We start from the raw sequence: 57351 nt of genomic DNA, 5'->3' as shown, positions 1-57351 counted from the left end.
CTGAAACGACACCGACCACTTGCCGTCCGGCAAGCCCATGCGTTTGGCAAATTCCGCCGCGGTGCGCAAACACTGGCCGCGATAACAGGTCGCAACCACTTCCGGCGGCGCACCCGCGCAGCAATCGCCCCCACCGTCGAAACTGTGACCCGGATTGAGCTTCTTCAGATGCCGCTCCGGCAAGCCATGAAAGCTCAGCAACAGGTGATCGAAATCCTGCTCCAGATAAGGCCTGGCGCTGGCTGCCAATGCATCGAGGTATTCCGGCTGATCGTAGAACGGCTCAAGAATCGATAACTGCACATCGAGTTTCTTCTCCCGCACCACTCGCTTGGCTTCCTCGATGACCGTGGTCACCGTGCTGTCGGCGAACTGTGGATAAAGCGGCGCGAGGGTGATTCGCTTGTGGCCCTGCGCGATCAACTGCAGCAGTTTCGATTCAATGGACGGCTCGCCATAACGCATCGCCAACTCAACGGGACCATGGGCCCATTTCGCGGTCATGGCCTGTTGCAGGCGACGGCTGAGCACCACCAACGGCGAGCCCTCCTCCCACCAGATTGACGCGTAGGCATGGGCTGACTGTTCCGGACGCTTGATCAGGATGAGCGAAACCAGCAAACGCCGCACCGGCCATGGCAGGTCGATGACGTACGGGTCCATCAGAAATTGATTGAGGTAGCTGCGCACATCCGCCACCGAAGTGGAAGCAGGTGAGCCCAGGTTGACCAGAAGCAACGCGTGATCGGTCATGCAACATCCTATTTCAGAGGCGGCTGGACAGGTCATCCAGAGCCGCGCGCAAATCAGTGAACTGGAAAGTGAAACCTGCTGCCAGCAAACGAACCGGTGTGGCTCGCTGCCCCCCCAGCAACAGCAAAGACAACTCGCCCAGGCCCACCTTCAGTGCGAAGGCCGGCATTGGCATGAATGCCGGGCGGTGAAGCACACTGCCCAACGTCTTGGCGAACGTGCGATTGCGCACCGGTTTGGGCGCGCAGGCATTATAAGGACCGTGGGCATCATTCTGATGCAGGAGAAAATCAATCAGGGCGATTTGATCCTCGATATGGATCCACGGCATCCACTGCCGACCATTGCCGATAGGCCCGCCCAGCCCCAGTTTGAACGGCAGTAACAGCCGCGACAAAAAGCCGCCCTCGGCGGACAACACTAGCCCGGTGCGAATCAGGATGACGCGCACGCCCAAGGCTTCGGCACGCTGGGCGGTTTCCTCCCAGGCAATGCACAACTGACTGGCGAAATCTTCGTTGACCGGAGGCGAGTCCTCGGTCAGTTCTCGCTCCCCCCCGTCCCCGTACCAACCGACTGCAGAACCGGAGATCAACACCGGCGGTTTCTGTTCTCGGCTTTCGAGCCAGGCCAGCAGGGTTTCGGTCAGGGTGATCCGGCTGCTCCACAACAACGCTTTGCGCCTGTGAGTCCAGGGCCGGTCAGCAATAGGGGCGCCCGCCAAATTGATAATTGCATCGACCGATTCCTGACCGATGTCCTCGAGACGGGCAATGCCACGCACTTGTGCTCCACAGATTTTCGCGACTTTTGCAGGCTTGCGACTCCAGACCGTCAGGTGATGTCCCTGACTCAACCAGCGTCGGCAGAGCTGACGTCCTATCAAACCAGTACCGCCGGTCAGCAATATGTGCATGACTTCTTCCTCGCGTGGCGTTTTACCCTGATCACTAGTCTATTTTTATAAGCAGGGATCTTTGGTATCGGGCAGGCTCTGTGATTAACAATAGGCCAAGCTGTCAGAACGAGAACGCTAAAAGTTATACCAAAAAACAATATTGTACAGGTTTCAACCACGGCGTAGTCTGTACAGAAAGGTAAACGAGGCCCCTATGACTGTACCTATCGCAATCATCGGCACCGGCATCGCCGGGCTCTCAGCCGCCCAGGCCCTTACGGACGCCGGGCATGTCGTTCAACTTTTTGATAAAAGCCGCGGCAGTGGCGGACGCATGTCGAGCAAACGCAGCGATGCGGGGGCTCTGGACATGGGCGCGCAATATTTCACTGCCCGCGATCGCCGCTTTGTCACTGAAGTCCAACGCTGGCAAGCCAATGGTTGGGTCGCCGAATGGACGCCGCAGCTGTACACCTACCACGGCGGTCAACTCAACCTGTCACCGGACGAGCAGACTCGCTGGGTCGGAACGCCGCGCATGAGCGCCATCACCCGCGGCCTGCTCGGCGACCTGGAAGCGCATTTCGCCTGCCGGATCACCGAGGTCTATCGCGGTGAAGAACACTGGCACCTGCAGGACGCCGAAGGCTTCACTCATGGGCCATTCAGTCATGTCGTCATCGCCGCGCCAGCCCCTCAGGCAACTGCGCTGCTGGCCGCCGCCCCCAAACTCGCCGGGGCCGCCGCCGGGGTAAAAATGGACCCGACCTGGGCGATCGCGCTGGCGTTCGATACACCGCTGGATACGCCCATGGAAGGCTGCTTCGTGCAGGACAGTCCGCTGGATTGGCTGGCTCGCAACCGCAGCAAACCCGGACGTGACAACACACTGGACACGTGGGTGTTGCACGCCACCAGCGCCTGGAGCCGACAACACATCGACCTGCCCAAAGAAGCAGTGATCGAGCAATTGCACGGTGCGTTTGCCGAATTGCTGCACAGTGCCATGCCCGCCCCGACCTTCAGCCTCGCCCACCGCTGGCTCTACGCCCGGCCCGCCAGCAGCCATGAATGGGGAGTGTTGGCAGATGCCGATCTGGGTCTGTATGTGTGTGGCGACTGGTGCTTGTCCGGCCGTGTCGAAGGCGCCTGGCTCAGCGGCCAGGAAGCCGCCCGCCGCCTGCATGCGCATCTGCAATGAACAGCATCAATCTGGTAGGAGCTGCCGAAGGCTGCGATCTTTTGATCTTGATCTTTAGCGGTTCCGAACAATGCAAGATCAAAAGATCGCAGCCTTCGGCAGCTCCTACAGGAAGTGCTTACCGATCCAAAAAACTTGTACAAACAATTTGACTTGTACACCTTTGAATCTATGATGAAGTCCATGCTGTACAGAATTACATTTCTGTACAGGTTTAGATTTGAGGTGCTCCGATGCCCCATTCCCCCGAAAAACCAAAAATTGCTATCAGCGCCTGCTTGATGGGGGCTGAGGTGCGTTATAACGGCGGGCACAAGGCGTCGCGGCTGTGCAGTCGCCTCCTCACTAAGTACTTTGATTTCGTTCCGGTCTGCCCGGAAGTCGCCATCGGCCAGAAAATGGCGGCAGAGCTGGCTGATATCTGCGGCTACATCTTCATGCAGAAATCGCTTTCGTGCGGCCTGGATCGGGTCAAGGTCTACTCCATCAACGGCGCGCCCATGGACGGTGGTGGCCGTGGCCTCTATGCCCAGACCTTCTGCACGCAACATCCGGATTTACCGGTGGAAGAAGACGGCCGACTCAACAACCCGGTGCTGCGGGAAAACTTCCTGACCCGCGTGTTTGCGTACAGCGCCTGGCAGCAGCTGCGGCAAGAAGGCCTGACTCGCCGTGGCCTCACCGAATTTCACGCTCGCTACAAATACCTGCTGATGGCCCACAACCCGGTGCAATACAAAGCACTGGGCCATTTGCTGGGCAACATGGGCCGGGCCGATCCCGACGAAATTGGCCCGCGCTATTTCAGCGAGCTGATGGCGGCACTGAAAAAATGTGCCACTCGCCGCACTCACACCAACGTGCTGCAACACCTCAGTGGTTACTTCAAGCAGGTCATCAGCGCTGAAGACAAACAGGCAATGCAGCTCGTCATCGGCCAATATCATCAGGGCATCGTCCCGTTGGTGGTGCCGTTGACGCTGCTCAAACATTACTTGCGCCAACACCCGGACCCCTACATCGCGCAGCAGGTTTACCTGCAACCCCATCCGGAAAGTCTCAGCCTGCGAAACGCGATCTAATGAAAACCCGACTCGACACGAGTGCCCACGAAGATCTCGGCGCTGACTTCAAGACAGCCCTCGACGAAGGCTGGTTGCCGATCCGTGAAGTGGCGCGACAGACGGGCGTCAACGCCGTCACGCTACGCGCCTGGGAACGGCGATATGGCCTGATCGTGCCGCAACGTACGCCCAAGGGGCACCGGCTGTTTAGCACCGACCATGTGCAACGCATTTTGATGATTCTCACCTGGCTTAATCGCGGCGTGGCCGTCAGCCAGGTCAAGCCACTGCTCGACACCCCGCAAGCCTTTACCGAATCGGCCGGAAACGACTGGCAAGTGTTGCGTCACACGCTGCTGCAAGCGGTCACTCAACTGACCGAACGCACCCTCGACGACACGGTCAACCAGGCAATGGCGCTATACCCGCCACGGACTTTGTGCGAACAGCTGCTAATGCCATTGCTGACGGAACTCGAACAACGCTGGCAAGGCCAGTTCGGCGCGCAGATGGAGCGGGTGTTTTTCTGTTCCTGGTTGCGCAGCAAATTTGGCGCACGCATCTACCATAACAACCGTCAGCTGCGCGCCGCGCCGCTGCTATTGATCAATCACTCGGACCTGCCACTGGAACCTCAGCTGTGGCTCACCGCCTGGCTGATCAGTAGCTCCGACTGCCCGGTGGAGGTGTTCGACTGGCCACTTCCCGCCGGCGAACTCGCGCTGGCGATCGATCACCTGCAAGCCCGCGGCGTACTGTTGTATTCCAGCAAAGCCATGAACCTTTCGCAGCTGCCGAAACTTTTGAACGGTGTCCGTTGCCCAAAAATGATTGCCGGACCAACTGTGTGCATTCACCACGCCGAGTTGTCCGCCAGAACTTCCGAGATCGCTGACGTGCTCCTGGCCGAAGATCCGTTATCGGCTCATCAGGGCCTGGTTCAGCGTGGACTTATTTAAAGGTGCTTTTTGAATGGATCGTGCGGGGACCACCATGCAACTGATCTGGCTACGCAGCGACTTGCGCCTACACGACAACACCGCCCTTTCGGCCGCGACAGCCCTCGGCCCGAGCGTCGCGGTGTATCTGCTGAGCCCGCAGCAATGGCGAGAGCACGACGATGCGCCATGCAAAGTGGATTTCTGGCTGCGCAACTTGAGCGAGTTGAGCCGTATGCTGGGCGAACTGAACATTCCGCTGCTGATCCGCAAGGCACCGCGCTGGGATGAAGCACCCGAGGTTTTGCTCGATCTGTGCCGGCAGCTGAAAATCGACGCGGTACACGTCAACGAGGAATACGGGCTTGATGAAACCCGCCGTGATGCAGCGGTGGCCGACACGCTGAACGCCGAGGGTATCGATTTTCACCGCTACCTCGATCAACTGCTGTTCAAACCCGGCACCGTGCTGACCAAAACCGGCACCTGGTTCCAGGTCTTCAGTCAGTTCCGCAAAGTCTGCTACGACCGTCTGCGTCGTTCGTTGCCGAGTCTGGTGCACAAACCCGGGGCTCAGGCACCGTTGAACATCGACAGCGACAACGTTCCCTCAACCGTCGAGGGTTTCGAGACGCCCAGCGACAGGTTGCGTGCCCTCTGGCCGGCCGGTGAAGCCGAAGCGCTTCGCCGTCTCGACACCTTCATCGACGCCCAAATCGACGACTACAGCAACGAACGGGATTTCCCGGGGAAACCCGGCACCAGCCAGCTCTCGGCGTATCTGGCGGCCGGGGTGATTTCCCCTCGCCAGTGCCTGCATGCCGCCGTGCAAAGCAATCAGGGCGAGTTCGAAAGCGGCAAGGTCGGCGCCGTTACCTGGATCAACGAGTTGCTTTGGCGCGAATTCTACAAACACGTTCTGGTGGGCTACCCGCGGGTCTCTCGCCATCGCGCCTTTCGCCCGGAAACCGAAGCGCTGGCCTGGCGCGATGCCCCGGAAGAACTCCTGGCCTGGCAGCAAGCCCGCACGGGCTTGCCGATCATCGACGCGGCCATGCGCCAATTGCTCGAAACCGGCTGGATGCACAACCGCTTGCGCATGGTGGTGGCGATGTTCCTGACCAAGAACCTGCTGATCGACTGGCGCGAAGGCGAGCGTTTTTTCATGCGTCATCTGATCGATGGTGACTTGGCGGCGAACAACGGGGGCTGGCAGTGGAGTGCCTCCACGGGCACCGACTCGGCCCCCTACTTCCGGATTTTCAACCCACTGAGCCAATCGGAAAAATTCGATGCCGAAGGTGTGTTCATCAAGCACTGGCTCCCGGAGCTGGCCGGCCTGAACGAAAAAGATGTGCATAATCCGGCAAACCTTGGCGGGTTATTCGGCGGGGTGGATTATCCCCCACCCATGGTCAATCTCAGTACTTCGCGCCTGCGAGCGCTGGCCGCGTTCAAAAATCTGCCATCGCGACAAAACGCAGGAGGAAGTTATGAGAGACTTCCTGCAGCGCTTTACCCGGCAGTTCGTGGACCTGGGCATAGGCTTTCGTTATGAACACTTACCCCTATTGGGCCGGGCGATTGCCTGACTGAAAAGGAGAATGGGATGAGCTTTACACCTCCACGACGCTATTGGTTGACCGGCGCCAGCAGCGGAATAGGCGCCGCGCTGGCCGAAGAAATACTGAAAACCGGCGCCCACCTGGCCGTCAGTTCACGCACGGTGCCACCATTGAAAGTCTTGTCCCAGCGTTATCCGGGGCAACTGCTGGTGGTGGCTGGCGATCTGACCAACAGTCAGACCGTGCGCGAAATCGGCGAGCAGATTGCCGAGGAGTGGGGCTCACTGGACACAATGATCCTCAACGCCGGCACCTGCGAATACGTTGATGCCAACCAGTTAGATGCCTCGATCGTCGAGCACGTGGTGCGTACCAACCTGCTCGCCAGCAGCTATTGCATCGAAGCGGCGCTGCCCTTGTTACGGACGGGTATCGCGCCGCACCTGGTGGGCGTCGCCAGTTCAATCACTTACCTGCCGTTGCCGCGGGCCGAAGCCCATGGCGACTCGAAAGCCGGGCTACGTTATTTGTTCGAGTCCCTGCGCATTGACCTGGCCCCGGAAGGCATTGACGTCACCGTCGTCCATCCAGGGTATGAAGACACGCCGCTGACGGTTGAAAATGACTTCCCGATGCCGCTCAGCTGGCCCGTGGATCAAGCCGCGCGGCACATTTTCAGCAAGCTCAAGAACCGTCCACCGGAGATAGCATTCCCCGCGCTGTTCATGGCCGACTTGTGGCCCCTCTCAAAAATGCCCAACCGGATGAAACTGGCGATCGGCAAGCGCATGGTGCGCAGTCATCCGCCCATCAAGGACACACCGTGAATCGCCATTATCGGCCGTTATCTTCCCCGGTGGCATGGCCAGCAGGCTCGAGTACGGTTGCCGCGACTGAACGTCTGTCAGCCCTTTCACACAGCACCGAGCCACTGCCTTACACTGCGCGCCATGAAAACCATTCCCCACCTGCAAATCGCCGAACCGGCGATCACTTGCTCGACGTGCGCAGCCTGTTGCTGTCAGCTCGAAGTGATGTTGATCACCGATACGGGCGTGCCCGAACGATTTATCGATACCGATGACTGGGGTGGGGAAGTCATGCTGCGTCTGGATGACGGCTGGTGCGCCGCGCTGGACCGCAACACGATGCTGTGCACCATCTACGAAAAACGCCCGCTGATCTGTCGGGAGTTCGAGACGGGCTCGCCGGAATGTATCGACGAGCGCCAGGGGATTACCACGGTGTATCGCTGAAATCGAAATCACCTTGCCCCCCTGTAGGAGCGAGCTTGCTCGCGAAGGACTTGAGAGCAACGCGTTTATTCAGAAAAAACGCGTTATCGTTAACGTCCTTCGCGAGCAAGCTCGCTCCTACAGGGTCGGGTGTTTACAACGGCATCGTGTAATGCAGTGCGTAGCTTTCTACGCCGTCGTTGTGAATGCTCATACTTGCGTTGGAATAGTGCGTCGCACGAATCCCGACTTCATGTCCGCCCGCAAAGCGCAGACCAAAGCCGAATCGGTCTTCGAACTGAAAAGCGCCACCGAGGTTGTTGTTTTCAACTTCGCTATGAGCGAACACCGCCACGCCAATCCCGGCCTCCAGGTACGGCTTGATGTTCTGACCGGCAAACTCGTAAACAAACACTGGCGAGAACGACAGGCTGTGGTTGCTGGAAGTCTTGTCACCTTCCCAGTAGGTGTAGGCGCCACTCCAGTAACCCGTCACACGACCGACGTCACTCTGCAGCCAACTCTGGTCCCAATCAAATTGCATACCCAGTCGATAGGTCATGGTCGAATCGCGGGTGTGGCCGACCGCGAACTCCACGCCTGCCGCCTGTGCGGTAAAACTTTGCCCCATCAGTGCGGCCGCAATCGCGGCCAAGCAGAATAGTCGCTTCATTAGAAACATCCTTTTCCGAACGATTTCGTATGGTTTTTTTGTTGCTCAGCAGCACTAAAGCTAAAGAAGTCGACGCGTAACCGGAAGTTCACCCCAATGACTCGTGTTTCCCCAAAATTTTAATTACCCCTCAAAGCTTCGCACAACGCCAGCGGTATTCCACAGTATCGGCAGGATATTTCTGAAATGTTCTGGATCGGAACTCGTCCAGAACTGCGCGGCACGAACAGGCCCCTCGGCCAGTAACTCACGCTCGGCCAACAGGCGCTGAAGTTGCCGCGCGACAGCGGCGCCAGTGTCAATCAAGCTGATGTCCTCAGGGATCATCTGCTTAAGCAATGGCTTTAGAAAGGGATAATGCGTGCAGCCGAGAATTATCGTGTCGCACCCGACGGCCAGCAGCGGTTCGACATATCCGGCCAGCAACTGGCGCAGGGCGGGACTGTGGAGATCGCCGTTCTCAATCAACTCCACCAACCCCGGACACGGTTGAGTGATAACCCGCACATCAGTGGCAAAACGGTCGAGTAATGCGGCGAACTTGGCACTTTGCAATGTGCCGGTGGTGGCGAGCACCCCGACGACGCCGCTGCGAGTGGCGGCGGCCGCCGGCTTGACGGCCGGTTCCATGCCGACGATGGGCCACTCGGGATAATCGCGTCGCAGGTCCGCAACCCCGGCGACAGTCGCCGTATTGCAGGCCAGTACCAAAGCCTTGGCGCCCTGCTGTTGAAAAAAACCGGCCATCACGCTGCAACGATGGCGGATGAACTCCGGGGTTTTCTCGCCGTACGGAACGTTCCCGCAATCGGCGACGTACAGCAGCGACTCATTGGGTAGCAAACGCTGGATCTCGGCCAGCACCGACAGGCCACCGACACCGGAGTCAAACACGCCGATCGGCGCTTCACGCATGTGCAGTACCACAGACACTGCAACCCGGATCACGCTTGACGCGCAATTCACGGAAGCGTGTACCCAAGGCATCAATCAATAACAGGCGCCCCACCAGCGGCTCACCAAAACCCGCCAAAAGCTTCAGGGCTTCCAGCGCCTGGAGACTGCCAACCAATCCCACCAAAGGCCCCACGACGCCGGCTTCGCTGCAGGTCAATTCGGCTTCAGTACCGTGCCCGTATAAGCAGTGGTAGCACGGGCTCTCCGGACGGCGCGGGTCAAACACTGACAACTGACCCTCCAGGCGAATCGCCGCGCCGCTGACCAAGGGTTTGCCGGCGGCCACACACGCAGCATTGACCGCTTCGCGGGTAGAGAAATTGTCGGAGCAATCCAGTACCAGATCCACGGCGGCCACGGCGGCGGCCATCGAATCTTCGTCCAGCGCCGTGCGATGGGCAATCAATTGAATCTCGGGATTGATCGCGCTCAATCGGCGGATCGCCGAATCAACCTTGCTCACACCCACGCTGTCGGTGTCGTGAATGATCTGGCGCTGCAGGTTGGTCAGATCGACGGTATCGAAATCCGCCAGATGCAGTTCACCGACACCCGCGGCGGCCAGGTAAAGCGCCACAGGCGAACCGAGACCGCCGAGGCCGACGATCAGCACACGGCTTTGTTTGAGTCGCAACTGGCCGTCGATATCGACGTGCTGCAACAGAATCTGCCGGCTGTAGCGCAATAATTCCTGATCATTCAGCACGGCAGGCGCCCCAGGCTGATACGTTCGTGACCGCCCAGATCGGTGCGGCTGTGGACGGCTTCAAAGCCTTGGGTCAGCAGCAAATCACGCACCGCCGCGGCTTGATCGTAACCGTGTTCGAGCATTAACCAGCCCCCGGCTTCGAGGTGAGCCGGTGCCTGGGCCGCGATCAATCGCAAATCGTCGAGCCCGTCGACGCCGGCCACCAACGCACTGGCCGGTTCGAAGCGCACGTCGCCCTCCACCAAGTGCGGATCGGCCGACGCGATGTAGGGCGGGTTGCTGATGATCAGGTGAAAACGCTGACCTTCCAGCGCGCTGAACCAATGACTGCTCAGCACGGTGGCGTTGTTCAAGTGCAGGCGCTGACGATTGCGCTCGGCCAGGGCCACGGCTTCCAGTACGCGATCCACTGCGGTGACGGTCCAGGCCGGACGCTCGCTGGCCAGGGCCAACGCAATGGCGCCACTGCCGGTGCCGAGATCGAGGACGTTGGCCGGGGTCGCGGGCAGCAACTCCAGCGCAGCCTCCACCAACAGCTCGGTGTCGGGACGCGGGATCAACGTGTGCGGCGCGACTTCCAGATCCAGCTTCCAGAAACCCTGCTGCCCCAGAATGTAGGCCACCGGTTCACCGCCACGACGACGCTGCAAATACTCGGCAAATATCAGTGCCGCTTCGCTCGGAACGATACGTTCCGGCCACGTGTGCAAAAAGCTGCGGGACTTGCCCAACGCCGCCGCCAGCAGCAATTCGGCATCCAGGCGCGCGCTGGGCGAATCGGGCAAATCGGCGGCGCGCAGCAAACTGGCAATGATCGTCATTTACTCACCTATCGCAGCCAATTGGTCGGCCTGGTACTCGGCCAGCAACGGCTCGATCACCGCATCGACACCACCCGCGAGGATTTCGTCGAGGGAGTACAGCGTCAGGTTGACCCGGTGGTCGGTGACCCGGCCCTGGGCAAAGTTGTACGTGCGAATCCGCTCGGAGCGATCACCCGAACCCACCAGCAATTTACGCTCACTGGCGATGGCATTGGCAGCGGCGCTGGTCTGCTGGTCGTTCAGCTTGGCCGACAGCCAGGACATCGCCCGGGCACGGTTCTTGTGCTGGGAACGTTCTTCCTGGCACTCGACGACGATACCGGAGGGCAAGTGGGTGATGCGGATCGCCGAGTCGGTCTTGTTGACGTGCTGACCGCCAGCACCCGAGGACTTGTAGGTATCGACCCGTATATCCGCCGGGTTGATCTCGATCGCTTCCTGTTCGTCCGGCTCTGGCAACACCGCGACGGTGCAGGCCGAAGTGTGGATGCGTCCCTGGGATTCGGTGGCCGGCACACGCTGTACGCGGTGCGCGCCGGATTCGAACTTCAGCTTGCCATAGACGTTATCGCCTTCGACCCGGGCAATGACTTCTTTATAGCCGCCGTGTTCGCCGATGTTCTCCGAGAGAATTTCCACCCGCCAGCCACGCCGCTCGGCGTAACGCGAATACATGCGGAACAGGTCGCCGGAAAAAATCGCCGCCTCGTCACCGCCGGTGCCGGCACGGATTTCGAGGAACACGTTGCGCCCGTCGTTCGGGTCCTTGGGCAGCAGCATGCGTTGCAGACTGGCTTCGATTTCGATCAGTTGCTCTTTGGCTTCGCGAACTTCTTCCACGGCCATTTCGCGCATGTCCGGGTCGCTGTCTTTGAGCAGTGCCTGAGCGCCTTCGAGGTCACCTTGCACTTTGAGCAACTGTTTATAGGTGTCGACAATCGGCTCGACTTCCGCGTACTCCTTGGAATAGGTGCGGAATTTGTTCTGATCGGAAATGACTTCGCCGTCGCCAAGCAAGGCGGTCAGTTCCTCGAAACGGTCCTGGAGGATGTCCAGCTTATTGAGCAGTGACGCTTTCATTGCGGTTTTTTATCCGAAAAGCTATCCGATGAGCCCTCACCGAGGGCAAAGAGTTCCTGGGCCATGGCCAGTGCGTCGAGGCGACCTTCGGCAGAAAGCTTTTTCAACTGCACGCTCGGTGCGTGCAAGAGTTTGTTGGTCAAGCCCCGCGCCAGTTGCACCAGCACGTCTTCGGCGCTGCTGCCGTTGGCCAGCATCCGCTGGGCTTTCTGCAATTCTTCGTCACGCATGCGCTCGCTTTGTTGGCGATAGGCCTTGAGCACATCCACCGCCGCCAGCTCGCGCAAGCGGACCATGAAATCTTCGGCACCGACCGAAACCATCTCTTCGGCCGCCTGGGCTGCACCCTGACGACTCTTGAGGTTCTCGGCGACGACTTCGTGAAGATCGTCGACGCTATAGAGGTAAACGTCGTCCAACTCGCCGACTTCAGGCTCGATATCGCGAGGGACGGCGATATCCACCATAAAGATCGGTTTGTGCTTGCGCAGCTTCAAGGCACTTTCCACTGCGCCCTTGCCCAGGATCGGCAACTGGCTGGCCGTGGAACTGATGACGATGTCGCTGCGCACCAGTTCTGCCGGAATGTCCGAGAGCAATACGGCATGAGCGCCGAATTGTTCCGCAAGAATACTTGCGCGCTCAAGGGTACGGTTGGCCACGACGATGCGTTTCACACCCAGTTCGTGCAGATGACGGGCAACCAGGGTGATGGTTTCGCCGGCGCCGATCAGCAAGGCCTGGCTGCGCTGCAAGTCGCTGAAAATCTGTTTCGCCAGGCTGACGGCGGCAAACGCCACGGACACCGGGTTCTCGCCGATGGCGGTGTCGGTGCGCACTTGTTTGGCTGCATTGAACGTCGCCTGAAACAAACGCCCGAGCAACGGACCGATGGTGCCGGCCTCGCGGGCCACGGCATACGCCGATTTCATCTGGCCGAGAATCTGCGGTTCGCCCAACACCAGCGAATCGAGCCCGGAGGCGACCCGCATCATGTGACGAACTGCCGCATCGTCTTCGTGCACATAAGCGCTCGCGCGCAGCTCTTCGAGGCTCAAATGGTGATAATCAGCCAGCCAGCGCAACACGACATCAGCCGAAAGGTGATCCTGCTCTATATAGAGCTCACTGCGATTGCAGGTGGAAAGGATCGCAGCTTCGCGGCTGTCGGTGAGTCGGCAGAGCTGCTGCAAGGCCTCCACCAGCTGCTCAGGGGTAAAGGCCACGCGCTCGCGGACGTCTACTGAAGCAGTCTTGTGGTTAATACCGAGTGCAAGGAAGGCCATTCAAGGTCGCTGATGGTGACGTGAAGCCGGCAATTGTCCTACTTCGACAGATTCAGAACAACTACCGCTGACTATTGTCCTGCCAGCTTGCGTTTATAAAGACCTTTTTGTAGGAGCGAGCTCGCTCGCGAAGGTCGTTAACGATATCGCGGGCTCACTGGATAAAACGCGTTATCCTCAGGTTCTTCGCGAGCAAGCTCGCTCCTACATGGTTATGTTTGGCCGAAGGCTTGTGTCATGATGATCCGACCGCAGGTTAGTCGTCCTCCTCCTATATGAATAGATCTTCCGCGTTGCTCCTTGCTTTTGTCTTCCTCAGCGGCTGCCAGGCCTTGGCACCCGTTTCGTCGGACGGTACGCCGCCGACCGAAGACAGCACTCCGGCCCCTGAAAAGCCCAAGGTTTATAGCTCATTCAGTGAAGAAACCATCTTCAGCCTGTTGAGCGCTGAATTGGCTGGCCAGCGCAATCGTTTCGACATTGCCCTGGACAACTATGTGACCCAGGCCATCAACACTCAGGATCCGGGCATCTCCGAGCGCGCATTCCGTATCGCCGAATACCTGGGCGCCGATCAGGCTGCCCTGGATACTGCGCTGATCTGGGCGAAAAACGCCCCGGACGACCTCGAAGCGCAACGAGCCGCAGCCGTGCAACTGGCCCGTGCCGGGCGCTATGACGACTCCATGGTCTATATGGAGAAAGTCCTGCAAGGCAAGGGTGACACGCATTTCGACTTCCTCGCCCTGTCCGCGGCCGATACCGACCAGGACACGCGCAACGGCTTGATGAAAAGTTTTGATCGTTTATTGCAACGCCATCCAAACAACGGCCAGCTGATTTTCGGCAAGGCCTTGCTGATGCAACAGGACGGTGATGCCAAGGGCGCACTGACTTTGCTGGAAAACAATCCGCCGGACGAAGGCGAAATAGCCCCCATTCTGCTGCGCGCGCGCCTTTTGCAAACGCTCGATCGTGGCGGGGAAGCCTTGCCTCTGCTGCAAAAAAGCATCAAGAAATACCCGGACGACAAGCGCCTGCGCCTGACCTATGCACGCATGCTGGTTGAACAGGACCGCATGGACGACGCCAAAGCCGAGTTCTCGAGCCTCGTTCAGCAGTATCCGGAAGACGACGAATTGCGTTACTCCCTGGCCCTGGTGTGCCTGGAAGCCAAAGCCTGGGATGAGGCCAAAGGTTACCTGGAAGACTTGATTGCGCGGGAAAGCCACGTCGATTCGGCGCACCTGAACCTTGGCCGAATCGCTGAGGAGCGCAACGACCCCCAAGGCGCACTGATCGAGTACGCCAAGGTCGGCCCGGGCAATGACTATCTGCCAGCACAATTGCGTCAGGCCGATATCCTGATGAATAACGGCAGGACCGCCGAAGCGCAGAGCCGCCTGGCGACGCAACGCGACGAACAACCCGATTACGCGATTCAGCTGTATCTGATCGAAGCCGAAACCCTGTCCGCCAACAAACAGGGCGACAAGGCCTGGAACGTATTGCAGAAAGCCTTGCAGCAATACCCGGACGATCTGAATCTGCTTTATACCCGCGCCATGCAAGCGGAAAAACGCAATGACCTGGCGCAGATGGAAAAAGACCTGCGACTGATCATCAAGCGCGATCCCGACAACGCAATGGCATTAAACGCCCTCGGTTACACGCTGTCGGACCGTACGACCCGTTACGCCGAAGCCAAGGCCCTGATCGAACAGGCTCACCAGCTCAATCCGGATGACCCGGCAGTACTCGACAGCCTCGGCTGGGTGAACTACCGCATGGGCAATCTCGACGAAGCCGAACGCCTGCTGCGCAAGGCGCTGGACCGCTTCCCCGACCAGGAAGTCGCCGCTCACCTGGGTGAAGTCCTGTGGGCCAACGGCAAGCAACGGGAAGCCAAGCAAATCTGGGGCAAGTTCCTCAAGGAGCAACCCGACAGCCCTACCCTGCGCGGCACCATCAAGCGCCTGACCGGATCAGAGACTCTTTAAGATTATGTTTTTGCGCCACATTATCGTTTTCAGTTTCATCGCCCTGCTCGCCGGTTGTGCGGGCTTCGGCGCTCGCGAATCGGTCGAGGGACACGGCAACCCCGCCCAATGGCGGGAGCACAAACAGCAGCTCGCAGGCCTTGATGGCTGGCAAATCAACGGCAAGATCGGCATTCGGGCTCCGAAAGATTCGGGCAGTGGCACGTTGTTCTGGCTGCAACGCCAGGATTACTACGACATTCGCCTCTCCGGCCCCTTGGGTCGCGGCGCAGCGCGCCTGACCGGTCGCCCCGGCAAGGTCTCGCTGGAAGTCGCCAACCAGGGTCGGTATGACGCACCGAACCCGGAAGTCCTGCTCGAAGAACAGCTGGGCTGGAAATTGCCAATTTCCAATCTGGCCTGGTGGGTTCGCGGACTTCCGGCTCCCGACAGCAAAAGCCATCTGACCCTGGATGCCGACAGCCGACTGGCCAAACTGGAGCAGGATGGCTGGCAGGTCGAGTACTTGAGTTATGCCGAACAAAACGGCTATTGGCTGCCCGAGCGGATCAAACTGCATGGCACCGACCTTGATGTCACGCTGGTGATCAAGGAATGGCAACCTCGCAAATTGGGGCAGTGAACATGACAGCTCCGCGCTTGACGCTGCCCTCCCCGGCCAAACTCAATTTGATGCTGCACATCCTTGGTCGCCGTGATGACGGTTATCACGAACTGCAGACAATTTTTCAGTTTCTCGATTACGGCGATGAAATCACCTTCGCCGTGCGCGACGACGGCGTGATTCGTTTGCACACCGAATTCGAGGGCGTCCCCCACGACAGCAACCTGATCGTCAAGGCCGCGAAAAAACTTCAGGCGCAATCCGGTTGTGCACTCGGCATCGATATCTGGATCGAAAAAATCCTGCCCATGGGCGGTGGAATTGGTGGCGGCAGTTCAAATGCCGCGACGACGTTGCTCGGCCTGAATCATCTCTGGCAACTGGGTTGGGACGAAGATCGACTGGCCGTGCTGGGCCTGACGCTGGGTGCCGACGTCCCCGTTTTCGTGCGTGGACACGCGGCTTTTGCCGAGGGCGTGGGGGAGAAACTCACCCCTGTAGACCCCGAGGAACCGTGGTATCTCGTGCTTGTGCCGCAAGTATCTGTAAGTACAGCAGAAATTTTTTCAGATCCGTTGTTGACACGTAACTCTTCTCCCATTAAAGTGCGCCCCGTTCCCAAGGGAAACAGTCGAAATGACTGCTTACCGGTGGTAGCAAGACGTTACCCAGATGTACGTAACGCATTGAATTTGTTAGGTAAATTTACCGAAGCAAAACTCACCGGAACTGGAAGTTGTGTGTTTGGGGGCTTCCCAAGCAAAGCTGAAGCTGATAAAGTCTCGGCCCTTCTGACAGAGACCCTTACAGGGTTTGTAGCAAAGGGAAGCAACGTTTCGATGTTGCATCGCAAGCTGCAGAGTCTGCTTTAAAGGAATCGAGTACTGGGTACTCGTTGCAACAGATACAGGGGCGTCGCCAAGCGGTAAGGCAGCAGGTTTTGATCCTGCCATGCGTTGGTTCGAATCCAGCCGCCCCTGCCATTTTCCTATACTCATCCAGGTTACCCTCAGCCTTCAGGTACTGCGCGTGTCCAAGATGATGGTCTTTACGGGGAACGCTAACCCCGATCTGGCTCGGCGTGTCGTACGTCAGCTGCATATCCCTCTCGGTGACATCTCTGTCGGTAAATTCTCCGACGGCGAAATCACAGCCGAGATCAATGAAAACGTCCGCGGTAAAGATGTCTTCATTATTCAGCCGACTTGCGCTCCGACCAACGATAACCTGATGGAACTGGTAGTGATGGCTGATGCCTTCCGCCGCTCCTCGGCTACTCGTATCACTGCTGTTATTCCTTACTTTGGTTATGCCCGTCAGGATCGCCGTCCGCGTTCCGCACGTGTGGCTATCAGCGCGAAAGTCGTTGCTGACATGCTTACCGTAGTCGGCATCGACCGTGTTCTCACGGTTGATCTGCATGCTGACCAAATCCAGGGTTTCTTCGATATTCCAGTAGATAACATCTACGGCTCCCCGGTATTGGTGGATGACATTGAAGATCAGCGCTTCGAAAACCTGATGATCGTGTCCCCGGACATTGGCGGCGTCGTGCGTGCACGTGCTGTTGCCAAATCCCTGGGCGTGGATCTCGGGATCATCGACAAACGCCGTGAGAAAGCCAATCACTCTGAAGTGATGCATATCATCGGTGATGTCGAAGGGCGTACCTGTATTCTGGTCGATGACATGGTCGATACCGCCGGCACTCTGTGCCACGCGGCCAAAGCCCTGAAAGAGCATGGCGCTGCCAAGGTTTTCGCCTACTGCACACACCCTGTGCTGTCCGGTCGGGCGATCGAAAACATTGAAAATTCCATGCTGGACGAACTGGTGGTGACTAACACCATCCCGTTGTCCGCTGCTGCTCAAGCCTGCTCGCGTATCCGCCAACTGGATATCGCGCCGGTAGTTGCCGAAGCGGTCCGCCGCATCAGCAATGAAGAATCGATCAGCGCGATGTTCCGTTAAGGGCCCTGCCCTTCTCGAATATCTCGTTGACGAAAAGCGCCCCGCCCCGGCATTCCTGTCGGGGCGGGGCTTTTTTGCCCATATCGCCTTTTAGCGCTGGTCGCAAACGCTGGGGCGAATGTGGTTATTTTGGAGATACAACATGAACGATTTTACTCTGAATGCTGAAGTGCGTTCCGACCTGGGGAAAGGTGCGAGCCGCCGCCTGCGTCGTCTCGCAAGCCTGGTTCCAGCTGTAGTTTACGGTGGCGAAAAAGCCCCTGAATCCATCAGCATGCTGGCTAAAGAAGTTGCCAAACTGCTCGAAAACGAAGCGGCTTACAGCCACATCATCGAGCTGAACGTTGGCGGCACCAAGCAAAACGTAATCATCAAAGCTCTGCAGCGTCACCCGGCTAAAGGCCACGTGATGCACGCTGACTTCGTACGCGTTGTAGCTGGCCAGAAACTGACCGCTACCGTGCCTGTACACTTCGTTGGCGAAGCGGCTCCGATCAAGAAAGGCGGCGAAATTTCGCACGTTATTGCTGAAGTCGAAGTATCTTGCCTGCCGAAAGATCTGCCTGAATTCATCGAAGTTGACCTGGCTGATGCCGAAGTCGGCTCGATCATTCACCTGTCCGACCTTAAAGCCCCTAAAGGCGTTGAGTTTGTTGCTCTGGCTCACGGTAACGACCTGGCTGTTGCCAACGTTCACGCTCCACGTGTTGCTCCAGAAGCTACTGAAGGCGCTGCAGAGTAATTTCACTCTGTTCGCCGGAGTGACCGGAAACATCGCGGACTAGAGCGTAGCGAGAAAGCGGGCGAGAACGCGGAGTTTACATAATGGTAAATGAGCACTTGTCGTCCACTTTCGCCGCACTCCCTGATTGCGGCGATGTTATCCACCACTCCAAGGAAGGGCCCCTATCGTGACTGCCATCAAACTGATCGTTGGCCTGGGAAATCCAGGCGCTGAATACGAACAGACCCGGCATAACGCAGGGGCCCTTTTTGTTGAGCGCATCGCGAACGCACAAGGCGTAAACCTTGTGGCCGATCGCAAATATTTTGGCCTGACCGGACGCTATTCGTATCAGGGTCAGGATGTTCGTCTGCTGATTCCCACCACGTACATGAACCGTAGCGGCCAGGCCGTGGCGGCACTCGCTGGCTTCTTCCGCATCAAGCCTGAAGAAATCCTCGTGGCGCATGACGAACTCGACTTGCCACCTGGCGTTGCCAAACTCAAACAGGGCGGCGGCCATGGCGGTCACAACGGGTTGCGCGACATCATCGCGCAACTGGGCAATCAGAATACCTTTCACCGCTTGCGGCTTGGCATTGGCCACCCGGGCGTTGCCAGTATGGTTTCAAATTTCGTCCTGGGTCGTGCGCCACGCGCCGAACAGGAAAAACTCGATGCCAGCATCGATTTTGCCCTCGGCGTGCTGCCGGATATCCTCGCCGGTGAATGGAACCGTGCGATGAAAAACCTGCACAGCCAGAAGGCCTGACTCTAATCCGAGGGGAAACACCATGGGATTCAATTGCGGCATCGTCGGCCTGCCTAACGTCGGCAAGTCCACCCTGTTCAACGCCCTGACCAAATCCGGGATCGCGGCCGAGAACTTCCCCTTCTGCACCATCGAGCCGAACACCGGTATCGTGCCGATGCCGGATCCGCGTCTGGAAGCCCTGGCAGCCATCGTCAATCCAAAGCGCATCCTGCCGACCACCATGGAGTTCGTCGACATCGCTGGCCTGGTTGCCGGCGCATCGAAAGGTGAAGGCCTGGGCAACAAATTCCTGGCCAACATCCGTGAAACCGATGCCATCGCTCACGTGGTCCGCTGCTTCGAAGACGAGAACGTGATTCACGTCTCCAACAGCGTCGACCCAAAACGCGACATCGAAATCATCGACCTGGAACTGATCTTCGCCGACCTCGACAGCTGCGAGAAACAACTGCAGAAAGTCGCCCGCAACGCCAAGGGTGGTGACAAGGACGCCGTGGTCCAGAAAGGTCTGCTGGAGCAACTGATTGCTCACTTCACCCTCGGCAAGCCAGCGCGCACGCTGATGAAGAGCATGGGCGCCGACGACAAATCGGTGATTCGTGGCTTCCATCTGCTGACCACCAAGCCAGTCATGTACATCGCCAACGTCGCTGAAGACGGTTTCGAGAACAACCCGCTGCTGGACATCGTCAAAGCCATCGCTGAAGAAGAAGGCGCCATGGTGGTTCCGGTCTGCAACAAGATCGAAGCCGAAATTGCCGAACTGGAAGACGGCGAAGAGAAAGACATGTTCCTCGAAGCCCTCGGCCTCGAAGAGCCTGGCCTGAACCGCGTGATTCGTGCCGGCTACGAAATGCTGCACTTGCAGACCTACTTCACCGCCGGTGTCGAAGAAGTCCGCGCCTGGACCGTCCGCGTCGGTGCTACCGCACCACAAGCCGCTGGCGTGATCCACACCGACTTCGAGAAAGGCTTCATCCGCGCCGAAGTGATCGCCTATGACGACTTCATCCAGTACAAGGGCGAAGCCGGCACCAAAGAAGCCGGTAAATGGCGTCTGGAAGGCAAGGACTACATCGTTAAAGACGGCGACGTGATGCACTTCCGTTTCAACGTCTAAGTTTATTCAGGACGAAGCACCCGCCCAAGAAAAAGCCGCGTTTAAACGCGGCTTTTTTGTGCGCGAAATATTTACCTCACACCCCCATTAACTGTAGGAGCGAGCTTGCTCGCGATGGTGTGTCAGTCGGCGCTTAATTGTCTGATACACCATCGCGAGCAAGCTCGCTCCTACAGGGGAGATGTGTGGGTTCAGGACTTTTTGGTCCTTGGCAGGAAGACCGCCAGCACACCAAACAACGGCAGGAACGAACACAGGAAGTACACGTACTCGATGCCGTGAATATCCGCCAGATGCCCCAGCAATGCAGCGCCAATCCCGCCAAAACCAAACATCAACCCGAAGAACACCCCGGCAATCATCCCGACATTGCCCGGCACCAGCTCTTGCGCATACACCACAATGGCCGAGAACGCCGAGGCGAGGATGAAGCCGATCACCACGCTCAGAATGCTGGTCCAGAACAGGTCGACGTGAGGCAGGATCAGGGTGAACGGCGCCACGCCGAGGATCGAAAACCAGATCACCGCTTTACGGCCAATCTTGTCGCCGATCGGTCCACCGAAGAAGGTCCCCGCCGCTACCGCGCCAAGAAAAAGGAACAAGTGCAGCTGCGAACTGGCGACCGACAGGTCAAACTTCTCGATCAGATAAAAGGTGAAGTAGCTGGTGAAACTGGCCATGTAGAAATACTTGGAGAACACCAGCAATCCGAGCACCACCAGCGCACTGATCACCCGGTTTTTCGACAACCCGTGAGTCGCCGCCTGGCCGGCCTTAAGCTTGAACAGGTTCAAGTGGTTGGCGTACCAGCGGCTGATCCGATAGAGCACAAACAGGGCAAACACGGCGAATAGCCCGAACCATGCAACATGGCCCTGACCGAAAGGAATGATGATTGCCGCCGCCAGCAACGGGCCGAAGGCCGAACCCGCATTACCGCCGACCTGAAAGGTCGATTGCGCCAGGCCGAAACGCCCGCCCGAGGCGAGTCGCGCCACACGAGACGCTTCCGGGTGAAAGGTCGACGAGCCGATACCGATCAACCCCGCCGCGAGCAGAATCAACGGAAAGGTGCCGACCACCGACATCATCAGGATGCCGATCAATGTGCAGACCGTCCCGGCTGGCAACAACCAGGGCTTGGGGTGGCGATCGGTGTAGTAGCCGACCCAGGGCTGCAGCAACGAGGCCGTCAGCTGGAACGTCAGCGTGATCAATCCGACCTGAGTAAAGGTCAGACCATAGTTGGCCTTGAGCATCGGGTAAATAGACGGCAGAACCGACTGAATCAGGTCGTTGATCAAATGCGCCAGCGCCACCGCGCCGATGATGCGCATGACCAAAGGACTGCTTTGTGATGTTGCGGACGCCGGCGGTGTGCCGGTCTGGGCATTGCTGATAGCCATGGGAATTTCCGTACAGCGGATGAGTGCGCACTCGCAGGTGCGTCAATGTGCCATTTTTCAGTGCAGCAGCGCTATCCCCTTAGCCTGCTAACGACCTCGGCGTTCATCGCTGAGAAGGTGATAGCGCAAAGCCATGGTCTGAATCTTGCCTTGCTTCTCCGCTTCAACGCGGGTCCCTTACAAAGGGGCCCGAGAATGGGAAGTTTCGCCACAGCGTCGGCCTACAGAGCTGACGAGGGTGAACTTTCGAGGCCTTTTAAAGGGCACAAGTCGTGGCCGCAATGGCCTCGGCGCACGCCAATGGTGCGTGGTGTCCAGGGGAGTCATGGGGCATGCAGGCTTTTTTATCACCGGGGATCGGGTTGCTGGGGCGTTTCGGTTTCGCACGTAAATTCCAGTTGTTGTTTCTGCTGTTTATTCTGCCCCTGGCGGGCAGCCTGTGGATGATCGGTCAGGACTATCGCGAGAAACTGACGCTGATCTCCGGCGAACGTGCCGGGGTTCATCAATTGCTCGCCCTCGATGCGCTCGACAACCTGCTCGCCGCTCAGCGCGACCGCGCGGCTCGCTGGCGCGCCACCGAAACCAATCGCCAGCCGACGCCTGCCACGCTCACGGCGATGGCCGCATTTGACGCGGTTCAGCCAGCCGTCGCGCAAGCCACCTCGGACCTCGGCAACGCACTGCAAACCGAAGGCGCCGAGGGTGAAACCCTGGCCCGTTACCAAGCCCTGCAAGCCGCGCTCAACGGCCTGGACTCGAAAAGCCTGAGCAGCGTCGGCTGGTGGCCGGACGGCTATGATCGCTTTACCAACGCCTTGAGCGCCCTGCAAGCCTTGCGCGAACAGATCGCCATGGACAATCGCCTGACGCTGGCGCCGTGGCTGGAAACCTACCTGCTGACGCAGATCTCCACGCAGCACGCACCGGACCTGATCGAACGGGTCGGTCGCCTCGCCAGCGTTGGCCAGGCGTCGGTGGTGTCCGGACAGTTCACTCTGCAAAGCCGTCTGCAATTGCGAGATTTGCGCAGCCGCATCGGCGACGCCCGAGAGCAACTGGTGAAAACCGCCAGTCTGCTGGAAGCGCGTCTACCCAGCGCCTTGCAAGCCTGGGCCGGGCAATACCATGACAGCCTCAAGCACCTGGACGCCGAACTGAAAGTGCTCGATGACGGTGTATTCGGCGGCAGCATCAAGCTCAAGCCCGAGGAGTTCGAACGCAGCCTGGACACCTTGCTCACCGACCTCGCCTCGTTGCGTCAGCAGTCGTTGGTGTCGCTGGATCGGCGCCTGGATTACTACCACGGTTCCGCCATCCGCCAGTTCATCTTGGTAGCGACGATCCTGGGCTGCCTGCTACTGGCCGCGCTATACCTGTTCATCTGCTTGCAGGCCTCGATCCGTCGCAGCGCCAGCGGCATCACCCTGCTGGCTGAAGCACTTCGCGATGGCAATCTGAGCCTGCAAGTACCGGTGCAGGGCCGAGACGAACTGGCCGCTATCAGCACCGCCCTCAACGTCGCCGTGGTGCAACTGCGCAACAGCCTGCTGGGGGTCGATCATGAAACCTTGCAACTGAGCAACGCGGTACGCACCCTCAATCATCATTCCAGTGGTGCATTGGGTGAGGTCGAAGCTCAGCAGCTGCAGATCAGCCAGATCGCCGCCGCGGCGACGCAATTGGCCGCGACCTCTCAAGGGGTCGCCCAGAGTTGCGAGCAGGCTTCTGGCAGCGCTCAGCACACCCGGCGCATCGCCGCCGACAGCAGCCGTGACAGCCAGCGTACGACAGCAAGCATTCAGCAACTCAATCAGCGCTTGAACGACACCGCTGCGGCACTGGGCCGGGTCAGTGAGCAAGGGCAGCAAATTCAATTGGTGGTGGACACCATTCGCGGCGTTGCCGAACAGACCAACCTGCTCGCGCTCAACGCCGCCATCGAAGCTGCTCGAGCCGGTGAGCAAGGTCGGGGGTTTGCCGTGGTGGCCGATGAGGTGCGCAGCCTGTCGCAGCGCACCCAGTCCTCCACCGCGCAGATTGCCGGCACTGTCGACAGCCTGCGCAGTACCGTGAACGAAGCGGTGAGCCTGATGGAAACCGCTTGCGGCCAGGCTCAGTCCGACGCGCAGGCGGTCACTGACCTCGGCGAACGATTGGGGGAAATTGCCAGCGCCGTGCAGAGCGTCACCGACACCCTGGCGCAAATCGCCACAGCGGTCGACGAGCAAGCCACCACCGCCGACGAAGTCAGCGGCAACATCCAGCAAGTCGATCAGGCGGCGGTACGCTTGCTCGAAGGCGCGCGGGCAGTGAACCTGGCGGCGGACACCTTGAGCCAAGGCAGCAAGGCCCTGAGTACCAATACCGGGAGATTTCAGCTCAGTTGACGCCCTCCCCTGGCCCGCTTTTTCGGGCCAAGTGGATAAGCGGTTGAAAGCGTAGAGAAATATTTTATATTTACGCTTGACGCATCTGCATTACCGGTGAATAATGCGCGCCACTTGGCTACATAGCTCAGTTGGTTAGAGCATAGCATTCATAATGCTGGGGTCCGGGGTTCAAGTCCCTGTGTAGCCACCAAGTACTAAAAACGGCTTACCGAAAGGTAGGCCGTTTTTTTATGCCTCGAGAAAAGTGCCACACCGCAGGGCCGTCGCCATTGCCGCTCTGCACTTTACCTCTGCTTCGATTTACTGCTAGAAGATCACTGCATCGGTTGCCGGCCTAACACGCCGGGCATCTGATGCGCTGTCTCCCAGCCAGAAAAATAATAAGAGGCGAGGCCATGTTCCGAAAACCGCATCCCGATGCACTTTCACCACAAGCCTGGGCAGCCTTTATGCCCACCCCAGCACAACTCTCCAGCGACGACAGTGGCTGGTCGTCGATCACGGCACGCCGTCACCAACATCCGCCGAGTGGATACATCCAGCCACCTCCACTCGCCGCTCATTTTATCGTGATCCACCTGGACACCCCTGGTGATCTCGGTGTGCGGCTGAACGGCCAATGGCTGCGCGGGCACAGTCGCCCGGGACAGATTTCCATCATGTCCGCCAACCAGGAAAACGCTTGGGAATGGACAGCGGCCATCGACTCTTTGCATCTGTGTCTTGACCCCCGCGCCCTGCAGCGGACAGCGCGCGAGATCGACATGACAGCCTTCGAGCTGGTCGATGGGATAGGGCTTGAAAACAAGGCCATCTACAACATTGGCCTAGGGCTCCTCGACGAGTTGCGTGGCGAAAAGCCGGGTTCGCGTGCCTATGTTCAAGCATTGACCCAGACCTTCTGCCTGGAGCTGTTGCGCGGTCATTGCAACATCCACCCCGACGAGCCGGACGAGCGTCTAGCGCTGTCGCCCCACAAGCTGAAGGCGGCACTGGACTTTGTCGAAAGCAATCTGGCGCAGAATATTTCGGTTGAAGACATCGCCTTGGCGGCCAAAACCAGCCACTTCCATTTCGCCCACACCTTCCGCAAGGCCATGGGAATTTCGCCCTATCACTACTTGCTGCAACGGCGTATCGAGCGCGCCAAGCTCCTGTTGAGAGACACGGATGCGCCGATTAGCGATGTGGCACTGGCGACTGGCTTTTCCAGTCAGAGCCATTTTACTGCCTGCTTTCACAGAACGAGCCAGGAAACGCCCAAGCGTTTTCGTGAGCGCAACGATGAGTGAGCCAACGCAAAAAACCCCGGAGCATGGGCTGCATACTCCGGGCCGGTATCTACCGATAGCCACCTTTGCCTGCTGGCCGAACCCATAGGTGGGTGACGACGCAGTACACCAGTCCCGCGATCAGTACTGATGGCAGTGAGGCCGTGGTGAATGCATAGGGGCCATGACTTTCATACGTCAGCGGATCGAGTAGCCCAACGTAGGTGGCGCAACCGGCAACCATCGCCAACAGCGCTGCCGGGTTGAATCCACCCCAGAAGCGATAGGGGCTGTCTGGCCCATTGTCGAACAGTGCTCGCACCCCGACTTGGCGTCGCCGCATCAGGTAGTAATCGGCGATCTGAATCCCGCAGAGCGGCGCAAAACCCACGCCAATGAACGCGAGGAACGTGCCGAAGTGGGCAAAGAACAGCTCTGGAATAAACAGCCCGACCGTGGCAACCGGCAGGATGGTGATCAGCAGAATCGCTGGCCAGGACAATGTCTCCAGCGCTTTGAAGTGCCGCAGTCCGATAGCCGATGCGTAGACCCCGGCCACGGCAGTTCCCAGATTGGCGGCCGCCACGAACAGCAAGGCAACGATCCCGTAGGCAGGTCCGCCAATGGTGCGTAACCACTCGGACGGATCGGAAACCTGCAGCACCAGAACCCCGGCGATACCGATCAGACTCAGTGCCGGTACCGGGGCCGACATGCCCAGCATGATCGGTAGCGCAGCGGTTCGTCCCTTCGGCGCCATCCGCACCATCGCCCCGATGTAGGGCCACCAGGACAGCAGCGAGGCGATGCCGATTTCCACGCCCGTGGTGTAATTCCACAGCCGGTCTGGCGATGCGGCCGCCGGCACCGCGGTGGAGAGATCGTGCCAGCGCTCGCTGACGATGATGTAGAGCACCCAGAAACCAACCAGCACATGGACGACGAGAATCCTGGCGATCCGATCGACTCCGCGAGACCCCTTCAATAAAAAACAAAACACCAGTGAGCACGCCAGCAGGATGGTCATCGGCACCAGCAAGGCGCTGTTACCGTCCTCGATCCAGCCAAGCGCCAGGAGCAATTGCGTGGTCGACTTGGCGAAGAAAATCAACAACAGGGAGTTCCAGCCGACGATCGAGATGAATTGCATGGCACTGACTAGAACCCAGCCGCGATTGCCGAACTGCGGTTTGGCCGAAGCAATCGAGTCGACACCGAAACGCATGCACACCGGCACCGCTGCCAGGGCCACCAACAACATGCCGATCATGCATCCGGCAGTGAGGGAAATGGCGCCTTGAGCGAAGGGCAGGTAAGCCCCGACATAGCCCCCAATCAGATAGCACCACGTTGCGGCAGCGGCGGTGGCCAGTGAAATACCGAGTTTCCAGCTACCCCAGGTACGCTCATGGCGTAGCAGCGGCAACGCGCTTTTGTCTGCCTCGATATCGCTGCCCGAATCCGCGGCGGAGCCGTCCAGCGTCGATATGTGCTCGTTCATACGTACCACCCCGCTATCAGCGCGATGATCGGCAGCACTACCCCGAGCAGGAGCAGCCAGAACCAACTCGTCGCATCGAAGTCTTCGCCTTGCTCCGCCGGGTTCTCCAGCAGCCGTAGACGTCTTTCCAGTTCGCCAGTTTGTTGTTGCATTTTTTTGGCCCTCACCAGATATCCATTTACAAATGACCCGCCATTCAGAAGAGGACGGCGGGAGTGGCTGGCCCCCATAAAAAGAGGCCCAACCGGTGTTCAGCGCTGCCCAGGGAACGCATCTTCATCGCGGAACGGGAACCACCAGAAGTCTTGCGCCGACGCGGCAGGGTCCATCATCACGAACTTGCTGTGACGGAAGTTATCCAGCCCCTCGGCCCCCAATTGACGCCCCATACCCGACTGCTTGCGACCGCCAAATGGCCCTGCATCGTTATCCAGCAGAGGAGCGTTCACCCAGACCATGCCGGCCTCCAGTTCATGGGTAGCGCGCATGCTCTCTTCCAGGTTGGTGGTATAGATCGTCGACCCCAACCCATAGCGGGAATCATTCGACAGTGCCAGGGCCTCATCCAGGCTTGCCACTTTGCAGATCGGTGCCACTGGCCCGAAGCTCTCGTCGTGCATGATATCCATGGTCGCAGCGATGTCGGTCAGCACCGTGGCGTCAGCGAACCAGCCCTTATCAAGGCCGCGCGGGCGACCACCTCCTGTACCGACGCGAGCGCCCTGCTCGATGGCCCGGTGAAGAATCCGTTCGTAGCGTTCGCGCTGCCCTTGCGAGGCCAGCGGTCCCATATCGACCTTGTCCAGACCATTGCCGACCCGGATACACCGGGCATGGTGAATCAAGCGCTCGACGAACGCGTCATAGACCGCCTCGTGGACATAAAAACGCTCCGAGGACGCACACACCTGGCCGCAGTTGAGATAGGCACCGAAGGCCGCGCCACGGGCAGCGATGTCGATCGGCGCCGACGGCATGACAATGAACGGGTCGTTGCCCGAGGTTTCGATCAAGGTGCGCTTGTACATTCCCGCGCACTCACGGGCGATACTGCGCCCCGTCTCAATCCCGCCCGTAAATGCCACCATGTGCGTATCCGCATGCCGGACCAGTTGTTGGCCGACCTCGGCGCCGCCGGTCAGTACCTGAACCAGGCCCTGTCCCAGCCCAGCGAACGCCTGGACAAACTGCAAGGTGGTCAGCGAAGTCAGCTCAGAGGGTTTGATGATCACCGCATTGCCGGCCACCAGCGCCGCAGCGGCTTGCCAGCAGAGCAGGCAGAGCGGGTAGTTGAACGGCAGGATCAGCACCACCACACCCAGCGGTTCCTTCAGCGAGAAGTTGAATTGCCCGTCTACCACCGGACCTGCTACCCGTCCGATCTCGTGTCGACCCAACTCCGCGTAGTAATCCACTGCCGTGGCGGACCAGGAGGCTTCATCGAAGGACTCTTTGTAAGTCTTGCCAATCTCACGGGTGAGCATTTCCGCGAACAGTGGGCGCTGCCGGCGGATTTCGGCGGCGATTTCATGCATCGCTTCGGCACGATGCAGCGCATTGGTCCGGTTCCAGCGTTTCTGCGCCTGGTTGGCGATACCGATTGCTTGATTCACCTCTTCCCGGGTGGCATCGCACAGTTCACCAATACGCTGTTCGGTCGCGGGATCGAGTACATCGTAATTCGAGGGACTCGTTCCCGCCTGCAACTCACCATTTATCCAATGACAGCCGCTGAGGCTGGCGAACAGTTCTAGAGCACTCATAGGAGACGCATTTCCTTTAACAGATGGATTTGAGCACTCTCCAGGCGCCCAAGCGGTGTTGCCTGGCGGTGCGCTGTGAATGCCTTGAAGCGCCCCCAAGTTATGCCCAGAGCCATCTGTCGTTCTTTCAGGTTCCTGCTGCTTTTTATTCAATCCTGCGAATTGTTGTTCTCGCGTTATCGCGCAATCTGTTTCATCGAGGCTAGACAAGCCAGTACTGCCCCTAATGCCAGTCAGTTAAGAAATAGCAGGCAAAACACGCTTTATGTAGCAGCTGGCGAAGCCTGCGTCCGGCTGCGCAGCAGTCGTAAAACCTGAGGGCGGGGTTTTCCTGAAACACCGCATCGCTTGATTTACGACTGCTGCGCAGCCGGACGCAGGCTGCGCCAGCTGCTACAGACCGTATTACGGCTTAACTGATCGGCATTAGGTTCTGCCCCGCGATTTCGCAGGCTGAATGATTTGGCTTGATCAGGTTCCGGACTGGATCAGGAAAGCGTCGACTTCAGGCGCGAAGCGTCGGCAGCGCCGACAACGCGCGCTCCCATATCTGCCAGGTGCGCAGCCAGACCATCGCCTGCCAGTCGCTGTCGGCGGGATAGAACTGTTCAACCAGATTCAGTTTGATCCCGCGCCCTACTGCATCACTCGGATTGCCGTGTAGGTGCAGCCAGTGATCATCGCGCAGATGACGATGGACGTCCGGCCCCGGATAAGTCCCGCATTCGATCACAAACGGCATCAGCCGCACGTGCGGTAGCGCATTGATCAACGCCTGCGAGGTGTAGCCCGTGGCGGTGGCCGCAACGCCGGTTTCGCTCAGCGTGTCGGCGCCCGTATGCAAGGTGTAGAGCCACGGACCATAGATGGCCTGCGCATCCGCAAGCGCTGGATACGCCGACTGGGTAATGGTCAGCAACATTGGGTGACCGTACTCCCCGGCGCCGGTGTGCAAGTCGAAACACATGGCCACTTCGGCATGGGCAACATGCGTTTGAATGATCTGATGCAACGTGCGGTTCGACCAGCTCGGTGCCAGCCCGCCGTAAAACAAACCATCGGGATGACCATGCTGGCCACCCTCGACAATCGACATCACCGCCGGCCAGCCGTGTTCGCCAATCTGCTCGTCGAGCAAGGCATCGGCGCGATCACGCTCCGGGCCCTGCAACTCGGTGCAGGCATAGATTTCATGCAGCGCGGCATAGGCCTGATTGTCTGGCAGTGGCCCCTCGAAATTCAGGTGATTGCGGTTCAGGTCGATGTTGTCTTCATTGACCCGTCGCAACCACGCCGTCCCCCAGGGATTGATCAGGTGGATCATCACCACGGCGACATCCACCGGCAGCGAACGCTTGCCCAATTCCTGCAGCCACTTGATCTGGCAGCCCGAACCATAGAAGCCTTCGACCCCGTGGGTGCCGCTGAGCGCAATCAGCAGGCGCTTGGCAGCCGGATCGCCAAGTACTGCGACATCGGTGCTCAAGGGCTCACCGAACGGCCCTTTAAGTGGATGCGGGTACTCCGTCAGCGTTGCACCGGCCGCCGTGGCGGCGGCCAGAAATTGTTCACGCGAAGTGCGGTAGCTGGGCTGGGTGGGAAACTCGGTTTGCATGTCTGCCTCTTGTTGATCTTCTGGCCAATCTGTTGTCCTCGACCCTACAGAAAATCCGTCGACGGATGAAGGACAAACGCATCTTTACTGTAGGCCTTGGTTTGCGTCACTTCCTGTCGGCCGATAAAGTCCACGGATCTTTTCCCACGGACGGAGTACCCCGCGTGTTCTCAGCCTTCCATTTGAGCCGCTATCGCCTGTCAGCGCTTTCGCTGATCGCCACCGCATTAACCCTTGCAGCCTGCAATGTTCCGCCCTCTTCAACGTTGCCGGTCGCGCCGGAAGTCGCCTCGGGTTACCGCACCGACCTGCTCACGCAGCACGCTGCGAAACACATGGCTGCTGCGGCTAATCCTTTGGCGGCTGAGGCCGGACGAGAAATGCTGCGTCTGGGTGGCTCAGCGATTGATGCCGCGATTGCGATGCAAGCGGTGTTGACCCTGGTCGAGCCGCAATCCTCCGGCATTGGGGGTGGTGCGTTGATCGTGCTGTGGGATGGCAAGAATGTGCGTACTTACGATGGCCGTGAAACCGCACCGGCCGGCGCCACCGAGAAGCTTTTCCTGCAGGCCGACGGCAAACCGATGCCATTCACCCAGGCACAGATTGGTGGCCGCTCGGTGGGGACACCGGGCGTGTTGCGAGCGCTTGAGCTGGCCCATCAGAAACACGGTCGGCTGCCATGGGCGAAGCTGTTCGAACCGGCCATCAAACTGGCGGAAGAAGGCTTCGCCATCTCGCCACGCCTTCAACGGTTGATCGCCTCGGATTCGTCCATGCGTCGCTCACCGGACATGATGGCTTACTTCCTCGATGCGGATGGCAGCCCGAAAGCCGTCGGCACGCTACTGAAAAACCCGGCACTGGCCGCAGTCCTGAAACGCATCGCCATCGAAGGGCCTGATGCGTTTTACACAGGCCCCGTCGCCCAAGAGATGGTCACCAAAGTTCGGGGCCACGCCAACCCCGGCAGCCTGTCGCTGAACGACCTCAAAAGTTACAGCGCCAAGGAGCGCGCGCCGCTGTGCACCGACTACAAACGCTGGCAGGTGTGCGGCATGCCGCCACCGTCGTCGGGCGGAATCGCCGTGGCACAGATCCTTGGCACGCTGGAAGCGTTGCAGACTCGCGATAAACGCTTTGCCCTGGCACCGCTCAAACCGGTCAAGACTGACACGCCAGCAGGCGTCGAACCGTCGCCTGAGGCCGTGCACCTGATCTCCGAAGCCGAGCGCCTGGCCTACGCCGATCGCGCACAGTACGTGGCCGACACGGACTTCGTGCCCGTCCCCGTCAAAGGCCTGGTGGACCCGACGTATCTGGCGAGCCGCGCCGCGCTGATCAGCGATCGCAGCATGGGCCTCGCCAAACCCGGCACCCCGCCGGGGATTCAGGTGGCTTATGCGCCGGATCGCTCACCGTTGCGGATCTCCACCTCACAAGTGGTGGCGGTCGATGACCAGGGCGGCGCCGTGTCCATGACCACCACCGTCGAATCCGCGTTCGGCTCGCACTTGATGGTCCAGGGCTTTGTGCTCAACAACCAGCTGACCGATTTTTCGTTCATTCCCGAAGAAAACGGGCAAAAGGTCGCCAACCGCGTAGAACCCGGCAAACGCCCGCGCTCGTCCATGGCCCCCACCCTGATCTTCGACCGCCAGAACGGCGAATTCCTCGCCACCCTCGGCTCACCGGGCGGTTCGCAGATCATCGAATACGTCGCCAAGTCGACCATTGGCCTGCTCGACTGGAACCTCGACCCGCAAACCGCCATCCGCCTGCCCAACTTCGGCAGCCGCAACGGCCCGACCGAGCTGGAGCAAGGGCAGTTCAGCCCGGCACTGATTCAGGCGCTGAAGGACAAAGGCCACAGCGTGGACGAGATCGACATGACCAGCGGCACCCAGGCGATTGTTCGGGTCAAGGATGCGCAAGGGAAAGCGTCATTGGCGGGCGGGGCGGATCCGCGGCGTGAGGGGGAAGCGTTGGGGGATTGAGTCTTACGCTGAGTGGAAAGGGCTTACCGGGAGGTAGGCCTTTTTTTATGAAAATAAATCCTGATCGGCCCGGTCGCGCAGCCTTTTCCTACCCGCGAATGACTGCTTCTTGGATAGAGTTCGGAGATCAGTTTCCCAATTCCGAGCCAGCCCCAGCTCATCAAATCGGCAATCGGCAGCACTTGATACAGAAGTCGAACTCACGTCCCCGCACATCGGATACGCCTTCACAGACTTGCATCAGTCCCACCACGGGACTAGGATCACTCAATGAGAATCATCGCTATCAGTCAACTGAAAAGGTTTTGGGAGAAATACCCCGATTCGGAACAGTCCTTTCTGGCCTGGATGGACGAGGCTAGAAATGCTGAGTGGAAAATGCCAGCGGACATAAAGGCGCACTTTGCTAGCGCCAGTATTCTCAAAAGCCGCAGAGTCGTGTTCAACATCAAAGGCAATGACTTTCGGTTGGTAGTCGCTGTGGCGTATCGCTTCGGCGCCGTATACATAAAATTTGTCGGCACTCACAAGCAGTACGACGCTATCGACGCTGATACCGTCGAGATGGAGTAACCCATGAACATTCGTCCGATTCACACCGACGACGACTACCGTGCAGCCCTCAAGAATGTGTCAGCACTGTTCGACAACGAACCAGAGCCTGGCACCCCTGAAGGTGATCACTTCGACATCATGATCACGCTGATCGAAGCCTATGAATCGAAGCAGTTCCCAGTGGATCTGCCCAATCCGATTGACGCGATAAAGTTTCGTATGGAGCAGTCCGGCTTATCTGCTGCTGACTTGGCACCCGCTATTGGACGTACAAACCGGGTCTACGAAGTGCTCAATGGCAAGCGCGCACTGACACTCCCGATGATTTGGAAGCTTCATGATTTATTCGGGATACCCGCAGAAAGTCTGATCAAGCCCGTGAAGCAGGCTTGACCAGGTGTAAGCCAACGCCTGAAATCAAACCGGCACACCCAAAATAATGTGCGACGCCTTGATCACCGCCGTCGCACTCACGCCCGGCGCCAGGCCCAATTCTGCTACAGCCTGGCGCGTCACGATCGAATAGACCTCGGTACCGCCGTCGAGCTCGATGACGACTTCGGCGTTCACTGAGCCGTCGATGACGCTGGTGACTTTGCCTGCCAGGCAGTTGCGCGCCGAGAGGCGAATGTCGCTGGATTCGGTCATCAGCATGACCCACGGCGCCTTGACCAGCGCGACTGCCTCCTTGCCGACCGCCAGGCCGAGGTTCTTCACGCTTTCCATGGTTACCACGGCCACCAGCTCATTGCCTCCCGCCAGTTTCAGCGAGACTTCGGCGTTGACCGCACCTGGCTGCAATTGACTGATGGTGCCTTTGAATACGTTACGCGCGCTGACTTTCATGACGTTATCGCCTCGAATAATTATTGTTGGATAAAACCTACCGAGAGATCTTTAGCGCCTGCCGTGCCTTGTGCTTCTCCAGCGCCAGGTCGATCAAACGGCTGACCAGCTCGCTGTAACTCATGCCGGCGGCCTGCCACAGCTTGGGGTACATGCTGATGCGGGTGAAGCCTGGCAGCGAGTTGATTTCGTTGATCAGCACTTCGCCGCTGTCGGTCAGGAACACATCGACTCGGGCCAGCCCGGAACAGCCCAGCACTTGAAATGCTTCGACGGCCATGGCGCGAATGCGTTCGCTTGCGTCGACGCTGATATTAGCCGGCACCACGACTTCTGCCGCCTGATCGTCGATGTATTTGCTGTCGTAGGAATAGAATCCGCTGTGCACCACGATCTCGCCACAACCACTGGCGATGGCGTCTTCATTGCCGAGCACCGCGCATTCGATTTCGCGACCGCTGACGGCGGACTCCACCAGCACTTTCTCATCGAACCCCAGGGCCAGCTCGACGGCCGCCGCGTATCCGGCTTCGTCAGTCACCTTGCTCACGCCCACGGAAGAACCCTGGTTCGCCGGTTTGACGAACAGTGGCAGGCCGAGTTTGCCTTGCACCTCGGCGAATGCGGTGCGCGCCGCCGTGGCGCGGGTCAACGTCACGAACGGCGTGACCGCCAACCCGGCGTCACGCAGCAAGCGCTTACTGATGTCCTTGTCCATGCAGACGGCCGAGCCCAGCACGTCAGAGCCGACAAACGGCAGAGCGGCCATGCGCAGCAAACCTTGCAGGCAACCGTCCTCACCCAGGGTGCCGTGGACAATCGGAAAAATCACATCGACGTGCCCCAGCAGTTCCTGACTGGAGGTTTCTACCAATTGCTGACTGGCCTTGCCCGGCACGACGGCCAGTTCACGGTTGGATTGATTAAGGGCGATCAGTGCCGGGTTTTCCTGATTGAGCAGGAAGTTCGACGGGTCGTTGAGGTGCCAGTGGCCTTGTTTGTCGATACCGATCAACACCGGTTCGAAGCGCGAACGATCCAGTGCATCGACGATATTCTTCGCCGACTGCAAAGACACTTCGTGCTCAGTCGAACGGCCGCCAAAAATAATCCCTACCCGCAGCTTGCTCATAGAAAACACCTCAACGATTGGCCACCAGATGCGCACCGAACAGCAAGTAGCAACTGCCAGCAAAGCGATCCAGCCATTTGCGCGATCGCTCGTAAGCCCCTGCGACCCGACGGCTGGCGAACAGCAGCGCTACGCTGCAATACCAGCTGAAAGACAAGGTCGCCATAGTTAGCGGCGCCTTCGTGGTTAAAAAGAATATGCAGCACCTTGCAACATTAGCCCGTAATTTTCTACCAATCGGATGGTTAGATCGCCAGCAGACAGGTGGCGGGGCGCTGGGGTAACGTAATCTGCATCGAATTCAAGACAACGACGTCCATGACCAAGCAAACGCGTCCCATCGACTGGTTCCACCGTGCGCCCGACGGTGGAGGGCTTCAGCGTTTCGAAGCGTTTTTCGCAGGTCACGGCTACAACCTTCACCGTCACGACACCTATGCCATCGGGCTAACCCTGGCCGGCGTGCAGAGTTTTCAGTATCGAGGCGGCTGGCGCCACAGTCTGCCGGGCGGGACGATGGTGCTGCACCCGGACGAAGTACACGACGGCGAGGCCGGCACGGAGGCCGGTTTCAAATACCGAATGATGTACATCCAGCCGGCGCTGATCCAGCAGATGCTCGGCGGTCAGCCGCTGCCGTTTATCAAAAACGGGCTGTCGACCGACCCTCGACTGTTCGCCGCCACCGCCATGCTGTTGCGAAGCCTCGATGGCCCCCTTGATCCACTGGAAGAACAGGACGCGCTGTTCGATTTGGCGCAAGCCTTGAGCAATGCTTGCGGAGTATCTGTCACCCGCCCGAGCTTCGACTATGTGGCAGCGGAGCGCGTGCGGGAGTTCATAGACAGCGCTCTGGATCGCACCGTGACGCTGGAAGAACTGGCGCAGCACAGCGGTCGGGATCGCTGGAGTCTGTCGCGGGATTTTCGCCTGTTATTCGGCACCAGTCCGTATCGCTACTTGACGATGCGCCGCCTGGACCTGGTCCGCTCACTGCTGATTCAGGGTCAGTCACTGGTCAGCGCCGCCCTGATCGCTGGCTTTACCGATCAGAGCCACATGACCCGGCAATTCAGCAAAACCTACGGACTGTCGCCGGCCCGCTGGATGAAAATGCACCGTCGCTAAGTCCCGCACAATCGTACAAGAAGCGCATCGATGCGCTGGCTATCGTGGATTCACGATCAACCACGAGAGCCGCGTCATGAACGCTTACGAAAGCCTGAACTTTGCTGAAAAAATTTCCAGGATCACCTCGCACTGGACGCCTCGGGTCATTGCCGAAATGAACGACTACCAGTTCAAGGTGGTGAAGCTGCTGGGGGATTTCATCTGGCACGACCATCTCGATACCGACGAAGCGTTCATCGTTCTGGAAGGCCAGTTGCGCATCGACTTTCGCGATGGCCACGCTTTGGTGAACGCGGGCGAAATGTATGTGGTGCCGAAGGGCGTCGAGCACAAACCGTTCGCCGAGCAGGAGGTGAAACTGCTGCTGATCGAACCCAAGGGTGTCTTGAACACTGGCAGCGAAGGCGGCGACCGCACCGCCCAGAATGACCTGTGGGTGTGAACAGCAGCCGGCTTACGCCTGCAAGGTTTTACCGTCCACCGGATCGCCAATCTTCAAGAAATGCCCGCCAGCCACGTGATGCAAGGTACGTAATGCGTCTTGCCCTTCGAAGTGCCAGCGGCCTTCGCTGAACACGCGTTCGTCTGCCTGCGCGGCAATCACTTCGGCCAGGAACAGATCGTATTGCTGGTGATTGCCCGGCTCCGGCAGCAATCGGCACTCTAGCCACGCGACGCAGCCTTCGAGCATCGGCGCCTCGATCAATTCGCCACTGAAGGTTTGCAAGCCATACACCTGGAACTTGTCCCGACCTTGGCCCTGAACCAATTCCAGGCCGGAGGTCGAACCGACTGTCTGCACGATATCGGCCTGGGCGGCGCAGGGTACGTTCAGCACGAACGTACCGGAGCCTTCCAGCAGTTGTCGGGTCCAGGTGGACTTATCCAGCACCACGGCAATTTTCGGTGGTTCGAAGTCCAGCGGCATGGCCCAGGCGGCGGCCATGATATTGCGCTGGCCATCATGGGCCGCGCTGACCAGCACAGTCGGCCCATGATTGAGCAGGCGATAAGCCTTGGACAACGGAACCGGACGGCGATGGGAAACGCTCATGGATGGCTACTCCTCGGAAAAGAGCCAATTGTAGCCATATCCCGCGAGACGCGGAAAAGATCGCAGGCTGCGGCAGCTCCTACAGGTGTGCCCATGTAGGAGCTGCCGAAGGCTGCGATCTTTTAAACATACTGACGCGTAATCAACTCGCCAGCTGATTGGCAAACTGCCCCACCGCGTTCACCACTTTCTGCGCACCGTCCTGAATTTCGACGATCACCGTGCCGGCCTCTGCCGCCAACGCCAGGCCTTGTTCAGCCTGAAGCTTGCCGTCGGTAATCAGGGCCACGGCGTTGCGGGCCATCTCCTGATTCTGGCGCACTACGCCGACAATTTCATCGGTGGCCTGGCTGGTGCGTGATGCCAGTTGCCGGACCTCGTCCGCCACTACCGCAAAACCGCGCCCCTGTTCGCCCGCCCGAGCCGCTTCGATGGCCGCATTGAGCGCCAGCAAGTTGGTTTGTTCGGCAATGCCGCTGATGGTTTTAACGATGGTGCCGATCACCAGTGATTGCTCGTTAAGGGCTTCGATACCTTCGCCGGCGGTTTGCATATGCTTGGCAAGATCTCGCAGCACATTCACCGCTTGTGTGACCACGGCGTTACCGCGCTGAGCACTATTGTCGGTTTGTTGTGAAGTGCTGTAGGCAATGTTGGCCGCTTCGGCGACTGCCTGTTCCTGCTTGACCTGGTCGCTAATCACCGTGGCGAATTTCACCACTTTGTAGAGTTTGTTGTTGGCATCGGTCACCGGGTTGTAGGACGCCTCCAGCCAGACCGTACGACCGTGGCTGTCGACGCGTTTGAATCGGCCGGCCACAAACTCACCGGCGTTCAAGCGCTGCCAGAAGTGTTGATACTCGGCGCTGTTGTACTCCTGCGGCTCGCAGAACGTTCGGTGATGTTTACCCTTGATCTGCGCCAGGCTGTAACCCATGCCGCTGAGGAACCGGTCGTTAGCCGTCAACACCTGACCATCAAGATCGAACTCGATCACCGCGGTCGAGCGCACCAACGCGCCGATCAGGTTCTCGTGCTCACGGGACGCCTCAATGGTGCGGGTCAGGTCGCTGGAGTAAATCGCGAAGTGCCTGATCCGCCCGTCCGCAGACCGCACTGGCTGCACAATCGAGCGCAACCAGGCTTCCTGGCCATTACCACGCAACAAACGCACCGCGCCGGCGAAGTGCTCGCCACGGGTCAGCGAGGCCTTGAAGCGGTGATGAAACTCGTCCGATTTCACATGGGCCGGGACGAGGTCCTCGATGTGTCGGCCGACCAGGTCGTTGCTTTTGTAGAGCATCTCGCCGAGGAAGTTCTGGTTGGCCGATTGAATCCGGCCATCGGGATCGAGGGTCAGGACCAGCATCTCGCTTTCCAGACTTTCCTTCACTTGCTGAAGGCTGGAGAGTTCTTCACGAAGAGCCGACAACTCTTGCTTCAAGCGTTTGTTGAACATGGGAAAGTACCGATGGACAGAGATAGAAAGCGGAATGCAGCCTAGCCATCGGCTTTGGAAGTATTTTCTGAAGAGCGTTTGCGGTTTGTCCTACAAAAATAAATGAGGGGCAGACGCTTAATGCCAGTCAGTTAAGCCGTAACGCGATCTTGGTAGCAGCTGGCGAAGCCTGCGTTCGGCTGCGTAGCAGTCGTGAAATCAGGCGGCGCGGTGTTTCAGGAAGACCTCACTCAGGTTTTACGACTGCTACGCAGCCGAACGCAGGCTTCGCCAGCTGCTACCAAGAGCGTGTTTCGCCTGAGATTTTCTTACTGACTGGCATTAGGGCTGGCGCTTCGGAGCATTCAATCAGATCGCGCCAGCCGCTGAGCAGCTTCCAACGCTCGGCATCCGTGCGCCAAAATACGCGGCACTGCTTACGCCTACCGCCCCCATCGCGGCGCAGAAAATCACGCAGATCCATGGACTCCACGGCATCAGGCCGATCAACAACAGCGGTGTGACACTCGCCCATGCGGCGTAGGCAATGTTGTAAGTAAAGGAGATGCCCGAGACGCGAATCCGCGCCGGGAACAGGCTTACCATCACCGACGGCACCGCGCCAACCACCCCGCAACTAAGGCCGGCAATCGAGTACGCCAGGCCGATCCAGTTGCCGCCGATAATCAAGCAGGTATAAAGCACGCCAATACCCAACGGCAGCAGCAGGCTATAAAGCATCACCGTGCGCCACGCCCCGATGCGGTCGACCAGCAACCCGGCGAGCACGCAGCCAATGTTCAGAAAAACGATGCCCAAGGCACTGAGTGCGAAGGTGTGACCAGCGCTCATGCCGAAGGTTTTCTGCATCATGGTCGGGGTGATCACCACGAACACCACCACCGCCGACGTCAGCACGCACGTGAGGATCATCGCTGGCAGCATCGCCAGGCGATGTTCACGCAAGACCGTGCGCAATGGCAGTTCGATAGCGGCGTCGCGTTGCGCCTGCATGGCCATGAACACCGGGGTTTCGCTGAGCCAGCGACGTAGCCAGACGCCGATCACGCCAAACACGCCGCCCAACAGGAATGGATAACGCCAGGCGTAATCAAGGATTTCGGCCGGTGTGAACGCCTGTGTCAGAAACGTCGCCGTCAATGCACCGATCAAGTACCCAAAGGTCAGCCCCGCTTGCAAAAAGCCCAAGGCATAACCGCGATGCCCGACCGGTGCGTGCTCGGCGACAAACACCCAGGCGCTGGGCACTTCACCACCGACCGCCGCGCCCTGGAGGATTCGCAGGGCTAACAGCAGCAGCGGCGCGAAATAACCTATTTGCGCGTAGGTCGGCATGATGCCGATCAGCAGGCACGGCAGCGCCATCATCAAGATGCTCAGGCTGAAGACCTTCTTGCGCCCCAGTCTGTCGGCGAAATGCGCCATCAGAATTCCGCCCAGTGGCCGCGCCAGGTAGCCGGTGGCAAAGATCCCGAAGCTTTGCAGCAGCCGCAGCCACTCGGGCATTTGCGGTGGGAAGAACACCTGGCTGAGGGTCAGGGCGAAAAATACGAAAATGATGAAGTCGTAGATTTCCAGCGCCCCGCCGAGGGCGGCGAGCCCCAGGGTTTTGTAGTCCGAGCGGTTGAATGGCGCCGGGGGCGAATCGGTGTTGGCAGTCATGAAAAAGAACTCTGGAATCGGCAAAAAAACCAAGGCGCCCATGGTCTACGCAAACGTGTCCACGGACAACCCGTTAGACCTTAGTCCCATACGCCCAAAACAGCGCCGCAAAAAGCATCCTATTGTTTTACTGTTGGCAGCTGTCCAAATGGGCCTTTGCCGCCAATGCATTGTAGGAGCGAGCTTGCTCGCGATGGTCGTTAACGATGACGCGTGTTTTCTGGCTAAACACGGCGCTCTGAAGTCCATCGCGAGCAAGCTCGCTCCTACAGCCCCTGAAAACCACAACAAACATAAGAATTCGAGGTACTCCCGTGGCCGCTGATATCGAAGATAGCCGCTATGCCCGCTTTGCCCTGCGCTGCTCAAGCTTTGCCGAACGCTGGTTCCCCGACTCCTGGGTGTTTGCCGCACTGGCGGTGATTATCGTCGCGGTGGCCACCATGGCCATGGGCGCCAAACCCACCGACGCCGCCATGGCGTTCGGCGACGGGTTCTGGAGCCTGATCCCGTTCACCATGCAGATGGCGTTCGTGGTGATCGGTGGCTATGTGGTCGCCAGTTCGCCTCCGGCGGTGAAATTGATTGATCGCTTGGCGCGCATCCCGAAAAACGGCCGCTCCGCCGTGGCTTGGGTGGCGCTGATTTCCATGGTCGCGTCGTTGCTGAACTGGGGCTTGTCGCTGGTATTCGGCGGTTTGCTGGTGCGCGCCCTCGCCCGCCGCACCGATCTGAAAATGGATTACCGCGCGGCCGGTGCGGCCGCGTATCTCGGCCTTGGCGCCGTGTGGGCCTTGGGCCTGTCGTCGTCCGCCGCGCAACTGCAGGCCAACCCGGCCAGTCTGCCGCCGTCGATTCTGTCGATCACCGGCGTCATTCCCTTCACCCAAACCATTTTTCTCTGGCAGTCCGGCGTGATGTTGCTGGCGCTGATCATCATCTCGCTGATCATTGCCTACGCTACCGCCCCCGGCCCGAATACCGCGCGTGATGCCAAAGCGTGTGGCATCGACCCCAGTTTCAATCTGCCGCCGCTGCAACCGCGCACCCGCCCCGGCGAATGGCTGGAACACAGCCCGCTGCTGACGATTCTGCTGGTGTTGCTGGCCGCCGGCTGGCTGTTTCATGAGTTCTCGACCAAACCGGCGATCAGTGCCATCTCGGGCCTGAACACCTACAACTTCCTGTTCCTGATGCTCGGCGCGTTGCTGCACTGGCGCCCACGCAGCTTCCTCGACGCCGTGGCCCGTGCGGTGCCGACCACCACTGGCGTGCTGATCCAGTTTCCGTTGTACGGCTCGATCGCTGCGCTGATGACCACCGTCAAAGGCGCTGACGCTCAAACCCTGGCGCACCACATCTCGACCTTCTTCGTCAGCATCGCGTCCCACGACACCTATGCGCTGCTGATGGGTGTGTACTCGTCCATCCTTGGTTTCTTCATCCCGTCCGGCGGCGGTAAATGGATCATTGAAGCGCCGTACGTCATGCAAGTGGCCACCGACCTCAAGTACCACCTGGGTTGGGCCGTACAAATCTACAACGCCGCCGAAGCCCTGCCGAACCTGATCAACCCGTTTTACATGCTGCCGCTGCTCGGTGTGCTCGGGTTGAAGGCGCGGGACTTGATCGGATTTTCGTTCGTGCAACTGCTGGTGCACACGCCGCTGGTGCTGTTCCTGCTGTGGGCGCTGGGGACGACGCTGACGTATACGGCGCCGGTGATGCCGTAACTGAAGTGGATTGCACCCGCTGTGGAGCAGGTGCAATCAGGTTTGATCGGTGGGTAACACCTTCAGAAATTCAGGCAACGCCGCCTGAACCGTATCCCACACCACTTCAAGATTGATATCGAAGTAGCCGTGGGCAATACGATTGCGCACACCTCGCATGCTGCGCCATGGCACTTGGGCGTTTTGCGTGGGTATCGCGCCAGTCCAGCAGTGCCTGATGATGGTAAATGTCGCACACCGTGACAGGATGCGTGCCGGCCATCGCAGTGTCAGCCAATTGAAACTCTCGTGTAACCTCCCCGCCACACCGCGCTGCTAGTGTCCCGCAGAAATATATTGCAACAACTTTGCAAGACAGGAGTCGGAATGAACGACGAAAAAGACGGAAGCGACATCCCCTCCCCCGAAGACGATCAACCCACCGATACCAGCCGTCGCCGTTTCCTCGGTGGCGTTGCGGTATTGGGTGTAGGCGCTACCTTAAGCGCTTGCGGCCCCCATGGTGATGAACCGGGAAAACCGGCTGAACGAGCACTGACGCCAACCGAACTGGATAAAGCCCTGCGCGAACAGGTGAAAAACGTCGTGGTGATCTACGGCGAAAACCGCAGCTTCAACAACCTGTTTGCCGATTTCCCCGGCATCGAAAACCCGCTGTCCGCGATCAAACCCGAGCAATACCTGCAACGCGATCGCGACGGCAGCGTGCTGTCGGGCCTGCCGCCGGTATGGGGTGGCGTGAACCAGGTCGGCCCGCAAACCCTTGATGGCGTGATTTATCCCGCCGGTACGCAGTTTCAGGAACATCTGCCCAATGCCCCGTTCGCCCTCAAGGGGCCACAAGGCGAAGACTTGCCCCTGAACCTGGTCACTCGCGACCTGTGGCATGTGTTCTATCAAAACCAGATGCAGATCAACGGCGGCAAGAACGATCACTTTGTGGCATGGGCCGACTCCGGCGCCCTGACGTTCGGCCATTACGCCCAGACCCGGTACTCGCTGCGCTTGTGGGATGTCGCCAAAGAATTCGTCCTGTGCGATAACTTTTTCCAGGGCGCGTTCGGCGGTTCGTACCTGAACCATCAATATCTGATCAGTGCCCAGGTGCCGTTTTATCCGGATGCCGCCAACTCGGCGGCCAAGTCGCAGATCGCCACACTGCAGAGTGATGATCCGACCGATACGCGCCTCAAGCCGTTGGCCCAGTCACCCACCAGCGCCATGACCGGCCCGCCGCAATTCGGCCCGAGCCTGCTGACTCCCGACGGCTATGCCGTGAACACCATGGCTCCCCCTTACTGGCCGACCTGGATCCGCGATCCCGAGCGCCCGGACTACGCCAAAGCCGACTTGCCCAGCGTGCTTGTCCCGCAAACACACGAACATATCGGCGACAAGCTCTCGAAGAAAAACGTCGACTGGGCCTGGTACGGCGGCGCGTGGCAAGCCACGATCGATGAATACAAGGATTCGGGAGCCATTCCGAAAATTCCGAACTTCCAGTACCACCATCAACCGTTCAACTACTTCAAACGCCAAGGCCCGGAAAACCCGGCTGAACGCAGCAAGCGCCTGCGCGATGGCGGTTTGGGCGATGAGTCGAGCACCAACAAGTTCCTGGCCGATGCCGAAGCCGGCAAGCTGCCAGCGGTGACGTTCTACAAACCCCAGGGCAACTTGAATATGCACGCGGGCTACGCCGACGTGGCATCTGGCGACCGGCACATCGTCCGCGCACTGAAGGTTTTGCAGCAGAGCCCGCAATGGAAAAACATGGTGGTGGTGATCACGGTCGATGAAAACGGCGGCTGGTGGGATCACGTTGCTCCGCCCAAAGGCGATCGCTGGGGCCCGGGGACGCGTATCCCGGCGCTGGTCATTTCACCGTTCTCGCGCAAGGGCACGGTGGACCATACGGTCTACGACACGGCTTCGATCCTGCGGCTGATCACTCGGGTGTTCCAATTGGAGACACTCGACGGAATCAAACTGCGCGATGAGTCGATGATTGCCCGTGGCCAACAGCCAATGGGGGATTTGACCAATGCCTTGCATTTCACGAGCTGACTGAAGATGGCATCGCCCCTTGTCGAAGGGGCGAATGACTGCAGCTGAATTGGTCTTACAAACAGGTTCGGTGTTGCCTGACACAACGCCAGGTAACGTCCTATCTTCAATGCATAAATTACCGCGTTAGACTTCGACGGAGCAGACAACTTCTATTCAGTAAACTGCATTAACCAAGGACGGAAAAGTAAATGCCTTTAATATCGAAATCGCTGGAAGAAATGATTAATGAAATTTACCAGGATGGCAGAGTTTCATTCGTTGAATATAAAGCCCTGCGCGATGATGCCGACAGACGCATGGACGCTGTCATTCGGGAGTTTGGCCACCATAACAATGTGACGGCTTTTCAAAAGGCAATGGATGTCGCCATGCAGTTACTGCAGTCGGCAATTATCGATGCCAAGAAAGCCAAACTTACCGATACCGGCGAAGCCATCGTTAAAGACGCTGTTGTTGCCCAAGTGGAATACTTGCGCGCTGGAAGTGATTTAGCCCTGCATCTGTTGTAACGCCACAACCAGGAGTCGGTCCGCCGCAAGAGTGCGGCGGGCTACAGCCTGCGTTCCCGACTCATCACAATTATTCTGTTTCATACCACTTCTCTGACTACCCTTGCCGATCCAGTATGACGCTGTTCCCTATCCTAGGGCCCATCGCTGAAAAGGATCTGAGCATGTTCAAACTTGCAGGACTCACCCTTGCCGCCCTCACCCTGAGCGCCACCGCCCACGCCGATGTCGACCTGAAGCTGGGCAACACCGAACGGGTCACGCGCCTGTTTGCCTTCCCCAACAACTGCAACGTGATCTGTTTTCGCAACCGGACGCTGGAACAGACCGTCGAGCATTACCTGACCCAAAGCGTGCAACGCGATGGCTACAGCGAAGCGAAGGTTCTGGTGAAAACCGATAACGATCAGCTCTACGCCGAAATCAGCGGCGTGCCCAAGGGTTATGAAAAACCGTTGGCAGCGCTACTCGATGCCGGAGATCTGGCCTACACCGGTGCCAGCAAACTGAATGCCGATGGCAAGTGGGCCTACAGCTGGTATCTGTTCCTGCCATTGGGCATGGCGCTGGAAAACCGCAAAAGCGTTGAACTGCTGCACTTCCCGCCGGATTACTCGTTGACCCAGGCACAAGATTATCTCAGGTCTGCCACCACCGATCGTTGGGCCACGCTGCTCACCGACAACGGCATCCCCGCAGACCAGACGCCGGGCTACCAGACCATCATCGACATCGCACCGATTGCCGCGCCATCCAGTGCCGGCAAGGATCTGGAAGGGGTCTACGACTACTTCAAGGACTATCAGACCTCCATGGTCAAGGACGTCAGCCAGAACGCCAGCGGTGCCGCGTTACCGATGGTCGCCTTCGGCGCGCCGGTGCGTAACTGGATCAAACAGCAATACGGTCCGACCGTGAACGTGTTGGGTCTGGCCACGATCAGTCCAAGTACAGGGGTAAACGTGCCGGTACTGGGTTCCAACCACCCAAGCTACATCTGGTACGCCGCTGACCCCGCGACCTACACCGGTGAAGATGCCCAGGCCAAGGCCGACGCCGCCGGCTTGAAAGTCATGGGGCAGGATTTGAGCGCCGCGTGCTGGCAGGCCGGCATGGGCAGCAAACCGGGCACTGACCCTCAAGTTCAGCTGAAAAGCTGCACCCAGACCTGGCAAGTGACCCAGAAAGAAAAGACCTGTGAATTGTTTTACACCTCGATCCGCAACCTCACGCCTGAACAGGCAGTGACCAAGTGCGCAACGCCACCGATCAAATCCCAACTCAAACAGCTCAAGGCCCCGGCCCCCGCGACCGCAATGCCTGCGCCACACCTGTAAACGATGCATGACTTTCCCGCGTGGCCGATGGCTGACGCGGGAAAGCGTCTGTGCTGAAAGGCTTTACAACTTCTCGACCGGACGCAAGCGGTATTGCGGCGGCAGTTGCTCGAAACCGCTGATGGTCGTGTTCAGGCTTTTCCAGCGGCCGTCCTTGATGCCATAGATGCAACCGTGGATCGACAGCTTCTGCCCACGATGCCAGGCGTTTTGCACAATGCTGGTGTGGCCGACGTTGGCCACCTGCTGGATCACGTTGAGTTCGCAGAGGCGGTCGACCCGCTCTTCTTCGGTCGGCAACTCGGCCAGCTCTTCGCGCTTTTCGTAATAGAGATCACGAATCGACCGCAGCCAGCCGTCGATCAGGCCCAGCTGGCGATCCTGCATCGAAGCGCGCACACCACCGCAGCCGTAATGCCCGGTGACGAGGATATGTTTGACCTTGAGCACGTCCACCGCGTACTGGATCACCGACAGGCAGTTGAGGTCGGTGTGCAGTACCACGTTGGCCACGTTGCGGTGTACGAACAAGTCGCCTGGGAGCATGCCGACAATCTCGTTCGCGGGCACACGGGCGTCAGAGCAACCGATCCACAGGTATTCCGGCGTCTGCTGGCGGGCCAGCTTGGCGAAGAAATCAGGATCTTCTTTGGTGATCGCGTCAGCCCAGCGCTCGTTGTTATCAATCAGATCTTGTAATTCGTTCATACAATGAAAGCCTCGAGAATGATGCGTTGCTTTGACAGACAACCGGCCGTCGGGGTCACGCACGAGATGTAGATCCCCTTGATGCCCTGATGCACCCAACGGTTCGCTGGCGCTCCGTGCCGGTGGAATTCTCAGCAGCCCAGTGGGTCTACTCTAAAGTAAGGCCCACAGTATGAGGAATTGCCATGACTGATTCACGACGTCCTTTCGATGCGGTGCAGCCCGAGCCCATCGATGACAATGAAGACCGCATGGGATCGATGCATGAGCTGGATTTCGACGAGGAAGAACCCAGCACTAAAATTGGCGACGAACTGCCGGCAACAGCGAGCGAACGACTGATGGCCCGCAATCGAGTGCGTAAAGACGGCATGACCGGCGACTCGACCGATGACCATGATTCCACCGACGACGACATGAGCCCGGAAAACCTGATCCGCGAAGACGGCGCCCGGGATGCCCATGAAGCGGGTGAAGGTGGCCAGGCCGATTGGGATTTAAGCATTGTCGATGAAGACGACATCGGGGGTGGCAATGGGCTGGATGAGGCGGAAATGGCAGAGCGCGATCCGATAGATGGCAATCGCTGAACCAGGGGGCAGACCGAATTCACCTGTGGGAGCTGCCGAAGGCTGCGATCTTTTGATCTTTTGTTGTCGCGAAATAGAAAGATCAAAAGATCGCAGCCTTCGGCAGCTCCTACAGGGATCTGTGTTCAGTCGACGAGGGTGCAGGCCATGACCACGGCATCTTCACGCCCGCCAACCGCCGGGTAGTAATCCCGACGCCGGCCAATCTCGTTAAACCCATACCGCTCATACAACCGGAACGCACCACGGTTACTGTCGCGCACTTCCAGAAAACACTCTCGTGCCTTAGCGTCATATGCACGGGACATCAAATGCTCAAGCAGCGTCAAACCCAGCCCACGGCCTTGATTTTCCGGTTTGACCGTGATGTTCAGCAGATGTGCTTCATCAAGGATGATCTGCACCACACCGTGACCAACCTGCTGCTGACCTTCGAACATCAGCCAGATCTGGTACTTGCCCAGCCCATCGAGAAAAATCCCGCGGGTCCAGGGATGGCTGTAGGCCGCGTATTCAATTTTCAGGACAGCGTCCAGGTCCGCTTCGGTCATCGGGCGGAACGATACAGCGTCACTCATTCGATTCTTTCCAGCGCGCCATCAGCCGACGCATGGCTTGCCAGACATCAGCTTTACGCTGTGGCTCTTCCATTAATAATTCCAGGCCCGGCAGGGCCCAGACCGAGCCCAGGCCTTCGACCTGGAGTTCACGGTTGAAGGATTCGGCGTTCGCCTCTCCGGCAAAACGCACCGCGGGCAGGCCGATCAGCCATACGCAGACGCAGGGAGCATCTTCCAGCCGGGCCGAAAGAAAACCTTGCACGAAGTCGCGAGCAGCTTCCGGGCCCTGGTCCATGGTGCCACGGACCAATAGCGGCCAACGCACCGGCTCGCCGACGATCTGCGGGCTGTCCGGCAGGCCGGCGGCGCGCAGCATGTCCTTGAGCAGCAGATACGCGGGATCGCGGGTCTGGAACGTTTCGCCTGTGGGTAACTCCACCAGCAGCAGGCAGCGGCCGGCGCGCAGCAATTGCAGGGCGAAACGCGGTGGCGGCACGACCGGCGCCTTGACCGCGACCGGCGCCTCCTCTTCTTCGACCTTGGCGTTCGTGCGCGTGCTGGCCAACGATGGCCGCGGAACCTCGATCTTCACCCGTTCGGCCGGTTTGATCACCGGCTCCACTGGCGCTTCCGCCACCGGAACCGGTGCAACCGGGACGATGACCAACGGCTCGGGCATCTCCAGCAGCTCGGCGCGCGAGGGCGCGGCAAAGGGCAATTCGGTGCGCGGCAGCCAGTTGACCACCTGCATGGCGGCCAAATAAGCGCGGCGACGGGACTCGATAAGCAAAGGTCGGCCACTTGTGGATAACTAAAGTGCGGTGATTCTACCGCCCTTCGCTCAAGATCGCCCGCGCTGTTGATCGATAGACTTCACCGATAGTCTTTCCACCTATGAAAAATGGCGACAGCCCGTCCCGAGAGTGAAGCGCCACGCCTGCGATGAAGTACAATCGCGGCTTTTAATCGCCAACCAGCCGGCCATTCCGATGATCGAACCCAAGCGCGTCTTGCGCGCCCTCGCTGAACACTGGGCACTTCTGGAGCCACTGTGCGAGCACTTCGACCAGGGCACCTTGAGCCTCAACGAACTGCGTTCACAGTTGGCCGCCCAGCAACTCGACAGTACGCCGCAGGACATCACCAGCCTGCTGGACGTGTGGATCCGCCTCGACATTCTGGTTCCCGTGGCGAAAAGCCCGAACCGTTTCGAGCTCAACGCCCAGATCCATGACTTCCTCGCTTACCTGCGCCGTGAGCACCGTCTGGGCCTGTGCCTGGAAATCGAAGCCTACTTGCGCCACCTCGAGCGCCTGGCCGGTTACATTCAGGACGCGTTCGACATCCGCGACGGTGACGACCTGGCGCGCCAGTTGCGCCTGCTCGACATGCGTGTGCGAGACGTTCTGAAGAAGCTCGCCAACGATGAACAGGCCCTGGTGGCCGTCGCCGAACGCGCCAAGACCAGCGACCGGCAGATTCCATTGCGTCAGCGTTATGCTGAAGTGCTGGCGACCTGGGATGAATACGTCGAGCCGATGATTCAGTTGGTGAACGCCGATGGCGCCTTCGAACAAGGCGTGCGCAAGGTCGAAAACGTCCTGTTGAAGATGCTCACCGACCAGCAGCGCCTCGGTCACTTGGTCGATGACGACATGCTGCTACGCACCCACGCGCGCATCCTCGAAATGCAGACCAGCGCCCAGCTGACCCTACGCCACGCCCGCGAACTGTTGCTGCCGCTGCGCGAAGAAGCCCGTCGCCACAACGCCGTGACCCGTGGCGCAGCGCTGGCGCTGGCGGCCATCCGTCGCAAAGGCATCGATGCGGTGCCGCAAGCCGCCATGCCGATGTTCACCCGCCCGCAAAGCACATTCCTCGGCAGTGCCAGTCAGGTCGAGGCCTACGTGTATGCACTGGCCCGATTCGAACCGAAACCGGCGCGCTTCCCCAAGGCCCACAAGACTCAGAAAGGCGAAGCACCGCGCGCGCCACGCACGGTTCGGGAAATGCTCGAACGCTGCGAGGACGCCCTGCCGATGCCGGACCTGATGACCTGGCTGCTGGACCAGGAACCGGACGGCGCCACCGACGAATTACTTTATTGGTTCTCGCGCCTGTCGCGGGAAAAACGCTTCAAACGCGAGCGTCTGGAGCGTCGCGACTACCACACTCACGAGCACCAGGTCAGCCTGCGCTCCTTCGCCCTGCTCTCGGCCGGCGACATCGCCGCCGAGGATTCTGCGAGCATTCCACATGCATCTTGATCTATCCGAACTGTCCCAGCTGGCGCCGATCTTTCGCGAGCTGTTCAAGGGCTACCACGTCAGCCGCCGTGACCCGGAACTGTACGCACAACTGTCGAACTTCCAGGACCAGTACCGCACGCTGTTCAAGGCATTGGGCTTTGAACTGGTCTGCGACACCCGCGGCTTCTACTACTTCGTCCCGGACCTCGCCGCGGCGGCGGTGAATAAAACGGCGCAACGTCTGGCGCTGTTCACCTTCATCCTCGTCGAGCATCTGGCAGATCAGGGTCGTGACCCCGTCGCCGTACTCGACGGCGGCAGCCTTGGCCGCGATGAATTGCCTTCCTTACTGGAAAAGTACCGCGACCTGTTCATCCAGGCGGAGGTGCAGACTGTCGAAGAGCTCGAAGAAAAAATCATGCGCCGCATGACCCAACTCGGTTTTGCCGGCGAAGAAAACGGCGTCTACCGTTTCCTGCCGCCGATGCACCGATTCCTCGATGTCTGCCTGTCGGTTCAGCAGGACCGCGATCTGGCGGCCAGCCTGCACAGCGTGCTACCTCTGCCGGTTCCGGTGTTGATCGACGACGACAGCGACGAAAAGCTGCTGCAGACCGATGATCCGCTGGACCTTAGCGACTTCGAAGAAGAAAGCGAAGAAGACGCGATGGCCCGTGCCATTGCCGAAGAACAGGAGACCGACGCATGAGCAAGGAACGCTACGGCATTCGCCGCTTCGCCCTTTTGAACACCGCCGGTTACAGTCTCGGCCTGTTCCCGCTGGAAGAACCGCTGTCGGTCTACGGCGCGAACAACCTCGGTAAATCCGCGTCGATCAACGCCTTGCAGTTTCCGATTCTGGCGCGCATGTCGGACATGAGTTTCGGCAAGTACAGCCTGGAACAGTCCCGGCGCTTTTACTTCGCCTCGGACACCAGTTACATCCTCGTCGAAGTCTCGCTGCCCCACGGACCTCACGTCATCGGCGTGGTGGGTCGCGGCCCGGGCGGTGGTTTCGGTCACCAGTTCTTTGCCTACGCCGGCAAACTCGATCTGGCTCACTATCAGAAAAACGACACCTGCCTGCGCCAGAAAGAGCTGTTCACCAACCTTGAGCGCGAGGGCCTGAAAGCCTACGAACTCAAGCCGGATGAATTGCGTCGCTTGCTGGTTGGCGGTCACACCTCGATTCCGCTGGACTTGACGCTGATCCCGCTGCGTTCCACCAGCGAACAGAGCCTTAAGACTTTCCGCGCGTTGTTCATCAACCTGCTGCACATGCGCGAAATCACAGCGGCCAAGCTCAAGCAGCTGTTTCTCGATGCGTTCGAACACAGCCTGCGTTCCGGCAGTGTCGACTACATCGCCGCGTGCGAAGAAGCGTTCCGCGACGTACGACGCATGGAGCAGGACTACAACTCGCTGGTCACCGCCGGCCCACTGGTCGAAGCCCTCGCGGCAGGCGTGACCCAGCGCAATATCCTGCGCGGCAAATTGCACCGGATCTCGCCGCTGCTCGATTCCCTGCTCGGCACCTGGTCGGACTACGCCAGTGCGCGCAAGGAAGAGCTGACGATTCAGGCCGAGCACTACCGCAACGAGCAAGACGCATTGCAAAACGATCAACGCGGCGGCACTCAGGAGCTGATGCGTCTGGAGCGGGAAATCACCGGCATCCAGCGCTGGCTCGGCGAGCTGTCGGTGCTCAAGCATCGCTTCGCGTTAGTCGATGACGTTAAAGTCCTGGAGCAGCAACTGCTCGCCGCCAAGGACGCGCACGATGAGCTGGCCGGTGCGCTGGCGCAGTCGCGCCAATTCACCGCCGAGGATTTGGAAGAACGTCTGCGGGATCTGGAAAAACGCCTGAAGTCGGTCAAGCAACAACTCGATCACGCCGACAACAACAGCTACGCCCGTCTGCGCGAAGAATTCTCGCAACAGGATGTAGAGCGCCTGATGCGCCTGTTCAATAGCGCGCTGTTCAGCCTGCCGCTGGGCGAGCACGGGATTGCGCTGGACGAGGACGGTCAGTGGGTCAAATCCATGGAGCTGATCCTCGATGGCTTCAAGGGTGAGCGTTTCGAGGTGCCGGGCCTGTCCATCGACCTCTCGCACATCGAGCCGCCAGCGCTACAAGCCTTGGCTGACCGCGCGGCATTGCGCGATCAGAAAGAGCGCCTGGACAAAGAGCTCAAGCAACTGAAAACCCAGCAAGCGGTTGCAGCAGACCGCGCGGCCAGCAAAACCCAGACTGAAGCGTTGTACCAGCAAGTGCTGGACGCGCAGAAAGCCCTGGAAGATTTCCGTCGCGCGCAAACCCTGAGCGCCGAGGAAGGCGACAAGCTGGAACAGCTGGCGCAAATGGAAGCCGCACAGGATGAACTGAAGCGCTCCAGCGACGCCTTCACCGAACGTGTCCAGCAACTGTCGGCCAAGCTGCAACTGGTCGGACGGCAGATCGGCGATATGGAAGCCAAGCAACGCACACTCGACGACGCTCTGCGCCGCCGTCAGTTGTTGCCGGCAGACCTGCCGTTCGGTACACCGTTCATGGACCCGATCGACGACTCCATGGACAATCTGCTGCCGCTGCTCAATGACTATCAGGACAGTTGGCAGGGGTTGCAGCGCAGCGATGGTCAGATCGAAGCGCTGTACGCTCAGGTTCGCCTCAAAGGCGTGGCCAAGTTCGACAGCGAAGACGATATGGAGCGTCGTCTGCAATTGTTGATCAACGCGTACGCGCACCGCACCGATGAAGCACTGACCCTTGGCAAGGCGCGCCGTGCGGCGGTCACCGACATCGCTCGGACCCTGCGTAACATTCGTAGCGACTACGACAGCCTCGAGCACCAACTGGCGCTGTTCAATCGCGAGATCAACAAGCGTCAGGTCTCCAACCTGCAGAGTTTCCGTATCGTGCTCGCGCCGAACAAAGAGGCGCTCAAGCACATCGACCAGATCATCCACAGTGCCGGCCAGTACGAAGAAGGTGAAACACTTTCCGTCTTCGACCTGAGCCAAAGCGCGGATCAGGACAACAAGAACGAAGAGGCCAAGGAGTATTTGGCACGGCTGGTGGCGGCGAACCACAACCAGCTCGGCCTCAAGGACTTGTTCGAGCTCGCGTTCGAAATCACCAAGGTCAACGGTCAACCGGTGATTCACACCGACATCGATGGCGCCGCTTCCAACGGCACCACGATGACCATCAAAGCGCTCACCAACATGTACTTGTTGCTGCACTTGATGGACCGCGACCAGGCCGGCCGGGTGCGTCTGCCGTACTACCTCGACGAGGCGGCGGACATCGACGAGAAGAACCAGGCAGCCTTGCTGGAAACCAGCCTGCAACTGGGCTTCGTGCCGATCCTGGCGAGTGTGAAGCCGCAGGTTTGCGCCAGTGTCGCCATCGACCTGGAAGGCGGCAGCGGGCCGAACGGGATCTACATCGACGAAGCGGACTGGAAGTACATCCGTCGTCACGATGAAGTGAAACCGACGATCATCGTGCAAGCGGATGAGCCGGAGCTGGATGCGGTCTGATTTGAACCGTTAGATACGAAAAAGGCCGCGATCCAATGGATCGCGGCCTTTTTTTGTGGCTGCATTTTTGAATGCTTTCAGTGAGCTTGAGGGCCTCTTCGCGAGCAAGCTCGCTCCTACATTGGATCGGTGTCGTACACAAATGCGATGATCGACATAGATTCAATGTGGGAGCGAGCTTGCTCGCGAAGGCGTCATCACAGACGCCCTATGAACTGCCTGCTACTTACCGATCGAAATTTTCGGCGCCCAGGTCAGCCACTCTTCTTCAAACTTATCGAACAGTGGGAATGTTTGCTCAGGCCGCGCGGGGCTCCCCATGCGATCACCGTCCGGCGTGGCGAAAGCGATGCCACCCTGAATCAGGGTCTCCAGCGATTCAGTACGGACCGTCGCGCCTTTGAACAAGCCGTAGTCGAAACCGAAACCGCTGGTATTCCAGAATCGCGTGCCGCTGCGCACCAATGGCGCGTACTTCGGCTCAATCAGGATGTGCACCAACACACGATCAGCGGTCTGGCCCAGTTCGTAGCCCGTCACCTTGCCCACGGTGATCTCGCGATACGTCACCGGTACGCCGGTTTTCAGCGAACCACGGCGAGCGGCGCTCAGGACCAGACTCAAACCGGGTTCTTGCAGGGCGGTTTCCGGTGGATTGGCCAGGGCGACAAAGTTCTTCTGCGGGCCGAGGTTTTTCGCTGCAGGCTGAACTTCGATGTATTGGCCGGTGACCAACGTCTCCAGATTCGACGTTTTGATCAGACCCAATTCTGGTTTGACTACCCAAAACTGACTGCCTACCCGGGCGATACGCTCAGGCACTTCGGTGATTCGCGCAGTGAGCATCACCGATTGCAGGTCATCCGTGAGGTCGACGTCTTCAATCTTGCCGACATCCAAACCTTTGAACCTCACCGGTGTGCCGCTGCGCAAACCATCGGCGCGATCGACCTTGATCGTGACCACCGTGCCTTTCTGGTTGGCGTCGTCATGGCTGGCGAACAGACGGAAACGTGGAATACGTTTCTGCAGCGGCGCTTTTGCTTCCGGTGTTTCGAAGGCAATGCCGCCGGCCATCAGGCTTTGCAGCGACTCACTTTTGACCTGGATTCCACCAGTGAGTCCCCCCGTCAGCGTGATGCCACTGGCATTCCAGAATCGTGTCGAGGCGTTAACCAGACCTTCGTATTCCTTCTCGATGTGTACGCCGATTACCAACTGCTTTTTAGTGCGTGAGAACTGATAACTCTGCACCGAACCTACCTTGACCTGCTTGTAGAGAATCGGGCTGCCGACTTCCAGTGAACCGAGGTTCTCGGTGAACAACACCAGGTGCAAGCCCGGTGAACGCAAATCAAGCGGCGGCGCCTTGGGCCGTGCCACGAACTCACGTTGTGGCGCTGCGCCTTTGTCGCCGGGGCGCACGGCGATGTAGTTACCTTTGACCAGGGCTTCCAAACCGGTGATGCCCGCAAGGGAGATCGACGGTTTGACCACCCAAAACTGAGTGCCTTCGACCAGATAATCTTCGGCCAGCGGGTCCAGGGTCAATTCGGCGGTAGCAGCGGAGAGATCGGGATCGATCTTCAGTGCTTTCAGATTGCCGACCTGGATGCCCTTGTACATCACCGGCGTGCGACCGGCCTGCAAACCTTCGAAATCGCTGAGTTTGACCTTGACCCGAATACCGGCCGCGGCGGCATCGAAGTCCTCGTAGAGACGGAACGGCAGACTCGGATCGGTGGGCGGGCTGTCCTTGCGGTTTTCCGGCGTGGCGAACGCGATACCACCCGCGACGATGCTGGCCAGCGACTCACTGCGCACTTTCACACCGGACAGGTTAGCGTCGATGCTGATGCCGCTGGCATTCCAGAAACGCGTGTGTTTGCGCACCAGCTTGGCGTACGTTGGCTCGATGAACACTTTGAGTTCAACCGTGCTTTGGTCTTCGGACAGCAAGTAGCTTTTGATCTGGCCGACTTTGATCTGCTTGTAGAACACTGGGCTCCCGCGGTTCAGCGAGCCGAGGCGATCCGCCTTGATGGTCAGGTGCAATCCGGGCTTGGCGTCCGACAACGGTGGCTCTTCCGCCAAGGCCTTGAACTTGCGAGTCGGTTCGCCTTCGCCAGGACTGATGGCTACGTAGTTGCCCGACACCAGGGTTTCCAGGCCAGTGATACCGGCCAGCGTCACGCTGGGTTTGACCAGCCAGAAGCGCGTGCTGGTCCTGAGGTATTGCTCCACGTCCTTGTTCATCTCGATGGTGGCGATCACACCTTTGGAGGCGCCTTCGTCGTCGAGCTTGAGGGTTTTCACCTTACCGACCGACATGCCTTTGTAGACGACTTCAGTCTTGTTGGCCTGAATGCCTTCGCCACTATCGAAACGCACCTGAACTTCGATGCCGGTTTCGGTGTAGGCACGCCAGCCGAGCCAGCCGCCGATGATCAAGGCGATCAGGGGCAACACCCAAATGGCAGACCAGTTCGAGGCCGGTCGGGTTTTAGCTGTAGGTAAATCAGTCATAGTCGTCGTCCGACTCCGTGTTATCCCAAATCAGTCGGGGATCGAAAGTAACTGCGGCAAACATCGTCAGAATCACCACACTGGCGAAAGCGATGGCGCCAAGATTGGCTTCGATGCTGGCAAGCCGTCCGAAATTCACGACGGACACCAGAATTGCGATCACAAAGATATCCAGCATCGACCAGCGCCCAATGAACTCGATAAAGCGATACATCCAGATACGTTGACGAGCAGAGAGCGGCTGGCGACGCTGCACCGAAAACAGCAGCAGCGCGATGCCTACCAATTTGAAGGTCGGGACCAGGATACTGGCAATGAAAACCACGGCTGCGATTGGAATCATGCCGTGCTGAACCAGCTGGATCACGCCGGACATGATGGTGCTGGGATCACCTTGGCCGAGGGAACTGACCGTCATGATCGGCAGCACATTCGCAGGGATGTACAGGATCGCTGCGGTGACGAGCAACGCCCAGGTACGCATCAGACTGTTGGGGCGACGAGCGTGAACCAGGGCACCGCAGCGGGTGCAGACTTGCTCGTCGGTGTCAGCTTCCTGCTTATTCAATTCATGGCATTCAGCGCAAATCAGAATGCCTGCATCAATCGCCCGCATGGGCATCCTCTCCTGATAAAGCCTGCCAGATCTGATGAGGCGACATCACAACCTCCAACCAGACCTGAACCAACAACAAACTGATAAAGCAGGCCAAGCCAAGACCTACGGTAATAGTCGCCATATCTGCCAGTTTTACGATCGCGACCAACACGCCCATGAGGTAGACCTCAAGCATCCCCCAATCGCGTAGATGGTGATAAATGCGGTAGAGCAGGAGGCCATAGCTGCGTCCAACATCAAAACGAATACTCAACAGCACGACCAGTTGGCAGAGCAACTTCAACAACGGGATCCCCATGCTGCAGAGAAACACGACGACTGCCACGCCTTGCATACCGGTGTCGAACAGGCCGACAACGCCTCTCCAGACCGTGTCATGCGACGAATGACCGAGTAGATGGAGCTGCATGATGGGTAAAAAGTTCGCCGGGACATATAACAATAGAGCGGCGAGGACCAAGGCAAGACTACGTTGCACAACGTTGTGCCGATGCGCGTAAAGCTCGTAACCGCAGCGTGGACACAGGGCTTTCTCACCATGGGCAAGCTCAGGCTTGCGCATCAGCAAATCGCACTCATGACACGCCACCAAGTCGTCCAGTGGTAATTCTGACAGCCCGGGGGCGTCAACCGGATCTGGCATAAAGGCTCTGGCTCCAAAAAAGGTGGACCTATTCTAGTGGTCTAAATCGAAAATAACTGTGCAAATTTATGCTGCTCCGGGACGGTGCTTTATTCC

The 57351-nt window shown here is 59.0% G+C and carries 52 protein-coding genes, 2 tRNA genes and 3 pseudogenes (1 of these 57 only partly in view); 30 read left to right on the top strand and 27 right to left on the bottom strand.

All coding sequences use genetic code 11. The features are described 5' to 3' along the window. Window positions 1–753, bottom strand: the 5' portion of a protein-coding gene (gene hemH / locus JFU37_RS28935) for a ferrochelatase (RefSeq protein WP_201120547.1). The gene continues 270 nt to the left of window position 1, outside the view; the window shows 753 of its 1023 coding nt (coding positions 1–753); it begins with the start codon at window positions 751–753; its stop codon lies off the left edge, out of view. A 13-nt stretch (window positions 754–766) separates the two neighbouring features. After that, complete coding sequence (locus JFU37_RS28930; protein ID WP_201120546.1) at window positions 767–1669, bottom strand: TIGR01777 family oxidoreductase; 903 nt, start codon at window positions 1667–1669, stop codon at window positions 767–769. 196 nt (window positions 1670–1865) lie between these two features. Here JFU37_RS28930 and JFU37_RS28925 point away from each other — a divergent pair, with 196 nt between their 5' ends. From JFU37_RS28925 to JFU37_RS28900, 6 genes are all read left to right on the top strand, one after another. Beyond that, window positions 1866–2852: an NAD(P)/FAD-dependent oxidoreductase gene (locus tag JFU37_RS28925; protein WP_201120545.1), complete on the top strand. Its 987-nt coding sequence runs from the start codon at window positions 1866–1868 to the stop codon at window positions 2850–2852. A gap of 233 nt (window positions 2853–3085) precedes the next feature. After that, the gene (locus JFU37_RS28920; RefSeq protein ID WP_201120544.1) at window positions 3086–3934 is read left to right on the top strand and encodes a YbgA family protein; all 849 of its coding nucleotides are present in this window, start codon (window positions 3086–3088) and stop codon (window positions 3932–3934) included. Next, a complete protein-coding gene (locus JFU37_RS28915) occupies window positions 3934–4875 on the top strand; it encodes a MerR family transcriptional regulator (RefSeq protein ID WP_201120543.1) in 942 nt (313 codons plus the stop codon). The genes JFU37_RS28920 and JFU37_RS28915 overlap by 1 nt, the downstream gene beginning before the upstream one ends. Before the next feature lie 34 nt (window positions 4876–4909). Then, on the top strand, window positions 4910–6412 hold the full coding sequence (gene phrB / locus JFU37_RS28910) for a deoxyribodipyrimidine photo-lyase (protein ID WP_201120613.1): 1503 nt from the start codon (window positions 4910–4912) through the stop codon (window positions 6410–6412). Between the two features lie 51 nt (window positions 6413–6463). Continuing rightward, entirely contained in the window at window positions 6464–7246 is a 783-nt protein-coding gene (locus JFU37_RS28905; protein WP_201120542.1) for an SDR family NAD(P)-dependent oxidoreductase, read from the top strand. Between the two features lie 123 nt (window positions 7247–7369). After that, a complete protein-coding gene (locus JFU37_RS28900; RefSeq protein ID WP_201120541.1) occupies window positions 7370–7675 on the top strand; it encodes a YkgJ family cysteine cluster protein in 306 nt (101 codons plus the stop codon). Between the two features lie 133 nt (window positions 7676–7808). On the opposite strand, the gene JFU37_RS28895 is transcribed toward JFU37_RS28900, so the two are convergent. The 6 genes from JFU37_RS28895 to hemA form a co-directional block, all read right to left on the bottom strand. Further along, complete coding sequence (locus tag JFU37_RS28895) at window positions 7809–8327, bottom strand: acyloxyacyl hydrolase (protein ID WP_201120540.1); 519 nt, start codon at window positions 8325–8327, stop codon at window positions 7809–7811. Window positions 8328–8450: 123 nt separating this feature from the next. After that, window positions 8451–9242 (bottom strand): glutamate racemase, encoded by a 792-nt coding sequence (murI, locus tag JFU37_RS28890; RefSeq protein WP_201120539.1) that lies wholly within the window; start codon window positions 9240–9242, stop codon window positions 8451–8453. Continuing rightward, complete coding sequence (locus tag JFU37_RS28885) at window positions 9235–9990, bottom strand: molybdopterin-synthase adenylyltransferase MoeB (RefSeq protein WP_201120538.1); 756 nt, start codon at window positions 9988–9990, stop codon at window positions 9235–9237. The genes murI and JFU37_RS28885 overlap by 8 nt, the downstream gene beginning before the upstream one ends. Next, entirely contained in the window at window positions 9984–10814 is an 831-nt protein-coding gene (prmC, locus tag JFU37_RS28880) for a peptide chain release factor N(5)-glutamine methyltransferase (protein ID WP_201120537.1), read from the bottom strand. Before prmC ends, JFU37_RS28885 begins: the two co-directional genes overlap by 7 nt. Continuing rightward, window positions 10815–11897 carry a peptide chain release factor 1 gene (gene prfA / locus JFU37_RS28875; protein ID WP_201120536.1) on the bottom strand — a complete coding sequence of 361 codons (1083 nt, stop codon included), beginning with the start codon at window positions 11895–11897 and terminating at the stop codon, window positions 10815–10817. After that, window positions 11894–13183 carry a glutamyl-tRNA reductase gene (hemA, locus tag JFU37_RS28870; RefSeq protein WP_201120535.1) on the bottom strand — a complete coding sequence of 430 codons (1290 nt, stop codon included), beginning with the start codon at window positions 13181–13183 and terminating at the stop codon, window positions 11894–11896. The genes prfA and hemA overlap by 4 nt, the downstream gene beginning before the upstream one ends. 275 nt (window positions 13184–13458) lie before the next feature. Between hemA and JFU37_RS28865 the strand changes: the two genes are divergently transcribed. From JFU37_RS28865 to ychF, 8 genes are all read left to right on the top strand, one after another. Further along, the gene (locus JFU37_RS28865; RefSeq protein ID WP_201120534.1) at window positions 13459–15183 is read left to right on the top strand and encodes a tetratricopeptide repeat protein; all 1725 of its coding nucleotides are present in this window, start codon (window positions 13459–13461) and stop codon (window positions 15181–15183) included. A gap of 4 nt (window positions 15184–15187) precedes the next feature. Further along, entirely contained in the window at window positions 15188–15805 is a 618-nt protein-coding gene (gene lolB / locus JFU37_RS28860; protein ID WP_201120533.1) for a lipoprotein insertase outer membrane protein LolB, read from the top strand. 2 nt (window positions 15806–15807) lie between these two features. Continuing rightward, the gene (ispE, locus tag JFU37_RS28855) at window positions 15808–16659 is read left to right on the top strand and encodes a 4-(cytidine 5'-diphospho)-2-C-methyl-D-erythritol kinase (RefSeq protein WP_201120612.1); all 852 of its coding nucleotides are present in this window, start codon (window positions 15808–15810) and stop codon (window positions 16657–16659) included. A 36-nt stretch (window positions 16660–16695) separates the two neighbouring features. Beyond that, window positions 16696–16770 (top strand) — tRNA-Gln (locus tag JFU37_RS28850). 46 nt (window positions 16771–16816) lie between these two features. Next, window positions 16817–17758, top strand: coding sequence for a ribose-phosphate pyrophosphokinase (locus JFU37_RS28845; protein ID WP_003208392.1), 942 nt, complete (start codon window positions 16817–16819; stop codon window positions 17756–17758). Window positions 17759–17900: 142 nt separating this feature from the next. Then, window positions 17901–18500 (top strand): 50S ribosomal protein L25/general stress protein Ctc, encoded by a 600-nt coding sequence (locus JFU37_RS28840; RefSeq protein WP_201120611.1) that lies wholly within the window; start codon window positions 17901–17903, stop codon window positions 18498–18500. 169 nt (window positions 18501–18669) lie between these two features. Then, window positions 18670–19254, top strand: a complete 585-nt coding sequence (gene pth / locus JFU37_RS28835; protein ID WP_201120532.1) for an aminoacyl-tRNA hydrolase — start codon at window positions 18670–18672, stop codon at window positions 19252–19254. Window positions 19255–19276: 22 nt separating this feature from the next. Next, on the top strand, window positions 19277–20377 hold the full coding sequence (ychF, locus tag JFU37_RS28830; protein WP_201120531.1) for a redox-regulated ATPase YchF: 1101 nt from the start codon (window positions 19277–19279) through the stop codon (window positions 20375–20377). 191 nt (window positions 20378–20568) lie between these two features. Here the strand turns inward: ychF and JFU37_RS28825 are convergent, their stop codons facing one another. After that, on the bottom strand, window positions 20569–21786 hold the full coding sequence (locus JFU37_RS28825) for an MFS transporter (RefSeq protein ID WP_201120530.1): 1218 nt from the start codon (window positions 21784–21786) through the stop codon (window positions 20569–20571). Window positions 21787–22118: 332 nt separating this feature from the next. On the opposite strand from JFU37_RS28825, the gene JFU37_RS28820 reads away from it, so the two are divergent. The 3 genes from JFU37_RS28820 to JFU37_RS28810 all read left to right on the top strand — a co-directional run bounded on the left by JFU37_RS28820 (window position 22119) and on the right by JFU37_RS28810 (window position 25471). Continuing rightward, window positions 22119–24176, top strand: a complete 2058-nt coding sequence (locus JFU37_RS28820; RefSeq protein ID WP_201120529.1) for a methyl-accepting chemotaxis protein — start codon at window positions 22119–22121, stop codon at window positions 24174–24176. A 116-nt stretch (window positions 24177–24292) separates the two neighbouring features. Beyond that, window positions 24293–24369, top strand: a tRNA-Met gene (locus tag JFU37_RS28815). Between the two features lie 205 nt (window positions 24370–24574). Further along, window positions 24575–25471 carry a helix-turn-helix transcriptional regulator gene (locus JFU37_RS28810; protein ID WP_201120528.1) on the top strand — a complete coding sequence of 299 codons (897 nt, stop codon included), beginning with the start codon at window positions 24575–24577 and terminating at the stop codon, window positions 25469–25471. Window positions 25472–25520: 49 nt separating this feature from the next. Here JFU37_RS28810 and JFU37_RS28805 read toward each other — a convergent pair whose 3' ends face one another. From JFU37_RS28805 to JFU37_RS28790, 4 genes are all read right to left on the bottom strand, one after another. Continuing rightward, window positions 25521–26951 carry a purine-cytosine permease family protein gene (locus JFU37_RS28805; protein WP_201120527.1) on the bottom strand — a complete coding sequence of 477 codons (1431 nt, stop codon included), beginning with the start codon at window positions 26949–26951 and terminating at the stop codon, window positions 25521–25523. Continuing rightward, window positions 26948–27103 (bottom strand): hypothetical protein, encoded by a 156-nt coding sequence (locus JFU37_RS28800; RefSeq protein ID WP_201120526.1) that lies wholly within the window; start codon window positions 27101–27103, stop codon window positions 26948–26950. Before JFU37_RS28800 ends, JFU37_RS28805 begins: the two co-directional genes overlap by 4 nt. A gap of 99 nt (window positions 27104–27202) precedes the next feature. After that, complete coding sequence (locus JFU37_RS28795) at window positions 27203–28714, bottom strand: aldehyde dehydrogenase family protein (protein WP_201120525.1); 1512 nt, start codon at window positions 28712–28714, stop codon at window positions 27203–27205. 505 nt (window positions 28715–29219) lie between these two features. After that, on the bottom strand, window positions 29220–30329 hold the full coding sequence (locus JFU37_RS28790) for a DUF2817 domain-containing protein (RefSeq protein WP_201120524.1): 1110 nt from the start codon (window positions 30327–30329) through the stop codon (window positions 29220–29222). Window positions 30330–30493: 164 nt separating this feature from the next. Between JFU37_RS28790 and ggt the strand changes: the two genes are divergently transcribed. From ggt to JFU37_RS28775, 3 genes are all read left to right on the top strand, one after another. Beyond that, window positions 30494–32326 (top strand): gamma-glutamyltransferase, encoded by a 1833-nt coding sequence (gene ggt, locus JFU37_RS28785; RefSeq protein WP_201120523.1) that lies wholly within the window; start codon window positions 30494–30496, stop codon window positions 32324–32326. Window positions 32327–32596: 270 nt separating this feature from the next. Further along, window positions 32597–32899: a type II toxin-antitoxin system HigB family toxin gene (locus JFU37_RS28780; protein WP_201120522.1), complete on the top strand. Its 303-nt coding sequence runs from the start codon at window positions 32597–32599 to the stop codon at window positions 32897–32899. A gap of 3 nt (window positions 32900–32902) precedes the next feature. Beyond that, window positions 32903–33274: a helix-turn-helix domain-containing protein gene (locus JFU37_RS28775; RefSeq protein WP_201120521.1), complete on the top strand. Its 372-nt coding sequence runs from the start codon at window positions 32903–32905 to the stop codon at window positions 33272–33274. A 24-nt stretch (window positions 33275–33298) separates the two neighbouring features. On the opposite strand, the gene JFU37_RS28770 is transcribed toward JFU37_RS28775, so the two are convergent. The 3 genes and pseudogenes from JFU37_RS28770 to JFU37_RS28760 form a co-directional block, all read right to left on the bottom strand. Then, window positions 33299–33727, bottom strand: coding sequence for a TOBE domain-containing protein (locus tag JFU37_RS28770; RefSeq protein WP_201120520.1), 429 nt, complete (start codon window positions 33725–33727; stop codon window positions 33299–33301). Window positions 33728–33764: 37 nt separating this feature from the next. Next, the gene (ddlA, locus tag JFU37_RS28765; RefSeq protein WP_201120519.1) at window positions 33765–34859 is read right to left on the bottom strand and encodes a D-alanine--D-alanine ligase; all 1095 of its coding nucleotides are present in this window, start codon (window positions 34857–34859) and stop codon (window positions 33765–33767) included. A gap of 10 nt (window positions 34860–34869) precedes the next feature. After that, window positions 34870–35049: pseudogene (locus JFU37_RS28760) on the bottom strand (lysine transporter LysE); the annotation flags it as partial. Window positions 35050–35177: 128 nt separating this feature from the next. Between JFU37_RS28760 and JFU37_RS28755 the strand changes: the two are divergent. Together JFU37_RS28755 and JFU37_RS28750 are read left to right on the top strand one after the other, a co-directional pair. Beyond that, a complete protein-coding gene (locus tag JFU37_RS28755) occupies window positions 35178–35987 on the top strand; it encodes an AraC family transcriptional regulator (RefSeq protein ID WP_201120518.1) in 810 nt (269 codons plus the stop codon). A 76-nt stretch (window positions 35988–36063) separates the two neighbouring features. Then, complete coding sequence (locus tag JFU37_RS28750; RefSeq protein ID WP_201120517.1) at window positions 36064–36432, top strand: cupin domain-containing protein; 369 nt, start codon at window positions 36064–36066, stop codon at window positions 36430–36432. 12 nt (window positions 36433–36444) lie between these two features. Here JFU37_RS28750 and JFU37_RS28745 read toward each other — a convergent pair whose 3' ends face one another. The 4 genes and pseudogenes from JFU37_RS28745 to JFU37_RS28735 all read right to left on the bottom strand — a co-directional run bounded on the left by JFU37_RS28745 (window position 36445) and on the right by JFU37_RS28735 (window position 40165). After that, window positions 36445–37044, bottom strand: a complete 600-nt coding sequence (locus JFU37_RS28745) for a flavin reductase family protein (protein ID WP_201120516.1) — start codon at window positions 37042–37044, stop codon at window positions 36445–36447. Between the two features lie 142 nt (window positions 37045–37186). Further along, window positions 37187–37624, bottom strand: a pseudogene (locus JFU37_RS31425) (methyl-accepting chemotaxis protein); the annotation flags it as partial. 150 nt (window positions 37625–37774) lie between these two features. Then, window positions 37775–38413, bottom strand: a pseudogene (locus JFU37_RS31420) (PAS domain-containing protein); the annotation flags it as partial. Window positions 38414–38851: 438 nt separating this feature from the next. Further along, the gene (locus JFU37_RS28735; RefSeq protein WP_201120514.1) at window positions 38852–40165 is read right to left on the bottom strand and encodes an MFS transporter; all 1314 of its coding nucleotides are present in this window, start codon (window positions 40163–40165) and stop codon (window positions 38852–38854) included. A gap of 314 nt (window positions 40166–40479) precedes the next feature. Here JFU37_RS28735 and JFU37_RS28730 point away from each other — a divergent pair, with 314 nt between their 5' ends. Beyond that, complete coding sequence (locus tag JFU37_RS28730; RefSeq protein ID WP_201120513.1) at window positions 40480–41898, top strand: TIGR00366 family protein; 1419 nt, start codon at window positions 40480–40482, stop codon at window positions 41896–41898. A gap of 36 nt (window positions 41899–41934) precedes the next feature. Here the strand turns inward: JFU37_RS28730 and JFU37_RS28725 are convergent, their stop codons facing one another. Continuing rightward, complete coding sequence (locus JFU37_RS28725) at window positions 41935–42204, bottom strand: HepT-like ribonuclease domain-containing protein (protein WP_446739617.1); 270 nt, start codon at window positions 42202–42204, stop codon at window positions 41935–41937. A 60-nt stretch (window positions 42205–42264) separates the two neighbouring features. Between JFU37_RS28725 and JFU37_RS28720 the strand changes: the two genes are divergently transcribed. The 3 genes from JFU37_RS28720 (at window position 42265) to JFU37_RS28710 (ending at window position 45814) form a co-directional block, all read left to right on the top strand. Beyond that, on the top strand, window positions 42265–43965 hold the full coding sequence (locus JFU37_RS28720; protein WP_201120512.1) for an acid phosphatase: 1701 nt from the start codon (window positions 42265–42267) through the stop codon (window positions 43963–43965). Between the two features lie 191 nt (window positions 43966–44156). After that, window positions 44157–44477 (top strand): hypothetical protein, encoded by a 321-nt coding sequence (locus JFU37_RS28715; protein ID WP_201120511.1) that lies wholly within the window; start codon window positions 44157–44159, stop codon window positions 44475–44477. 164 nt (window positions 44478–44641) lie between these two features. Then, entirely contained in the window at window positions 44642–45814 is a 1173-nt protein-coding gene (locus tag JFU37_RS28710) for a hypothetical protein (protein WP_201120510.1), read from the top strand. A 63-nt stretch (window positions 45815–45877) separates the two neighbouring features. On the opposite strand, the gene can is transcribed toward JFU37_RS28710, so the two are convergent. After that, window positions 45878–46522, bottom strand: a complete 645-nt coding sequence (gene can / locus JFU37_RS28705; protein ID WP_201120509.1) for a carbonate dehydratase — start codon at window positions 46520–46522, stop codon at window positions 45878–45880. A gap of 185 nt (window positions 46523–46707) precedes the next feature. Here can and JFU37_RS28700 point away from each other — a divergent pair, with 185 nt between their 5' ends. Then, on the top strand, window positions 46708–47112 hold the full coding sequence (locus JFU37_RS28700; protein ID WP_201120508.1) for a serine kinase/phosphatase: 405 nt from the start codon (window positions 46708–46710) through the stop codon (window positions 47110–47112). Between the two features lie 125 nt (window positions 47113–47237). Here the strand turns inward: JFU37_RS28700 and rimI are convergent, their stop codons facing one another. Continuing rightward, entirely contained in the window at window positions 47238–47690 is a 453-nt protein-coding gene (gene rimI / locus JFU37_RS28695) for a ribosomal protein S18-alanine N-acetyltransferase (protein WP_201120507.1), read from the bottom strand. Continuing rightward, a complete protein-coding gene (locus JFU37_RS28690; RefSeq protein WP_201120610.1) occupies window positions 47683–48423 on the bottom strand; it encodes an energy transducer TonB in 741 nt (246 codons plus the stop codon). The genes rimI and JFU37_RS28690 overlap by 8 nt, the downstream gene beginning before the upstream one ends. 238 nt (window positions 48424–48661) lie before the next feature. Here JFU37_RS28690 and mksB point away from each other — a divergent pair, with 238 nt between their 5' ends. The 3 genes from mksB to mksF are packed head-to-tail and all read left to right on the top strand — an operon-like array spanning window position 48662 to window position 53467. Further along, window positions 48662–49939 carry an Mks condensin complex protein MksB gene (gene mksB, locus JFU37_RS28685; protein ID WP_201120506.1) on the top strand — a complete coding sequence of 426 codons (1278 nt, stop codon included), beginning with the start codon at window positions 48662–48664 and terminating at the stop codon, window positions 49937–49939. After that, complete coding sequence (mksE, locus tag JFU37_RS28680) at window positions 49929–50630, top strand: Mks condensin complex protein MksE (protein ID WP_201120505.1); 702 nt, start codon at window positions 49929–49931, stop codon at window positions 50628–50630. Before mksB ends, mksE begins: the two co-directional genes overlap by 11 nt. Continuing rightward, the gene (gene mksF / locus JFU37_RS28675; protein WP_201120504.1) at window positions 50627–53467 is read left to right on the top strand and encodes an Mks condensin complex protein MksF; all 2841 of its coding nucleotides are present in this window, start codon (window positions 50627–50629) and stop codon (window positions 53465–53467) included. Before mksE ends, mksF begins: the two co-directional genes overlap by 4 nt. Window positions 53468–53689: 222 nt before the next feature. On the opposite strand, the gene JFU37_RS28670 is transcribed toward mksF, so the two are convergent. Genes JFU37_RS28670 through JFU37_RS28660 form a run of 3 tightly spaced genes read right to left on the bottom strand, consistent with a single transcriptional unit; the run spans window position 53690 to window position 57255 of the window. Then, on the bottom strand, window positions 53690–55993 hold the full coding sequence (locus tag JFU37_RS28670) for a PqiB family protein (protein WP_201120503.1): 2304 nt from the start codon (window positions 55991–55993) through the stop codon (window positions 53690–53692). Further along, window positions 55986–56609 (bottom strand): paraquat-inducible protein A, encoded by a 624-nt coding sequence (locus tag JFU37_RS28665; protein WP_201120502.1) that lies wholly within the window; start codon window positions 56607–56609, stop codon window positions 55986–55988. The genes JFU37_RS28670 and JFU37_RS28665 overlap by 8 nt, the downstream gene beginning before the upstream one ends. After that, window positions 56596–57255, bottom strand: coding sequence for a paraquat-inducible protein A (locus JFU37_RS28660; RefSeq protein WP_201120501.1), 660 nt, complete (start codon window positions 57253–57255; stop codon window positions 56596–56598). Before JFU37_RS28660 ends, JFU37_RS28665 begins: the two co-directional genes overlap by 14 nt. Window positions 57256–57351: the final 96 nt, after the last annotated feature.

Origin of the sequence: Pseudomonas sp. TH41 (assembly GCF_016650695.1) — a bacterium.
Lineage (GTDB): Bacteria > Pseudomonadota > Gammaproteobacteria > Pseudomonadales > Pseudomonadaceae > Aquipseudomonas.
The sequence above is the reverse complement of the archived record's forward strand: the minus strand, read 5'-3'. Positions and strand labels throughout refer to the sequence as shown.

What these genes read in the sequence shown, in the direction of transcription:
- JFU37_RS28865 (WP_201120534.1), top strand. Translation starts at nt 13,459, where the DNA reads ATGAATAGATCTTCCGCGTTGCTCCTTGCTTTTGTCTTCCTCAGCGGC.
- JFU37_RS28775 (WP_201120521.1), top strand. Translation starts at nt 32,903, where the DNA reads ATGAACATTCGTCCGATTCACACCGACGACGACTACCGTGCAGCCCTC.
- JFU37_RS28905 (WP_201120542.1), top strand. Translation starts at nt 6,464, where the DNA reads ATGAGCTTTACACCTCCACGACGCTATTGGTTGACCGGCGCCAGCAGC.
- JFU37_RS28930 (WP_201120546.1), bottom strand. Translation starts at nt 1,669, where the DNA reads ATGCACATATTGCTGACCGGCGGTACTGGTTTGATAGGACGTCAGCTC.
- phrB (WP_201120613.1), top strand. Translation starts at nt 4,910, where the DNA reads ATGCAACTGATCTGGCTACGCAGCGACTTGCGCCTACACGACAACACC.
- JFU37_RS28895 (WP_201120540.1), bottom strand. Translation starts at nt 8,327, where the DNA reads ATGAAGCGACTATTCTGCTTGGCCGCGATTGCGGCCGCACTGATGGGG.
- JFU37_RS28715 (WP_201120511.1), top strand. Translation starts at nt 44,157, where the DNA reads ATGCCTTTAATATCGAAATCGCTGGAAGAAATGATTAATGAAATTTAC.
- JFU37_RS28800 (WP_201120526.1), bottom strand. Translation starts at nt 27,103, where the DNA reads ATGCAACAACAAACTGGCGAACTGGAAAGACGTCTACGGCTGCTGGAG.
- JFU37_RS28665 (WP_201120502.1), bottom strand. Translation starts at nt 56,609, where the DNA reads ATGCGGGCGATTGATGCAGGCATTCTGATTTGCGCTGAATGCCATGAA.
- murI (WP_201120539.1), bottom strand. Translation starts at nt 9,242, where the DNA reads ATGCGTGAAGCGCCGATCGGCGTGTTTGACTCCGGTGTCGGTGGCCTG.
- JFU37_RS28920 (WP_201120544.1), top strand. Translation starts at nt 3,086, where the DNA reads ATGCCCCATTCCCCCGAAAAACCAAAAATTGCTATCAGCGCCTGCTTG.
- hemA (WP_201120535.1), bottom strand. Translation starts at nt 13,183, where the DNA reads ATGGCCTTCCTTGCACTCGGTATTAACCACAAGACTGCTTCAGTAGAC.
- JFU37_RS28810 (WP_201120528.1), top strand. Translation starts at nt 24,575, where the DNA reads ATGTTCCGAAAACCGCATCCCGATGCACTTTCACCACAAGCCTGGGCA.
- lolB (WP_201120533.1), top strand. Translation starts at nt 15,188, where the DNA reads ATGTTTTTGCGCCACATTATCGTTTTCAGTTTCATCGCCCTGCTCGCC.
- JFU37_RS28805 (WP_201120527.1), bottom strand. Translation starts at nt 26,951, where the DNA reads ATGAACGAGCACATATCGACGCTGGACGGCTCCGCCGCGGATTCGGGC.
- JFU37_RS28750 (WP_201120517.1), top strand. Translation starts at nt 36,064, where the DNA reads ATGAACGCTTACGAAAGCCTGAACTTTGCTGAAAAAATTTCCAGGATC.
- JFU37_RS28660 (WP_201120501.1), bottom strand. Translation starts at nt 57,255, where the DNA reads ATGCCAGATCCGGTTGACGCCCCCGGGCTGTCAGAATTACCACTGGAC.
- JFU37_RS28795 (WP_201120525.1), bottom strand. Translation starts at nt 28,714, where the DNA reads ATGAGTGCTCTAGAACTGTTCGCCAGCCTCAGCGGCTGTCATTGGATA.
- JFU37_RS28925 (WP_201120545.1), top strand. Translation starts at nt 1,866, where the DNA reads ATGACTGTACCTATCGCAATCATCGGCACCGGCATCGCCGGGCTCTCA.
- ispE (WP_201120612.1), top strand. Translation starts at nt 15,808, where the DNA reads ATGACAGCTCCGCGCTTGACGCTGCCCTCCCCGGCCAAACTCAATTTG.
- ddlA (WP_201120519.1), bottom strand. Translation starts at nt 34,859, where the DNA reads ATGAGCAAGCTGCGGGTAGGGATTATTTTTGGCGGCCGTTCGACTGAG.
- JFU37_RS28700 (WP_201120508.1), top strand. Translation starts at nt 46,708, where the DNA reads ATGACTGATTCACGACGTCCTTTCGATGCGGTGCAGCCCGAGCCCATC.
- JFU37_RS28780 (WP_201120522.1), top strand. Translation starts at nt 32,597, where the DNA reads ATGAGAATCATCGCTATCAGTCAACTGAAAAGGTTTTGGGAGAAATAC.
- JFU37_RS28820 (WP_201120529.1), top strand. Translation starts at nt 22,119, where the DNA reads ATGCAGGCTTTTTTATCACCGGGGATCGGGTTGCTGGGGCGTTTCGGT.
- mksB (WP_201120506.1), top strand. Translation starts at nt 48,662, where the DNA reads ATGATCGAACCCAAGCGCGTCTTGCGCGCCCTCGCTGAACACTGGGCA.
- JFU37_RS28735 (WP_201120514.1), bottom strand. Translation starts at nt 40,165, where the DNA reads ATGACTGCCAACACCGATTCGCCCCCGGCGCCATTCAACCGCTCGGAC.
- JFU37_RS28825 (WP_201120530.1), bottom strand. Translation starts at nt 21,786, where the DNA reads ATGGCTATCAGCAATGCCCAGACCGGCACACCGCCGGCGTCCGCAACA.
- JFU37_RS28915 (WP_201120543.1), top strand. Translation starts at nt 3,934, where the DNA reads ATGAAAACCCGACTCGACACGAGTGCCCACGAAGATCTCGGCGCTGAC.
- JFU37_RS28755 (WP_201120518.1), top strand. Translation starts at nt 35,178, where the DNA reads ATGACCAAGCAAACGCGTCCCATCGACTGGTTCCACCGTGCGCCCGAC.
- JFU37_RS28790 (WP_201120524.1), bottom strand. Translation starts at nt 30,329, where the DNA reads ATGCAAACCGAGTTTCCCACCCAGCCCAGCTACCGCACTTCGCGTGAA.
- rimI (WP_201120507.1), bottom strand. Translation starts at nt 47,690, where the DNA reads ATGAGTGACGCTGTATCGTTCCGCCCGATGACCGAAGCGGACCTGGAC.
- JFU37_RS28745 (WP_201120516.1), bottom strand. Translation starts at nt 37,044, where the DNA reads ATGAGCGTTTCCCATCGCCGTCCGGTTCCGTTGTCCAAGGCTTATCGC.
- prmC (WP_201120537.1), bottom strand. Translation starts at nt 10,814, where the DNA reads ATGACGATCATTGCCAGTTTGCTGCGCGCCGCCGATTTGCCCGATTCG.
- JFU37_RS28720 (WP_201120512.1), top strand. Translation starts at nt 42,265, where the DNA reads ATGAACGACGAAAAAGACGGAAGCGACATCCCCTCCCCCGAAGACGAT.
- mksE (WP_201120505.1), top strand. Translation starts at nt 49,929, where the DNA reads ATGCATCTTGATCTATCCGAACTGTCCCAGCTGGCGCCGATCTTTCGC.
- JFU37_RS28690 (WP_201120610.1), bottom strand. Translation starts at nt 48,423, where the DNA reads ATGCAGGTGGTCAACTGGCTGCCGCGCACCGAATTGCCCTTTGCCGCG.
- ychF (WP_201120531.1), top strand. Translation starts at nt 19,277, where the DNA reads ATGGGATTCAATTGCGGCATCGTCGGCCTGCCTAACGTCGGCAAGTCC.
- JFU37_RS28900 (WP_201120541.1), top strand. Translation starts at nt 7,370, where the DNA reads ATGAAAACCATTCCCCACCTGCAAATCGCCGAACCGGCGATCACTTGC.
- prfA (WP_201120536.1), bottom strand. Translation starts at nt 11,897, where the DNA reads ATGAAAGCGTCACTGCTCAATAAGCTGGACATCCTCCAGGACCGTTTC.
- can (WP_201120509.1), bottom strand. Translation starts at nt 46,522, where the DNA reads ATGAACGAATTACAAGATCTGATTGATAACAACGAGCGCTGGGCTGAC.
- mksF (WP_201120504.1), top strand. Translation starts at nt 50,627, where the DNA reads ATGAGCAAGGAACGCTACGGCATTCGCCGCTTCGCCCTTTTGAACACC.
- JFU37_RS28770 (WP_201120520.1), bottom strand. Translation starts at nt 33,727, where the DNA reads ATGAAAGTCAGCGCGCGTAACGTATTCAAAGGCACCATCAGTCAATTG.
- JFU37_RS28670 (WP_201120503.1), bottom strand. Translation starts at nt 55,993, where the DNA reads ATGACTGATTTACCTACAGCTAAAACCCGACCGGCCTCGAACTGGTCT.
- JFU37_RS28840 (WP_201120611.1), top strand. Translation starts at nt 17,901, where the DNA reads ATGAACGATTTTACTCTGAATGCTGAAGTGCGTTCCGACCTGGGGAAA.
- JFU37_RS28710 (WP_201120510.1), top strand. Translation starts at nt 44,642, where the DNA reads ATGTTCAAACTTGCAGGACTCACCCTTGCCGCCCTCACCCTGAGCGCC.